The organism is Cupriavidus pampae, from assembly GCF_914271485.1.
Lineage (GTDB): Bacteria > Pseudomonadota > Gammaproteobacteria > Burkholderiales > Burkholderiaceae > Cupriavidus > Cupriavidus pampae.
The window spans coordinates 398,785-455,058 of the sequence record NZ_CAJZAG010000006.1; the positions used below are offsets into that span (position 1 = coordinate 398,785).

Below are 56,274 nucleotides of genomic sequence, written 5' to 3' on the forward strand. Positions count from 1 at the left end.
GGTGGCCGCCAAGGCTGGCGACGTGGTGATCGACAGCGATGAAGGTCCGCGCCGCATCAAGACCGAAAAGATTCCGTCGCTGAAGCCCGCCTTCGCGAAGGACGGCACGATCACGGCCGCCTCGTCGTCATCGATCAACGATGGTGCCGCGGCGCTCGTGATGATGCGCGAGTCGACCGCGCGCAAGCTGGGTTTGCAGCCGCTCGCGCGCATGCTGGGTCATACCTCGCATGCGCAGGCACCGGGCTGGTTCACCACCGCGCCGGTGGAAGCGATCGCCAAGCTGTATCGCAAGCTCGACTGGACCACCGACAGCGTGGATCTGTTCGAGATCAACGAAGCGTTCGCGGTGGTGCCGATGGCGGCGATGCACGAGCATCGCATTCCGCGCGAGAAGGTGAACATCCATGGCGGCGCGTGTGCGCTCGGTCATCCGATCGGCGCGTCCGGCGCGCGCATCCTGACCACGCTGATCGGCGCGCTGCGCAAGACTGGCGGCAAGCGCGGCGTGGCCACGCTGTGCATCGGCGGCGGTGAAGCTACCGCGGTCGGCATCGAGATGGTCTGACACCATGCCCACCGTACTCGTTGTAGGGGCGTCGCGCGGCATCGGTCTCGAATTCGTGCGCCAGTATCGCGGCGACGGCTGGCGCGTGATCGCCACCGCGCGGCGCGAGGAAGATGTGGCCGCGCTGCGCGCGCTGGGCGCCGAGGCGCATCTGCTCGATGTCACCGACCCCGGCGCGGTGGCCGGTCTCGGCTGGAAGCTCGATGGCGAGACGCTCGACGTGGCGGTCTACAACGCAGGCGTGATGAGTCCGCGCACGCAGGGCGCGCAACCGGTGACGCCGCAGGATTTCGATGCGGTGATGCACGTCAACGTGCTGGGCGCGATGATGGCGCTGCCGCTGATGCTGCCGAGCGTGGAGGTGGGCGGCGGCGGTAAGGGCGGTGTGCTGGCGGTGCTGTCCTCGCGCATGGGCAGCATCGGCGGCATGGAGGCCAACAGCGCGTGGCTCTATCGTGTGAGCAAGGCCGCGCTCAACGCGGTGCTGCGCGCGGTGTCGATCGACGCGCGCCATGCCACGTGTCTGGCGTTCCATCCGGGCTGGGTGCAGACCGATATGGGCGGCGGCAACGCCGACGTGACGCCGCACGACAGCGTGGCGGGCATGCGGCGCATGATCGCATCGGCCACGCGCAAGCATCACGGCAGTTTCCATAACTACGACGGCGCCGCGTTGCCGTGGTGACGCCCGCGGCCGCAGGGCAGCGGTAGGGGACAAGACATGTTGCTGAGCACCGAGCAGGAGATGATCCGCGACGCCGTGCGGCAGTTCGCGCAGGAGGTGATTGCCCCGCAGGCCGCGCAATGGGATCGCGACAAGACCTTTCCGCACGCCGTGCACAAGGAGCTGGCCGCGCTCGGCGCGTACGGCGTGGCGGTGCCCGAAGCGTACGGCGGAGCCGGGCTCGACTATCTGTCGCTCGCGCTGATCCTCGAGGAGATTGCCGCCGGCGATGGCGGCACGTCGACGGTCATCAGCGTGAACAATTGCCCGGTCTGCAGCATGCTGATGGCGTACGCCAACGAGGACCAGAAGCGGCAGTGGCTGGTACCGCTGGCGCGCGGCGAGATGCTCGGCGCGTTCTGCCTGACCGAGCCGCACGTGGGGTCCGATGCGTCGGCGCTGCGCACCACAGCGAAGCGCGATGGCGACGACTACGTGCTCAACGGCGTCAAGCAGTTCATCACGAGCGGCAAGCACGCGGACGTGGCGATCGTGCTCGCGGTCACCGACAAGGCGGCTGGCAAGCGCGGCATCAGCGCGTTCGTGGTGCCGACGTCGACGCCGGGCTACGTGGTGGCGCGGCTCGAGGACAAGCTCGGCCAGCATTCATCCGACACCGCGCAGATCGTGTTCGAGGACTGCCGCGTGCCGGCGCGGAATCTGCTCGGCGAGGAAGGCGGCGGCTATCGCATGGCCCTGTCGGGACTCGAGGGCGGGCGCATCGGTATTGCCTCGCAGAGCGTCGGCATGGCACGCGCGGCGTTCGACGCGGCGCTGGCCTATGCGAAGGAGCGCGAGAGTTTTGGACAGCCGTTGTTTGCGCATCAGGCGGTGCAGTTCCGCCTCGCGGACATGGCCACGCGTATCGACGTGGCGCGCCAGATGGTCTGGCACGCGGCGGTGCTGCGCGATGCGGGCAAGCCATGCCTGAAGGAAGCCGCGATGGCCAAATTGTTCGCCAGCGAGATGGCCGAGCGGGTATGCTCGGATGCGATTCAGGTGTTCGGCGGATATGGTTACGTGAACGACTTCCCGGTGGAACGGATCTATCGAGACGTGCGCGTGTGCCAGATCTACGAGGGCACCAGCGATATCCAGAAGATTTTGATTGCCCGCGCGCTTGGTTGAAGCGCGTGGTTGTTCATACTACGGAGCCCCCCAGGTCATGACCGCACCGATCGATTTCTACTTCGACTTCTCCTCGCCCTACGGCTATTTCGCCAGCACCTGCATCGACGAAATCGCGCAGAAGTACGGGCGCTACGTCGCATGGCATCCGATTCTGCTGGGGGCCGTGTTCAAGACCACCGGTTCCGCGCCGCTGACAAGCATCCCGATCAAGGGTGAGTACTGCTGGCGCGATTTCGAGCGCACCGCGCAGTATCACAACATCGACTACAAGCGTCCCACGCATTTCCCGCTGCCGACGCAGCATGCCGCGCGTGCGATGCTGTGGCTGCAGAATCATCATGGCGCCGATATCGCGACCGCCTTCGGCAAGGCCGTCTATCGCGCGCTGTTCGCCGAGGACATCAATATCGCCGAGCCCGCTGAGATTGCGCGTATCGCCGAGTCGCTTGGCGTGGACGGCGCTGCGGTCAACGAAGGCGCGAGCAGCTATCAGATCAAGGATCAGCTCAAGGCCGAAGTCGATGTGGCGATGGCCAAGGGCGTGTTCGGTTCGCCGTTCGTGATCATCGATGGCGAGCCGTTCTGGGGCTTCGATCGCTTCGATCAGGTGGAAGAGCATCTGAAGAGCCGACGCCAGACCGAGCTGCGCGCCGTCCCCGATATCAACAAGGAAAAGAAACCCGCATGACCGCTGTACAACAAGCCTCCCGTTTCGATTGCGTGATTTTCGACTGCGACGGTGTGCTCGTCGATAGCGAGCCCATCGTGCTGCGTCTGCTGAATACGATGCTCAACGAACTCGGCATCGAGATCTCGCTCGAAGAGTCGACGCGCTGGTTCCTCGGTCGCGCCGTGCGCGAGGAACTGCATGAGATCGAGCGCCGGCGTGGCGCGCCGCTGCCCGAGAACTGGCTCTCGACCTGGCTCGCACGCCGCAACGCGACCCTGGAGGCGGAAGTGGAAGCGATTCCGCATGTACGCGAGGCGATCGGCGCGATCGCTGCCACCGGCGTGCCGATCTGCGTGGCGTCCGGCGCCGATCGCATCAAGGTCAAGCTGCAGCTCACGCGCACGGGTCTGGTCGAACTGTTCCAGCGCGATGCGGGCGAACATATTTTCTCGGCGACCGAAGTCGAGCGCAGCAAGCCCGCGCCCGACGTGTACCTGCTGGCCGCGCGCACGATGGGCGTCGATCCGGCGCGCTGCGCGGTTATCGAGGACAGTCCGGCGGGCATCACCGCCGGCGTGGCCGCGGGCATGACCGTGTTCGGTTATGCCGCGCGTAACGACGCGACGATGCTGCGCGACGCGGGGGCGATGACCACCTTCACCGACATGCGCGCGCTGCCGGAGCTGCTTGCATGAACGCGCGCCAGCAGTCTCCCGCGAAGGCACCACAGAAGGCGGCTGACAGCAGCGCGTGCCCGTGTGGGCACGCCAACTACGCGGGATGCTGCGGACGCTTTCATCGCGGCGAGGCCTCACCGCCTACGGCGGAGGCGCTGATGCGCTCGCGCTACAGCGCCTATGTGCTGGGGCTGGCCGACTGGCTGCGCCAGACGTGGCACGCGAGCACTTGCCCCGACGACGTGGCGCCCGAGGCCGGCACGCGCTGGCTCGGACTCTCGGTGAAGGCTCACGCGCAGCAGGACGATACGCACGCGACCGTGGAGTTTGTCGCGCGCTACAAGATTGGCGGACGCGCGTGGCGTCTGCATGAGCGCAGCCGCTTCGTATTCGAGTCGCGCGAGCAGGGCGAGGCCGCGCGCTGGCTGTATGTCGATGGCGACATGCTGGGCGAGGCGGCCTGAGGGCAACTCAACAAGAACGCGAAAGACGAGAGGAAGACGACGCATGCCCACGCTGGAAACCAAACTCAACGCCCGTTCGGAAGCTTTCAAGGCCAACGCCGATGCGATGCAGGCGCTGGTGGAAGACCTCAAAGCGAAGATCGCCGCGCTCGCGCAGGGCGGTGGCGAGGCGGCGCGGGCCAAGCATCTGTCGCGCGGCAAACTGCTGCCGCGCGAGCGCGTGCAGCAATTGCTGGACCCCGGCACGCCGTTCCTCGAGTTCTCGCAACTGGCCGCGTACGGCATGTACGACGATGCGGCGCCCGGTGCCGGCATCATCACCGGCATTGGCCGCGTGGCGGGGCAGGAGTGCGTGATCGTGTGCAACGATGCGACGGTCAAGGGCGGCACGTATTACCCGCTGACCGTCAAGAAGCACGTACGCGCGCAGGAGATCGCCGAACAGAATCATCTGCCGTGCATCTACCTCGTCGATTCGGGCGGTGCCAATCTGCCGAATCAGGACGACGTGTTTCCGGATCGCGATCACTTTGGCCGTATCTTCTACAACCAGGCCAATCTGTCGAAGCAGGGCATTCCGCAGATCGCGGTGGTGATGGGTTCGTGCACCGCTGGTGGTGCCTACGTGCCGGCGATGAGCGACGAGTCGATCATCGTCAAGGATCAGGGCACGATCTTCCTCGGTGGTCCTCCGCTCGTGAAGGCGGCCACCGGCGAGGAGGTCACCGCGGAAGACCTTGGTGGCGCGGACGTGCACACGCGGCTTTCCGGCGTGGCCGACTATTTCGCGCAGAACGACGCGCACGCGCTGTCGCTGGCGCGCAATATCGTCCAGCACCTCAATCGCCGCAAGCCCGACCAGATTCGCCTGCACGAGCCGGTGCCGCCGCGTTATCCGGTGGACGAGCTATATGGCGTGATTCCGACCGATACGCGCAAGCCGTACGATGTGCGCGAGGTGATTGCGCGCATCGTCGACGACTCCGAGTTCGACGAGTTCAAGGCGCGCTATGGCACCACGCTGGTCTGCGGCTTCGCGCGCATCTGGGGCTACCCGGTCGGCATCATCGCCAACAACGGCATCCTGTTCTCGGAGTCCGCGCTCAAGGGCGCGCACTTTATCGAGCTGTGCTGCCAGCGCAAGATTCCGCTCGTGTTCCTGCAGAACATCACGGGCTTTATGGTCGGACGCAAATACGAGAACGAAGGCATCGCGCGCAACGGCGCCAAGATGGTCACGGCCGTGGCCACCGCGCAGGTGCCCAAGTTCACGGTGATCATCGGCGGCTCGTTCGGGGCCGGCAACTACGGCATGTGCGGGCGCGCGTATTCGCCGCGCTTCCTGTGGATGTGGCCCAACGCGCGGATCTCGGTCATGGGCGGCGAACAGGCCGCGAGCGTGCTGGCTACCGTGCGGCGCGATGGCATCGAGGGCCGTGGTGGCCAGTGGAGCCCGGACGAGGAAGAAGCATTCAAGCAGCCGATTCGCGATCAGTACGAGGCGCAGGGCCACCCGTACTACGCGAGCGCGCGCTTGTGGGACGATGGCGTGATCGACCCCGCGCAGACGCGCACGGTGCTCGGCCTCGGCCTGTCGGCCAGTCTCAACGCGCCGATCGACGACATGAAGTTCGGCGTGTTCCGGATGTAACGTCACGCCGTATCCTGGGATGTTCCTGTCGATGTCTTTTGTCTTTCGTGCGCTTGCGTGGCTGATGCTGGGGCCGGTGGCGATGCCGCTGATGGCGTCGTCCGCGCTCGCGCAGGCGCAATCCCCATCGCCATTGCCGCCGCGCGTGACCGAGCAGGTGGTGATGATCCCAAAAACCGGCACGCTGTTCACAGTGGAGCTGGAGACCACGATCTTCCGGCCACCCGGCGATGGTCCGTTTCCGCTGGTCGTAATCAATCATGGCAAGGCGCCCGGCAAGCCGGCATTTCAGGGGCGCGCGAAGTTCGTCGCGCAAAGTGCCGAGTTTCTGAAGCGCGGCTATGTGGTCGCACTGCCGATGCGCCAGGGCTTTTCGCGATCGGGCGGCGCCTATATCGGCGGAGGCTGCAATGTGCAGGCGAACGGCCTGATGCAGGCCGAGGACCTGATTGCCGCGCTTGATTACCTGACGCGGCAGTCCTATGTGGATGCCGAGCGCATCGTGATGGTGGGGCAGTCGCATGGCGGCCTCTCGACCATGGCGTTTAACGCGATCGGCTATCCGGGCGTGCGCGGCGTGATCAATTTCGCGGGCGGCCTGCGCAATGAAAGCTGCGCGGGATGGGAGAACAATCTCGTCGACGCGTTTGCCGACTACGGCCGCACCGCGCGCTATCCGTCGCTATGGATCTACGGCAGCAACGACAGCTACTGGCCATGGCCGTTGCCAGAGACGATGTTCAACCGCTACAAGGCAGCGGCGACCGGTTCGGCCGCGGATGCCACGTTCGTCGATGTGGGCGAATTCGAGTCCGATTCGCACCGCCTGTTCAGCAGCCGCAATGGTATTCGCGTGTGGCTGCCGCCGGTGGAAGCGTTTCTGCGCCGCATCGGTATGCCCGCCGAATGACGACTTACGTATTTTTTCTGGAGCCAGCATGAACTTCACCACGCTCGCCGTGACCGTCGCCCAGCATGTTGCCACGGTCACGCTGAACCGGCCCGACGTGCGCAACGCGTTCAACGAGACCGTGATCGCCGAGCTCACCGGCGCGTTCCGCGCGCTCGGCGACACGCCCGAGGTGCGCGCGATCGTGCTCGCGGGCAACGGGCCCGCGTTCTGCGCGGGCGCCGATCTGAACTGGATGAAGAAGATGGCCGGCTACTCGGACGACGAGAACCGTGCCGATGCGCTGACGCTCGCGCAGATGCTCCATACGATCTGGGCGTGCCCCAAGCCCGTGATCGCGCGTGTGCATGGCGACACCTATGCGGGCGGCGTCGGCCTCGTGGCCGCGTGCGACATCGTGGTGGCGGCGCAGCCGGTGCAGTTCTGTCTGTCGGAGGCGCGTCTCGGTCTGATGCCGGCGACGATCAGCCCGTACGTGATTCGCGCGCTGGGCGAGCAGGCATCGCGCCGCTACTTCATCACGGCCGAACGCTTCGATGCCAGCGAGGCCCTGCGCCTTGGCTTCGTGCACGCGCTGACCGCGCCCGAGGCACTGGACGCCAAGGTGGCCGAGATCGCGGCCGCGCTCGTGGCCAACAGCCCGAACGCGGTACGCGAGAGCAAGCGGCTGGTGCAGGACGTGGCGGGCGCCTCGATCGACGACGATCTGCTGGCGCTGACCGCGGACCGCATCGCGCAGATCCGCGCGTCGGAAGAGGGCCGTGAGGGCGTGCGTTCGTTCCTGGAAAAGCGTGCGCCGTCGTGGCGACCGGTGTGAAAGTAAGCGTCTGAGCGTTGGTCAGGCGCCCAACACACCACCTTTTCTCCACCTTTTCCGTGGATAAGAGGGGCGCACGGCACGCAGTAACGAGGTGACGTGAGAAAAATCGCGCAACGTCGGTCAATGTGTAGACAACTTGCGAAACGAATCCGGTTTGCCAAGACCCTACTGACATCCCTACCATGAGGCTCCCCAATCCGCCCGCTCATTCGACCCCGGCCAGCCCCGTCTGGCCCGGCGCGCATGCGGGCGGCCAACGCAGTAGGAGGGTTCTCTTGGAACACCTGTCCCCCCCGGATTCGGTCGGACTTGCCGCCGGACTTGGCGCCAGAAGCGCGCGTGCCGTGTGGCACCCGTGCACGCGCCTGCGGCCCGACGGCAATGTCGCGCCGCTCGCCATCGCGCGCGGCGAAGGGCCGTGGCTTATCGATGCCGACGGCCAACGCTATTTCGATGCCATCAGCTCGTGGTGGGTCAACCTGTTCGGTCATGCCAACCCGGCCATCAACGCCGCGCTGATCGATCAGTTGCAGACGCTCGAGCACGTGATGCTGGCGGGCTGCACGCACGAGCCCGCGGTGGCGCTGGCGGAGCGTCTGACGGCGCTGACCGGCGGCGCGCTCGGCCATGCGTTCTATGCGTCCGATGGCGCGTCAGCCGTGGAGATCGCGCTCAAGATGAGCTTCCACTACTGGCGCAATACGGGGCTCTCCGCCAAGCGCGAGTTTGTGTGCCTGCGCGACAGCTATCACGGCGAGACCGTGGGTGCGCTCGCGGTGACCGACCTTGAAGTGTTCCGCGACGCGTACGACGCGCTGACACGCCGCGCGCATGTGGTGATGTCACCGGACGCGCGTCAGGCGCGCCGTGGCGAGAGCGCCGCCGATGTGGCGGCGCGCGCGCTGGCCGAGCTCGAGGCGCTGCTGCGTGAGCGCGCCGGGCAGATCGCGGCGCTGATTGTCGAGCCGCTCGTGCAATGCGCGGCCGGCATGGCGATGTACGACCCGTCTTACCTCGAAGGCGCGCGCGCGTTGTGCGATCGCTATCGCGTGCATCTGATCGCGGATGAGATCGCGGTCGGTTGCGGCCGTACCGGGACGTTCTTTGCGTGGGAGCAGGCGCGTGGCGCCGCATCCAACCAGAACATGGACGAGCGTCTGCCCGCGCACGGGTGGCCAGATTTTCTCTGCCTGTCCAAGGGTATCAGCGGCGGTTACCTGCCGTTGTCGCTGGTGCTGTCGCGTCCCGAGATCCAGCGCGCGTTTGTCGCCGACGAACTGGCGCGCAGCTTCCTCCATTCGCACTCGTACACGGGCAATCCGCTCGCGTGCCGCGCGGCACTGGCCACGCTCGACCTGTTCGAGCAGGACGACGTGCTGGCGCGCAATCGCGAGCGCGCGCAGTGGCTCGGCGATGCGCTGGCGCCGCTGGCCGCGGATGCGCGCGTGCAGCACGTACGGCAGCAAGGCATGATCTGGGCCGCCGATATCGACGCGGCGGCAGCGGGCACCGATTTCCCGGTGCGCTTCCATCGCGCCGCACTCGCGCGCGGTGTGCTGGTCCGTCCGATCGGCCACACGCTGTATGTCATGCCGCCCTATGTCTTCGATGCCGCGCAGGCGCGCTGGCTCGGCGAGCAGTTATTCGCCGCGCTGAACGAAGTGACCGCGCAGGTCACCGAACCGGAACCGGAGGTGCGCCGTGTTGCTTGAACAATTGAAACAGGCCGCCGCCGAACGTGAAGCGCAGGCGCTTACGCGCCGCCGTCGCATTGCTCATACCGCCTGCGCGCCGCACCAATCGGTGGGGCCGCTGGACCAGACCCCGGCTTCGTTGCTGACGTTCTGCAGCAACGATTACCTGGGACTCGCCGACCATCCCGCGCTCGCCGAAGCGCTGGCCGATGGCGCGCGCCGCTACGGCGCGGGCAGTGGTGCCTCGCACCTCGTGAGCGGTCATTCGATTGCGCACGCGCAGCTCGAGGAACGTCTGGCCGCGTGGCTCGCACCGTCGATTCCGGAGGCCCGCGCGCTGTACTTCTGCACGGGGTATATGGCCAACCTCGCGGTGCTGACCGCGCTGGGCACGGCCGGCGCGACGCTGTTTTGCGAATCGCTCAACCATGCGTCGCTGATCGATGGCGCGCGGCTTGCGCGGGCCGACGTCGTGCGCTACCCGCATGGCGACGTCGCCACGCTGGCGACGCAACTCGCGGCCAGCACGAGTGCCATCAAGCTGATCGTGACCGACAGCGTATTCAGCATGGACGGCGACATTGCGCCGCTGTCCGCGCTGCTGGCGCTGGCCGAAGCGCATGACGCGTGGCTGATCCTCGACGATGCGCATGGCTTCGGTGCGCTCGGCGAGCAGGGTCATGGCGTGCTCGAGCACCTTGGGCTCGTATCGGAACGTTTGATTTACCTTGGCACGCTCGGCAAGGCCGCGGGTGTGGCCGGCGCGTTCGTCGCCGCGCACGAACTGATCATCGAGCATCTGATCAACACCGCGCGCCCGTATATCTACACCACGGCCGCGCCGCCCGCGGTGGCGCATGCGCTGCTGACGAGCCTCGACCTGATCGAGGGCGACGAAGGGCATGTGCGGCGTGCCAACCTTGCACGGCTGATTGCGCAACTGCGCGCGGGCCTCGGCGAACTGGCCGCGCGTGCAGGCTGGGAGCTTGGCGAGAGCGATACCGCGATCCAGCCGTTGATCGTGCGTGACAACGCGCTGTCGCTGGCGCTGTCCGCCGCGCTGGAAGCGGAGGGCATTCGCGTCGGTGCGATTCGTCCGCCGACCGTGGCGGCCGGCACCGCGCGGCTGCGCATCACGCTGTCGGCGTCGCATACCGAAGCCGATGTGCGGCGCCTGCTCGACGCGCTGACGCGTGCGCAGGCCCAGGTGTCCGCCGCGGCCGCGCAGGCACCTCACGCACCGCACTGCAAGGAGGCCGCATGATCGCGCGCGCACCGGGGCTGCGCCCGCAGAGCGTGGCATGCTTCGTCACCGGCACCGATACCGGCGTCGGCAAGACCCACGCGAGTGCCACGCTGCTGCACGCGCTGCATGCCGGTGGCTACAGCACCACGGGCATGAAGCCTGTGGCCAGCGGTGGCGAATGGCTCGACGAGCGCTGGCAGAACGACGACGTCGAACAACTGCGCGCGGCGGGCTCGATCATCGCGCCGCAGGAAGAGATGTGCCCGTTCCTGATGCGCACGCCAGTGTCGCCGCATCTGGCCGCGGCGATGGAAGGCGTGCGCATTACGGGCGAGCCGATTCGCGCGGCGCTCGAGGCGCTGCGACAGCGTGCCGATGCGGTCGTGGTCGAAGGCGTGGGCGGTTTTCAGGTGCCGCTCGACGTGGGCGCCGCGCGCTGGAACACGGCGGACCTCGCGGTGATGCTGAATCTGCCGGTGGTGATGGTGGTGGGCGTTCGCCTGGGCTGCCTGAGCCACGCGATGCTTACCGCCGAATCGATTCGCGCGCGCGGGCTGCGGCTCGCGGGCTGGATCGCCAACCGCATCGACCCCGACATGCTGCTGCCCGACGAGAACATCGCCACGCTGCTCGACATGCTCGACGCGCCCTGCCTCGGCGAGTTGCCGTGGCAGGTGGCGCCGGCCGTGGCCGCGAGCCAGCTCGATCTTGGACCGCTGTACGCAGCCGTCAACGAAATTACAGAAACCGAACCATCATGACTCAGACCACTACCTCCAACGTCGCCACCATCTCCGCCGACGCGCTTCGCCAGTCCGCCCGCAACATCGCCGCCGGCGCGCCCAAGGACACCGATGCCTGGCGCGTCGATGACGTGGCCGCGCTGTTCGCGCTGCCGTTCAACGACCTGATGTTCCGCGCGCAGCAGGTGCATCGCGAGCACTTCGACGCGAACACCGTGCAGCTGTCCACGCTGCTGTCGATCAAGACCGGCGGTTGCGAGGAGGATTGCGGCTACTGCCCGCAGAGCGCGCACCACGATGCCGGCGTGAAGGCCGAGAAGCTGATGCCGCTGGACGAAGTGCTGGAAGCCGCGCGCGCGGCCAAGGCCAACGGTGCCACGCGCTTCTGCATGGGCGCCGCATGGCGCAGCCCGAAGGAGCGTCACCTCGAGCCCGTGATCGACATGGTGCGCGAGGTCAAGGCGATGGGTCTGGAGACCTGCGTCACGCTCGGCATGCTCAAGGCGGAGCAGGCACTGCGCCTGAAGGATGCCGGCCTCGATTACTACAACCACAACCTCGACACGTCGCCCGAGTTCTACGGCAAGATCATCACCACGCGCACGTATCAGGATCGTCTCGATACGATCGGTCACGTGCGGGAAGCGGGCATCAATGTGTGCTGCGGTGGCATCGTCGGCATGGGCGAGTCGCGCGCCGCGCGTGCGGGCCTGATCGCGCAGCTCGCGAACATGGATCCGTACCCGGAGTCGGTGCCCATCAACAACCTCGTGCAGGTGGAAGGCACGCCGCTGGCCGGCACCGAGGAGCTGGACCCGTTCGAGTTCGTTCGCACGATCGCGGTGGCACGCATCACGATGCCGCGCGCGATGGTGCGTCTGTCCGCTGGCCGCGAGGCCATGGACGAAGCTTTGCAGGCGCTGTGCTTTATGGCCGGCGCCAATTCGATTTTCTATGGCGAAAAGCTGCTGACCACCGGTAACCCGCAGGCCGACCGCGACCGCGCGCTGCTGGCGCGCCTCGACATTCGCGCGGAAGGCTACGCGGGGTAATACCCGACGGTGCAACGCAGGCTGGCCGCCCCCGACCACAAGAAGGAGGAGAGCCATGTTTCAGAAAGTCCTGATCGCCAACCGAGGCGAGATTGCCTGCCGCGTGGCCGCCACGTGCCGCCGTCTCGGCATTCGCACGGTGGCGGTCTATTCGGATGCCGACGCGGAAGCCCGGCATGTCGCCTATTGCGACGAAGCGATCCATATCGGTGGCGCGGCCGCGCGTGACAGCTATCTGCGCGCGGACCATATCATCGAGATGGCGCGTGATGCGGGCGTCCATGCGATTCACCCGGGCTACGGGTTTCTGTCGGAGAACGATGGCTTTGCCGAGGCGTGCGCCGCGGCCGGCATCGTTTTCATCGGCCCGCCCGCGTCTGCGATTCGCGCGATGGGTAGCAAGAGCGCGGCCAAGCAGTTGATGGAGCATGCCGGTGTACCGCTGGTGCCCGGCTATCACGGCGAGGATCAGGACCCCGCGCTGCTGCGCGCGGAGGCTGATCGCATTGGCTATCCGGTGCTGATCAAGGCCAGTGCCGGTGGTGGTGGCAAGGGCATGCGCGTGGTCGAGGCCGGCGACGCGTTCGAGGCCGCGCTCGCGTCCGTGCGGCGCGAGGCGTCGGCGAGCTTCGGCGACGACAAGGTGCTTGTCGAGAAGTACCTCACGCGGCCGCGTCATATCGAGATTCAGGTGTTTGCCGACACGCATGGCAACTGCGTGTATCTGTTCGAGCGCGACTGCTCGGTGCAGCGCCGTCATCAGAAGGTCCTCGAGGAAGCACCGGCGCCTGGCATGACCGAGGAGCGCCGGCGCGCGATGGGCGAGGCGGCGGTGGCCGCGGCGCGCGCGGTGGGCTACGTTGGCGCGGGGACGGTCGAGTTCATCGCCAATCAGGATGGCTCGTTCTACTTCATGGAGATGAACACGCGCCTGCAGGTGGAGCATCCGGTCACCGAGATGATCACCGGGCAGGACCTCGTCGAATGGCAACTGCGGGTGGCTGCGGGTGAGCCCTTGCCGCTGACGCAGGAACAGTTGCGCATCGACGGGCATGCGATCGAGGCGCGCGTCTATGCCGAGAACCCCGAGAAGGGGTTTCTGCCGTCGACGGGCACGCTGCGCTTTCTGCGCACGCCGCCCGCGGTGCAGTTTATGCGTGGCGGCGATGCGCATGGGCCGGCGGGCGTGCGGATCGATGCGGGCGTGCGCGAGGGCGATGCGATCAGTCCGTTCTACGATCCGATGATTGCCAAGCTGATCGTATGGGGGCCGACGCGCGAGGCGGCACTCGCGCGGATGTCGCAGGCGCTGGCGGGGTATCACGTGGTGGGGTTGTCGACCAACGTGGCGTTCCTGCAGCGGCTGGTGACGTCGCAGGCGTTCCGTACCGCCGATCTCGATACCGGGCTGATCGAGCGCAATCACGACGCGCTGTTTCCGCCGCCGCGTCCGGTGGGCATGGAAGCGGCCGCGCTGGCGGCGGCGGCGCTGCTCGCGCGCGAGGACGCCACGCGGCGCATCGACGCGAGCGATCCGCATTCGCCGTGGACCCATGCGGGCGCATGGCGCCTCAACGGCCGCGACGATCGCACGCTGCGTTTCAAGTCGGGCAACGCCACGCTGGAGGTGGGGCTGCGCATCGAGTCGCGGCGCAAGACGCTGATCTTCAATGACCAGGCCACGCCGTTTGCCTACACGTTCCGCGCCGACGACATTCGCGTCGATATGGGCACGCGCCGCACGCATGGCCAGATGCATGTGGAGGGCGACACGTTCCACGTGTTCCACGGCGGTCGCCACGCGGTGCTCGAATGGCTCGACCCGCTCGCGCACGGCGATGCAGCCGAAGGCGAGGGCGGCAAGCTGACCGCACCGATGCCGGGCAAGGTCATCGCGGTGATGGTGGAGCCGGGCGCGCACGTCACGCGCGGCACACCGCTGCTGGTGATGGAAGCGATGAAGATGGAACACACGATCAGCGCACCGGCGGACGGCGTGGTCGCCGAGGTGCTGTACGGCGTCGGCGAACAGGTGACGGAAGGCGCGCAGTTGCTGTCGTTCGCCGTACCCGAACCTGCGTAAGTGCGCGCGCGGCGCGACGGCAACGGCTAGCCCTCACCCCCGGCCCCTCTCCCCGTGGGAGAGGGGAGCAAAGAAAAACCAGTTTGCTTTCCCCACTCCCCCGGCCCCTCTCCCCAGGGAGAGGGGAGAAAAGCGGAGGCAGCCTGCGACGATCGCGCCCTTTCTCCGGAGCGAATGGCGGCGAGAGACCCACAGGTATGTCGCATGCCAACGGTTTGCTCCCCTCTCGTCGGCGGGGCGAGAGGCGGGGGGATAGTAGCCACCTGGTCTCTTCCCACGCCCTAGGTCGAGGGGAGAAATATGAACCTCGCAGCTCGTCGCATGCCAACGGTTTGCTCCCCTCTCCCCGGCGGGGAGAGGGGTCGGGGGAGAGGGGGGATAGAAATTACCTCTTGTTTTCTCCCCTCTCCCTTGGGGAGAGGGGCCGGGGGTGAGGGCCTCCGCCGCTTGCCGAAGCCGAAACCATGCCAAAATCCCAGCCATACCCAAACAACAATCACACGGAGTCGAGATGAAGTTGCAGTTGTACGTGCCGGACGGCCGCTACGCCCCCTGGATCGAAGGTTTCGCCGAAGTCCTTCCCGAAGCGCAATGCCTCACATGGGAAGAATCGCGCGATGCGCAAGCGGACTTCGCCGTCGTCTGGCGCCCCCCGGTCGAGATGCTGCGTGGCCGCACCGACCTGCGCGCGATCTTCAATCTTGGCGCTGGTGTGGACGGCATCCTGCGCCTGCGTGACGACGACCCCGCCGCGTTGCCAGCAGGCATTCCGATCGTGCGACTCGACGACGCGGGCATGGCCGCGCAGATGGCCGAATACGTCAGCGCCGCCGTGCTGCGCGATTTCCGCAAGCTCGACGCCTATGCCACGCAGGCCGCCGCCGGCACCTGGAAGTTCATCAAGCCACATCGCCGCGCTGACTTCACCATCGGCGTGATGGGCATCGGCACGCTCGGCAGCCATATCGCGCGCACGCTCGCGCAGTTCGGTTTTCCGGTGCGCGGCTGGAGCCGCTCGGCAAAGCACGTCGAGGGCGTACAACCATTCCACGGCGACGCGGGCCGCGCCGCCTTCCTCGATGGCCTGCGCGTGCTCGTCAACGTACTGCCGCTGACGCCCGACACCGAAAACATCATCGACGCCGATCTGCTCGCGCGTCTCGCACCGGGCGCGCATCTGATCAACGTCGCGCGCGGCCAGCATCTGGTCGAGGCGGATCTGCTCGCCGCGGTGAAGGCAGGACACATCGGCGCGGCAACGCTCGACGTGTTCCGCGAAGAACCGCTGCCAGCCGAACACCCGTTCTGGCAGGAACCGCGCATCACCATCACGCCGCATATCTCGGCGCTCACGCTGCGCGAGGACAGCATCGCGCAGATCGCCAGCAAGATCCGCGCGCTCGGCGAAGGCAAGCCCATCGCCGGCATCGTCGATATCGCACGCGGATACTGAGCTGCGCAACAGGAGTCGAACATGAACTTGCCGCAATACGTGAAGATCGTCGAAGTGGGTCCCCGCGACGGCTTGCAGAACGAAAAGGCGATGGTCCCGGCCGACGTCAAGGTCGCGCTGATCAACCAGCTGTCGGACGCGGGCTTCGTCAATATCGAAGCGGCATCGTTCGTGTCGCCGAAATGGGTCCCGCAGATGGCCGACGGTGCCGAGGTGATGGCACGCATCCAGCGCCGTCCGGGCACGCTCTATTCGGTGCTCACGCCGAACCTCAAGGGGTTCGAGGGCGCCGTGGCCGCGAGCGCGGACGAGGTGGTGATCTTCGGCGCGGCGAGCGAGGCGTTCTCGCAGAAGAACATCAACTGCTCGATCGCCGAATCGATCGCGCGCTTCGCACCGGTGGCCGCGGCCGCCAAGGAAGCGGGCATCCGCCTGCGCGGCAGCATTTCGTGCGCGCTCGGCTGCCCGTATCAGGGCGAGGTGTCCGTCAGCGCGGTGGTCGACGTGGTGCGGCGCATGCGCGAACTCGGCTGCGATGAGATCGACATCGCCGACACCATCGGCGTGGGTACGCCCGGCAAGGTGCAGGACGTGATGCGCGCGGTGGCGGCCGAGTTTCCGATCGACCGCCTGTCGGGCCACTTCCACGACACCTACGGCCAGGCGCTGTCGAACATCCTTGCCAGCCTCGAAGTCGGCATCGCGATCTTCCATGCGTCGGTCGCGGGGCTCGGCGGTTGCCCGTATGCAAAGGGTGCCACCGGCAATGTCGCGACCGAAGACGTGCTGTACATGCTGCATGGGCTTGGCCTGCACACTGGCATCGACCTCGAGGCCGTGGTGCGCACCGGCGACTTTATCTCGCAATCGATTGGCCGTCCGAACAGCTCGCGCGTCGGCAAGGCATTGCTGACCAAATGGGCGTCCGCGGCCGAAGCCACGTGCGTGTGAGCCCGCATTCAACCAGACACATCAGGAACCGAGAAACATGAGCGAAAACGCGCAAAGCCCCTTGCCGGAGTCCGCGCAACGCGTGGCCGATCTGCTGGCCGGCATCGGCCATGACCGTCCCGTGGTGATGCTGCCGGCCACGGGCAAGACCTCCGCCGAAGCGGCCGCCGGGCTGGGCTGCAGCGTGGCCGAGATCGCCAAGTCGATCATTTTCCGGCGCGTCGCCGACGATGTGCCCGTGCTGGTGATCGCGAGTGGCAGCAATCGCGTCGACGAATCCAAAGTGGCCGCGCGCGTCGGCGCGCTGGGCAAGGCCGATGCACGCTTCGTGCGCGAGAAGACCGGCTATGCGATCGGCGGCGTCTGTCCGATCGGCCATGCGGTGGCGCCAGTGATGTTGCTCGACGCGGACCTGTTCCGGTACGACAGCGTGTGGGCCGCCGCCGGCCATCCGCACGCAGTGTTCAACCTGACGCCGCAGCAGTTGCAGGCGATGACCGGCGCCGAAGTCGCCGATGTCGCGCAGGCGGTGGCATCGTGAGCGCTCCCGGCGGCCTCAGCGCGCCCAGCGGCCTCAAGCCGGGGATCGCATTCGAATGGCAATACGTGGTGCCGCCCAAGGCGACCGTGCCGAACCTGTACGACGACATTCCCGGCTGCGCCGAGATGCCGGACGTGCTGGCCACCGGTTATATGGTGGGCATCATGGAATGCGCCTGTCTGCAGATGCTGCGCGACTACCTCGACTGGCCGCGCGAGCAGTCGCTCGGCACGCTCGTGAACTTCACGCATCTGGCCGCCACGCCGCCGGGCATGGCCATCACGGTGAAGGGCGAACTGGTGGCCGTGGAGGGTCGCAAGCTGCGGTTCGCGCTGACCGCGTGGGACGGCGAAGACAAGATCACGGAGGGCGTGCACGAGCGGCATATCATCGACGCGGCGCGCTTCAACGACAAGATCGCGGCCAAGACCGCACGCATGACGGGCTGATGCCATGACCGTGTGCACGCGCTCGCTCGCCGAACTCGAACACGCCGCGGAAGCCGCGCTACGGGACTCGCCAGTGCCGTCGCCGTGCATCAATATCTGCCGCATGGACGCGGCCACCGGCTATTGCGAAGGGTGCCTGCGCACGATCGACGAAATCGCGTCGTGGTCCGGCGCCGACGATGCCACGCGCCGCGCGATCTGGGCGCAATTGCCCGAACGCCTGCGCTGGTTTCAGGAGCCTGCGCCATGACCGCGTTGCTCTCCCCCTCGCTCCCCCCCTCGCTGCGCGTGTTCGAACGTGGCTGGCTATCGGCCAACAATGTCCTCACGCTCGATGACGACCATGAAGGCGCCACGCTGATCGACAGCGGCTACGTCACGCACGCGCCGCAAACCGTGGCGCTGGTGGCGGCAGCGCTCGAGGGCCGCCCGTTACGGCAACTCATCAACACGCATCTGCATTCCGATCATTGTGGCGGCAACGCGAGCCTGCAGGCGCGCTGGCAACCGCATACGCGCATTCCCGCAGCGGAGGCCGCGGCCGTGGCGGCATGGGACGAGGACGCGCTCAGCTATCGCGCCACGGGCCAGCAATGCGCGCGCTTCACGTTCGACGATGTGCTGGCCGATGGCGACACGCTGCGGCTCGGTGGCATCGAATGGAACGTGGTGGCCGCGCCCGGACACGATCCGCACGCCGTCATGCTGTTCGCGCCCGCGCACGGCATTCTGATTTCCGGCGATGCGCTGTGGGAAAACGGCTTCGGCGTGATCTTTCCCGAGCTCGAAGGCGAGAGCGGATTCGCCGAGCAGGAGGCCGTGCTCGCGCGCATTGCGGCACTGGACGCGCGCGTGGTGATCCCCGGCCACGGTGCCGTGTTCACCGATGTGGCCGGCGCCCTCGAACGCGCGCGCGGACGCCTCGCGTATCTGCGCGGCGAACCGTTGCGCAATGCCACGCATGCGATCAAGGTGCTGGTGAAGTTCCGGTTGCTGGCGCAGTCGAGCATGACGCGCGCGGAACTGTTCGACTGGTTTGGCGCCACGCCGCTGATGTCGCGTATCGGCGCGCGTTATCTGCCGGGCGACACGCTCGCGGGGCTGTGCGAGGATGCATTGCAGGGCCTCGCGCGCGTAGGCGCGCTGACGCTGGACGGTGAGCGTGTATTGAACCGGGATTGACGCCATGATGATGCCGCCGCTCAAGACTCGCGATTTTCTGCTGCGGCCGTTTCGCGCGAGCGATGCCGCGCAGATGGTCGCGGCAGTGCGCGAGTCGATGTCCACGGTCGGCATATGGATGCCATGGGCGCATGCGGACTACGGCCTGTACGACGCGCACGAATGGTTCGCACGCTGTGAAACCAATATGGAAGACGGCGAGGCGTTCGACGTCGGCGTGTTCTCGCCCGATGGGCGGGTGCTGTACGGCGGCGTGGCGATCAACCAGATTCGCCGCGAGGACAACCTCGGCAATCTCGGCTACTGGATCCGCGAGTCGCGCCAGCATCAGGGCCTTGCCGCGGGCGCGGCCGCGATGATGGTGTGCCACGGCTTTCACGGCCTTGGCCTGACCCGCATCGAAATCGTCGCTGCCGAACCCAACCTCGCCAGCCGCGCCGTCGCCGAGAAGATCGGCGCCCACTTCGAATGCATCGCCCGCAACCGCCTGATCCTGAACGGCCGCCCCGTCGCGGCGGCCGTGTACTCGATGATCCCGGGTTAGAACGAGGTCCTGAACCCCAGCCGCACACTTCGTCCTGACAGCGGCGCAATATCGCGCAGGATCGACGTGGCTGAACGTGCCTCGGTATTGGTCAGATTGTCCCCACGCAGATACACCAGCGTCTGCGTGCGCGCGACCTTGAACTTGTACGTCAGCGCCACACCCAGCATCGTGTACGCATCGCTAGGCGTATCGTCGGTCGGCACGCGAGACTGGCGCGCATACCAGTCGACATTCACACGCGCGCCCCACGGCCCCGCGCCATAGATCAGCGACCCACCGAGCCGCAGCGGCGCCAGGCGCGGCAAGGCCTCGCCGGTGTCGCGGTTTTCGCCGTGCACATAATCCGCGCGCGCCGCGAAGTCGAGCGTATCGCTGGTGGTCAGGATCTTCTGCAGCAGTTGCGTCTTGCCCTCGGCCTCGAAGCCCCACAGCGTGGCCGGCACGCCGAGGTACTGGAACACCGGCAGCGCCCCATTGCCCGCGGCGGCCGGTGTGCCATCCTCGTCGCGGAACTGTCCGGAGTTCACCAGCGCAAGGTAGTTCTGGAAGCGGCTGTAGTAGCCCGTGATGCTGCCGCTATGCGGCCCCTGGTTGAAGCGCAAGCCAAGGTCGAGCGACGTGGCGCGCTCCTTGTTGGCGTTGGGATCGCCGACCTCGAACGTGCCTGTGGCCAGGTGCGGCCCGTTGGCATAAAGCTCGTAGAACGTCGGCGCGCGCTCGGTGTACGAGAGGTTGCTCGTGACCGACCATATCGGATTGACCTTGTACAGCAGGCCCGCCGACGCGCTGCCCGCATTGAAGGTGCGCTCGGCATCCGTAAAACGATCGCTGCCGTTGGCACTGGACTTCACGGTCGTGTGGTCCAGGCGCCCGCCGAGATTGAGCTTGAGATCGCCCGACGCGGTCAGCGGCAGTTCTTCGAACACGAACACCGCGGCGTTATCCGTGCGTGTGCTCGGCACGAATGCCTCCTCGCCCAGCGCGGAGAAATCCGTATGACCGAACTGCGTGCCGATCACACCGCTCATGTTGCCGATCTTGGCGTGCTTGGCCTCGATGCGCGCATCCCAGCCATGGCTCTTGAACGTGGTGCCGGTCTCGCCGTCCTCGATCTCGCGGTGTTCGTAGTCGGTGTAGCTGAACGAGCCCTTGACCGATTCGATCAGCCCGCCCGTGGTGCCTGACAGGTTGCGCGCCTCACCGGCCAGCGCAAAACGGTCCTGTCGCATCTTGATGCGCGCATCGGCTTCCGCGGGCGTGCCGTAGTCGTTGCGGTAGGTCGAATAGTCGGCGCCGACAAAGCCATCGGCCCATGTGTACGAACCGCCCAGCGCGCCACCTTCCTGATGCGCGTTGGTGTTCGGAATATGCCCGAAGCTCTCGGTCTCGCCTTCAGGCAGCGGCTGCGTGGCGCGTGCGGTGCCACTACGCGCGAAGCCCGGAATCTTGAGGTCGCTGGTCTGCCGCACGAATGCATCGGCATGCACCGCGAACTGGCCATTGCCGGCCTCGATCAGGCCGCTGGCGTTGCGGCCTTTGTCGCCACCGATGGTGCCGCTCGAATCCACCGCGCCGGATACGCCGGTGATCGGATCCTTCGGAATGCGGTTGTCGATCACGTTGACCACGCCACCGAGCGCATTGCCGCCGTACATCAGCGCGGCGGGGCCACGCACGACCTCGATGCTCTCGGCGACGAGCGGATCGATCGGTACCGCGTGGTCATAGGACAGCGTGGATGCATCGAGCGTGGAGCCGCCGTTCTGCAGCACCTTGATGCGATCGCCATCGAGGCCACGAATCACCGGCCGGCTGGCATTGGGACCGAAGTAGGTCGACGACACCCCGGGCAGGTTGTTCAGCGTCTCGCCAAGCGTGCTGTCGGCGCGCACGGTCAGCGCATCGCCGCTCAGCGTGGAGACCGGCGCCACCAGGTCGTTCAGTTCGCTGCCCAGCGGATTGGCGGTGACCACCACGGGTTTGAGTACCTGCGGTGCTGGCGCAGTGGTAGCGGCAGGGGCGGCATCCTGCGCGAAGGCATGCGCGGAGACGACCAGCGCGGCGACGGCCGCTACCGGCTTGATGCGGGGCTTTAGCGCGGACAGACGGCGCGCACGGGGAGTGTTTGGGTAAGACATGGCTCGCGATTCGGATGCGTTGCGCTGCGTACGCACGACGGCCGGACGAAGCGAATCGACTCGGCTGGCGTGCGCCGGTGCAGGGCACACGTGAAAACACACGTGGGATTGACTGGGACCATGGCGCGCGGCAAAGACCGCGGACCGAGGCGTATCAGACGAACGCGAGCGGCGCCGGTGGGGCGCGCGAATGGAAGGGGTGGCGAGCGGGAAGATCGGGCCAGCGCCACGCGAGCGCGGCGGGCTTGACCGGCTTGCCGAAGCGCAGCGTGGGCAGCGTAACGGTGCCAAAGTGGGTATCGGCCACGGTCGCGCCATCGAACAGCACGCACGAGTGGCCGCCCAGCTTCAGCGCGAAGCCGTGCGTGTGGGTATCCGGGGTCTGATCCGGTATGGACGAGACCGTCAGCGGTGCGCTGATGGGGAGGTTGAGCAGCCCACCATGCACCACGCGGTGCACGAGGCCCGCCTGCTGCGCGAGCAGCAGGCACAGCACCAGCCACAGCGCGGTCCAGAGACCGAGGCCATGGTGGCGCCAGCGCGCGAGGCAGGTGGAATCAGTGCGCATGCCCGCAGCCGCACTGGCCGTCATCCTTGTGGTCATGCGCATGGTCGTGATCATGATGGTCATGATCGTGGTCATGGTCATGCTCTTCGTCCCACGATGGGAACGGATCGGCATAGTGCGCCCAGGCCTCGGCCCCGGCCGCCAGCTCGTCATCGGTGAGCAGGCACGCATCCAGCAAAGCACTCAGTGCGGCGGTATCGAGGTCGCGGCCGATCAGCACGAGCTCCTGACGGCGATCGCCGAACGGACCGTCCATCTCGCTCTCGATCTCCGCGCGCGCCTCGGCGTCGTGCGGCCAGTCGGCCTGGTCGAGCGCGGCCCACCACGCACCGGCACCGCCGGGCCGGCACACGCCACCGGCCTGGGCCCAGTCGCCGGCCACCGCCATGCGCGAGGCCAGCCAGAACAGGCCCTTCGAGCGCAGCACGTCGCCATGCTCGCGCATCCATTCGGTATGGATCAGGTCGGCGAAGCGCTGCGGATGAAACGGGCGGCGTCGACGATAGACGGCCGCACCGATGCCATCGGTCTCGGGCAGCGTCTCGCCGCGCAGGGCGATCTGCCAGCCAGCGCTGGCGAACGTGGTGTCTACGTCGAAGCGGCCGGTGTCGAGCACGCGCGCGGCCGGCACGGCGCCATGCGTGGCTTCGATCAGATCGGCACGCGGATTGAGCGCGCGCAACAAAGCGCGCGCGTCGGTCAGCGTGTCGGTGTTGGCGCCGTCCGCATGGTTCAGCACGAGCACGTCGCAGCCTTCGATCTGCTCGACGAGCACATCGACCACGGTGCGATCATCGGCATCGTCACCATCGGCGGCTTCCACGAGGCCCCGATCGCTGAGGAAATCCGCATCGTGCCAGTCGCGTAGCAGGCTGGCCGCGTCGACCACGGTGACGAGCGTATCGAGCCGGTAGCCAGCGCCTGCGTGGCCATGCTCGTCTTCGAACGCGAACAGCTCGGCGATGGCCAGCGGCTCCGCGGTGGCGTCGGTGACGACGATCGCGGCATCATGCGCGCCGACGCGTGCCAGACCTTCCAGCTCGGCCAGCAGGTCCGGACCGTCGACGAGCATCGCCACGCGCCTGCCTTCGGCATGGGTGCGGACGTGTTCGAGCAGGGCGGTCTTGCCGGCACCGGAGAATCCAGACAACACGGTGACGGGCAGGCGTTCGGCCATGGCGCTAGCTGTAGTTGCAACAAGGTTGCGACTGTAACAGAAACCCCGTCGTGAGGACAATCACGCACGGCGTTTCCTCATGGTAGGACACGGCAGGCCGTGGCGGCGCGGCGACAACGTCGTCCGGGCAAGCGCGGGTCGGGGCGCGGCCGCGGCGCGACGTGCCCGTAAACACAAACGGCCCGGGGGGATCCGGGCCGTGGCAAGCATGTTTCGGGAGGGCTCAGTCCCCGAACAGCTTCTGGCGGAGTTCGCGGCGCTGTTGCGCTTCGAGCGACAGCGTCGCGGTGGGACGCGCGAGCAGGCGCGGCACACCGATCGGCTCGCCAGTCTCTTCGCACCAGCCGTAATCGCCGGATTCGATGCGCTGGAGCGATTGCTCCACCTTCTTCAGCAGCTTGCGCTCGCGATCGCGCGTGCGCAGCTCGAGGGCATGTTCTTCCTCGATGGTCGCGCGATCGGCCGGATCCGGCACGATGACCGTTTCGCGCAGATGTTCGGTGGTCTGGTCGGCGTTCTTGAGAATTTCGTCGCGAAGCTGCTCAAGGCGATTCTTGAAGAAGGCAAGCTGCGCCTCGTTCATGTAATCCTTGTCGCTCATCTTCAGGATTTCAGCTTCAGTCAGAAGTTTGTTGCTGCTCATGGTTGCTGCTGATTCTCTTGTTGATGCGACCGGCGGCGTCTCCGTCCGCTCGGGTGCGGTGGCCGCGCGCTTGCGCGGCGCGGTCGTTTCACTCTGGCTGGCTGCAGTCTTGCTGCTTCGCGTGCCTCCCTTGGCCTCCCCCGCCTCGGCCTGCGCCGTACTGCCGCGTGGAGTCGGCGCAGCCTTGGCTGGCGGCGCCTTTGGTGTCGCTGCCGCAGCGGTAACAGTCTTGCTGCGGCTTTCCTTGGTTTTTGTTGCGGCTGTCATGGGGACACCTCTCTCTCGCGTCGGATAAGTGACGTTGGATAACGACGACTGCGACTACGGCGCGAACCGGTTATGCCCCACGGCGGATTTGCTACGCGGTCTCCGCACGAAGCACTGCGACCGCACCTGCCATACGGATACTGGGACGGCGTAAAGGTGCACGGCCCGTATCAAATCCGGCTTATTGTACTTGAACAAATTTGTCGGAGATATGGGAGAAAGCCGGACAAGGACACCGGATTTGTCCCGATGACCGTCCGGCTGCATGTGACGAGGCAGGCGGAAAAGGAGAAAGGGGGCAACGCCAGTGGCGAAGCCCCCTCGGACGGTGCCGATTCTGTCAAGTCAGGCCAGGCAGCTCTCCAGGCCCTTGAGGATGGCTTCGCGCGGCAGATCCACGCCGATGAACACCATCTTGGTGCCGGGGGTCTCGTCTTCCCACTTGGCGCCGATATCGCTGCCCATCAGCTGGTGGACGCCCTGGAACACCACCTTGCGGTCCACGCCATCCATATACAGCACGCCCTTGTAGCGGAGCAGCTTCTCGCCGTACACCGACAGGATGCCCGACAGGAATTCCTCGAGCTTGCCGTAGTTGAACGCGCGGTCGCTGCGGAACACGAACGACGCGATGCGATCGGTGTGGTGGTGGTGATGGTGGTGATCGTGCGCATGACCGTGGCCGTGGCCATGGTCATGGTCATGGTCGTGTCCGCAGTGCTCGTCGTGCACGTGACCGTGATCATGATCATGCTCGTGATCTTCCGCGCGCAGGAACTCGGGGTCGATCTCGAGCTTTTCGTTGAGGTTGAAGCCGCGCAGGTCGAAGATCGTGTCGATCGGCGTCTCGCCGAAATGGGCGGCGCGGATCGGCGCGCGCGGGTTCATGTGGAGCAGGCGGTGGCGCAGGTCGGCCACGTCCTTCTCCTCGACGAGGTCGGCTTTGGTAATGAAGATCGCATCGGCAAAGCCAACCTGGCGCTGCGCCTCTTCCTGCTTGTCGAGCTGCATGTTCGCGTGCTTGGCGTCGACGAGTGTGATCACCGCGTCCAGCAGGTAGCGCGCGGCAATCTCTTCATCCATGAAGAACGTCTGCGCGACCGGGCCCGGATTGGCCACGCCGGTGGTCTCGATGACCACGCGGTCGAAGTCGAATTCGCCCGCATCGCGGCGCGTCAGCAGATCCGACAGCGCCTGCACGAGATCGCCGCGAATGGTGCAGCAGATGCAGCCGTTGCTCATCTGGACGATCTGCTCGCGGCCGTCCTGCACGAGGATCTCGTTATCGATGTTCTCCTCGCCGAATTCGTTCTCGATCACGGCGATCTTCATGCCGTGCTGCTCGTTGAGAATCCGCTTGAGCAGCGTCGTCTTGCCGCTGCCGAGGAAGCCGGTCAGGATCGTGACCGGGATCATTTTGGACATGTTGTTCTCCGAGGAAATTGGTTCACCCGTTTCTCCACCCGCTGGACTCAGTGCGAGTGGCCGCCATGTTTGGGCGAATGCGTGGCCACATCCGCAGTCGGATGCGTGGCCACGTCATGCCGCTTGCCGCATTCGGCGCAGATGCCGTTGACGGTCAGCTCGACGTGGTCCACGGCGAAGCCGCTCGGCACCTTCGGCGTGGCCACGCGCGGCGGCGTGCCGGCCGCTTCCAGGCAGTAGGTGCGGTCGCATCGCGTGCAATGAAAGTGGCTGTGCTGCCGATGGACCTGTGCGCGCGCGGCCTCGTGTTCGAGCAGGCTGAAGCGGAACACGCGGTCGTTGCCGGCGCGCTTTTGCGCAATGCCCTGCTCGACCAGCCAGTCGAGCACGCGGTAGACCGTCACGCGGTCCACGCCGGCGTCGGCGGGCAGGCTGTCGATCACGGCCTGGTGCGTCATCGGTTCGTCACTGCCGATCAGGCACGCGAGGATCGCCACGCGCGGCTGCGTCACGCGCGCGCCGAGCACGCGCAGGCGTTCCTGCGCAACGTCGTGCGGCGCCGCGGCCGCGGTCGGAGCCGGTGGCGTGGGATGCATAGGGGGGCGGGTCATGCGGGGCATTTAACCATACGGCCCCCTTCGATGCAATTCAGTTGCGGAAGCGACCCACATGACGGGCGCATGACAGCCATGTTGCAAGTGCATTTCTCGCGGGTTAACCCCGCTGGCTGCCGCTTGTTCGCGGCAGCTAACATCCTCCTCCGGCTCCGCCTGTACGCGGGGTTGGTGGCCGCCTTCCACCCATACATATTGCCGATGGTCACTCGTGCCGAACCGATATGGCTCGCACGACCGGAAAGATCCGCAAGTCGTACACGACACGCGGGCGTCCGACGGCATCGCGGCGGTCTCAGAGGCAGTGAGCAGGGAATACAGGAGAGCATGATGAAACGAGTTGCAGTACATTTTGCCGCCGCACTGGCAGTTGCCGGCGTGGTGGCTTCGACGGGCGCGTTCGCGCAGGATTTTCCGGGTAGCAAGCCGGTGCAGGCAGTGGTGCCGTTCGCGGCCGGCGGCCCGACCGACAAGGTCTCGCGTGAACTGGTGGCGATCATGTCCAAGCACCTGGGCACCACGATCGTGATCGAAAACCTTGGTGGCGCCGGCGGCACTATCGGTGCCAAGAAGGTGGTGCAGGCCAAGAACGATGGCTACACCATCCTGATCCACCATATCGGCATGTCCACGGCGCCTGCGCTGTATCGGAACCTCGGCTTCGATCCGCTCAAGGACTTCGAGATGGTCGGCGAGATCGCCGACGTGCCGATGGTGATGGTCGGCAACAAGAACCTGCCGCCCGCCACGTTCAAGGAACTGCTGCCGTACGTGAAGGCCAACGCCAGCAAGCTGTCGCTGGCCAACGCCGGCATCGGCTCGGCCTCGCACCTGTGCGGTCTGCTGTTCCAGAGCGCGATTCAGACCGAACTGACCACCGTGCCGTACAAGGGCACCGCGCCGGCGCTGACCGATGTGCTGGGCGGCCAGGTCAACCTGATGTGCGACCAGACCACCAACATCGCTGGCCAGCTGAAGGCGGGCGCGCTGAAGCCGTACGCCGCCATGCAGCAGCGTCGCGTGGAAGCGTTCAAGGACATCCCGACCGCGGCCGAGCAGGGCCTGCCGGGCGTGGAAGTGAAGATCTGGCACGCGATGTACGCACCGAAGGGCACGCCCAAGCCCGTGATCGACAAGCTGTCGGCCGCGCTGCAGAAGTCGGTGACCGATCCGACCTTCCGCGCCAAGATGGCGGAACTTGGCGCCGAGGCCGTACCGGCCCAGCGCGCCACGCCGGATTCGCTGCGCGTGTTCCTCGGGTCGGAAATCGACAAGTGGACGCCGGTGATCAAGAAGGCGGGTGTGTACGCCGACTAACCAGTACCGTACTGCACCATGAAAAAGGCCATGCCGCGAGGCATGGCCTTTTTTGTTGCCGTCGCTGTCCCGCGACATAGTCCTGTTTTCAGTCCTATATTGGGAGTTCTGTGAATTCCGCGCCAATCGCGCGGTCCCTCTTGAAAGCCGCGCCGGTGGCGCCACCTACCGACCTGACAGACATCAACGAGGCACCATGGAACAGTATCACGGCACTACCATCGTCAGCGTCCGCCGCGGCAATCAGGTCGCGCTGGGCGGTGATGGCCAGGTCACTCTTGGCAATATCGTCATGAAGGGTTCGGCGCGCAAGGTGCGTCGCATCTACAACGGCAAGGTGCTGGTCGGGTTTGCCGGCAGCACGGCCGATGCGTTCTCGCTGCTCGATCGCTTCGAGGCCAAGCTGGAAAAGTACCAGGGCAACCTCACGCGCGCCGCGGTGGACCTCGCCAAGGACTGGCGTTCGGACCGCGCGCTGCGCCGGCTCGAGGCCATGCTCATCACGGCGGACAAGGACACCACGCTCGTCATCACCGGTAACGGTGACGTGCTCGACCCCGAGGGCGGCATCGCGGCCATCGGCTCGGGCGGCGTGTACGCGCAGTCCGCCGCCAAGGCACTGATGGAGAACACCGACCTGTCCGCGAAGGACGTGGTCGAGAAGTCGCTGACCATCGCCGGTGAACTCTGCATCTACACGAACCTCAATTTCGTCATCGAGACGCTCGAATAAGCGCAGCGCTGAAGCTCTGAACGGATTCCCATGTCGCATACCATGACCCCGTCGGAAATCGTTTCCGAACTCGACAAGCACATCATCGGCCAGAACAAGGCCAAGAAAGCCGTGGCGGTAGCGCTGCGCAACCGGTGGCGCCGGCAACAGGTGCAGGATCCCCTGCGCCAGGAAATCACGCCGAAGAATATCCTGATGATCGGACCGACCGGCGTCGGCAAGACCGAGATCGCGCGCCGTCTGGCCAAGCTGGCCGACGCGCCGTTCATCAAGATCGAGGCGACCAAGTTCACGGAAGTGGGCTACGTCGGCCGCGACGTCGACACCATCGTGCGCGATCTGGCCGAGATGGCCGTCAAGCAGACACGCGAGTCGGAGACCAAGAAGGTCCGCACCAAGGCCGAGGACGCCGCCGAGGACCGTCTGCTCGACGTACTGCTGCCGCCGCCGCGCGATATCGGCTTTGCGCAGGGCGAGGACAAGGACTCGAACACGCGTCAGGTCTTCCGCAAGAAGCTGCGCGAAGGCTCGCTCGACGACAAGGACATCGAGCTGGAAGTTGCCGCCGGTTCGCCGAGCATGGACATCATGGGGCCGCCGGGCATGGAAGACATGACCGAGCAGATCCGCACGATGTTCGCGGGCCTGGGCCAGGGCAAGAAGCATCGCCGCAAGATGAAGGTCAAGGAAGCGTTCAAGCTGCTGATCGACGAAGAGGCCGCGAAGCTCGTCAATGAAGAGGAGCTCAAGCTCAAGGCCATCGCCAATGTCGAGCAGAACGGCATCGTGTTCCTCGACGAGATCGACAAGATCGCCAGCCGCAGCGAAGTCGGTGGCGGCGAGGTGTCGCGTCAGGGCGTGCAGCGCGATCTGCTGCCGCTGGTGGAAGGCACGACCGTGAACACGAAATACGGCATGATCCGGACCGACCATATCCTGTTCATTGCCTCGGGCGCGTTCCATCTGTCGAAGCCGAGCGACCTGATTCCCGAACTGCAGGGTCGCTTCCCGATCCGCGTGGAACTGGAATCGCTGTCGGTGCAGGACTTCGAGGCGATTCTCACGCAGACCGACGCGAGCCTGACCAAGCAGTATCAGGCGCTGCTCGCCACGGAAGACGTGGAGCTGAAGTTCGCGCCGGATGGCATCCGCCGTCTGGCCGAGATCGCGTTCTCGGTCAACGAGAAGGTCGAGAACATCGGCGCGCGCCGGCTGTACACGGTGATGGAGCGTCTGCTCGAGGACCTGTCGTTCAACGCGACCCGGTCGTCGGGCCAGACCGTGACGATCGACGCCGCGTATGTCGATGAACGCCTCGCCGATCTCGCGGGCAACGAAGACCTGTCGCGTTACGTGCTCTGATGGCCGTGTCGTAATGTTGTAAAGGCACGATGTGTCCCCGCTGCGCACGGCAGCGGGGACGCTTATCGCGCGGTTATCAAATCGCACGAGAAATCTGTCGCCCTGTCAGCTTCGTAAAACTTGGTAAGTCCACTGGCGCACAGTGGCACCGGATGAGACGCTTGCGCACCTTTAACGGTCGAGCGTCGATGGGAGCGAACCCCGCATCCCGTCGAGATGACTCCGGGGAGCTTTCATGTCGCGCAATCTTTTCTACAAACGTAATCAGGTTCGAACGCGCCGCGTCGCGCTCGCTACGGTCGCGCTGCTCAGCGCGCTGACTGCCGCCACGGTGTTCCTGTGTGTGCGTCCGATGGTGACGCCCGCCAATGCGGCATCTTCGACAGAGGCCTCGGCATCGTCGGGCAACGCCACCTCCGTCACGCTGCCGCTGCCCTCTACGATTCCCACCGATTTGCCGGCTTCGGCAGTGCCTTCCACACCTAGCTCGACGATCACCGATCCGCGCGCGCGTGAGAAGGCCGATGCGGGCACCTCGGCGGCGATGGCCAATATGGCGATGGATGCGGGCAAGCTGGTCACGCTGGCCGACCGTCATGCGAGCGATGCGTTGCGTATCGCCGCGGAAAGCAGCGGCGCGCACGACGACCTTGGCTGGGACTACGTACAGCTGCGTCTGTAACTGACGCAGCTGGTTTAACGTTGTACCGGGCGCTTGCCGAGCTTGCGCTGTAGCGTGCGCCGATGCATGTTGAGCGCGCGCGCGGTGGCCGAGATATTGCCGTTGTGCTCGGTGAGCACGCGCTGGATATGCTCCCACTCGAGTCGTGCCACCGACAGCGGCATGGGCTCTTCCAACGCGGCCTCGGCCGCGTCCTCCGAGATGCCGGCCATCAGCGCCGTCAGGATCGAATCCACGTTGGCCGGCTTGGCCAGATACTCGTCCGCGCCCTGCTTGACCGCCGCCACGGCCGTGGCGATGCTCGCATAGCCCGTCAGCACGAGGATGCGCGCGTCGGGTAGCGCCGCGCGTAGCGGCGCAACCAGATGCAATCCCGATTCCGCGGGCGCGGTACCGGCCGCGTCGGCGGGCGGGCCCAGATGCAGGTCGAGCGTGACGTACGCAAACGCCGTGCGCGCGGCCAGCGCAAGCGCGGTGCCCCCATTGTGTGCAACTTGCACAGCGTAGCCGCGACGCGTGAGCGCGCGCGATAGCGTGCCCGCGAACACCTCGTCGTCATCGACGACCAGGAACGGCGTGCCAGCCAGGGGATCCACGGGAACGATAGCGAGAGCGTCAGTCATTGCGGCTTTACGATTGGAGTTCGGACGACGTGTGGTCGAGGTTGGCGTTCATGATGACGAGCGGCAGGCGCAGCTCGGCGACGGTGCCACCGTCCGGGTTGTCATGCCAGACGAGCAGGCCGCCGAGCTGGCGCGCGGCGCTCTGCGCGAGGTACAGCCCGATGCCCTGGCCGCCGTGCGTGCTGGCGACGGGCGCTTCGCCGAGGCGCGCGCGGATGTTGGGCGGAATGCCGGTGCCACGGTCGGTCACGCGGCATGACAACACCGGTGCCACGCCGCCGCCGCCGTCGGCATCGGCGGACATGAGCGTCAGATCGAGTCGTAGCGCGGGTTCCGCATGCATCGGCAGGCCGGCTGCCTGCTGGCTGCGCGCGGCGTTGTCGAGGAGGATCGTCAGGATCTGGCCCACGCGCGCCACGTCCACCGCATGCCGCGCGGCTTCGGCGCTGGCCACGGCGCGCAGCGTCGCCTGCGGATGCCGCAACTGCCAGCGCTCGGCAAACGCGGCGAGCCACGTGCTGATACGTTGCGGCGCGAGCGTGGCGTGATCCTCGCGCAGCCGCGCGAGAATCGAGCGGCACAGTTCGAGTTGCTGCTCCATGGTGCGCAGATCGGGCAGATACGACGCGATGCGCGTCTGGCCACGGCCGGCCCCGCCACCGTCCGCGCCCCCGTCGCCCGCATGCTCGGCATCCGCGCGCAGCTCGCCCGCGATGACCGCGAGCGTGGCCAGCGGCGTGCCGATCTCGTGCGCCACCGCGGCAGCCTGGTTGTTCAGCGCTTCCACGCGCGCCTCGCGCAGCAACTGCTCGCGCGCGAGGTTCAGTTCGGCATCGCGCTGGCGCAGCACGCCCGAGAGCCGTGCGACGAAGAACGCGATCATCACCGCGCTCGCGACGAAATTGAGCCACATGCCCGCGAGGTGATAGTTCACCGCGTTGTCGGGGTTGTGCAGGTTCAGTGGCACGTATTCGAGCAGCAGCAGCGAATAGCACGCGAGCGCGTAGAGCGCGAGGGCCGCCACCAGTCGCCATGGCAGGATCGCCGCCGCGATCGCGAGGCCGGGCAGGTAGAACGAGACGAACGGATTGGTGGCGCCGCCCGTGAAGAACAGGATGGCCGACAGCGCAGTGAGGTCCACCATCATCTGCGCCATCAGCTCGGCGTCCGCGGGCGCGCCGTTGCGCGCGGCCAGCCCGCGCAGCCGCAATGTGGTCAGCAGGTTGAACACCGCCTGCAGCACGAACAGCAGCAGCAGCGGCTGGTACGGCAGGATGATGCCGGCCACCGACTCGCACGACGACAGCAGCAGGGCCTGGCCCGCGAGCAACGCCCAGCGCAGCCGCGACAGACGCCGCAGGCTGACGAGGCCATGGCGCTCGGGGACGATGCCCGGTGCGCCAACCAGTGTGGCGAAGAGCGTGGCGACCCGCGTGGCGAGGCGCGTCGCGAAGGAAGGTGGGAGCAGGTTCGTGATCACTGGATACGGGGCACGATCGGCCCATGACGCGAGTGTAACAATGCCATCGCCCCGCGCTGGCGGATGCGACACCGTGCCGCATTCTGGCGCATGCGGCGCGCTGCCAGACTACGCGGTTCCACGTCGTGTGTGCGACCGTGGTCTAATCTCTGCTTTCCCTGGAGACGTACAAGATGCAAGTCAAAGGCTCTTTCCGCGCCGCCGCGATGCACGCGCTGGCTGCCACCGCATTGTTCGCCAGCGGTGCCGCCTTCGCGCAGGTCGATGTCAGCAACGTCTGGGTGCGCGGTACCGTGCCCGCGCAGACCGCTTCGGGCGCGTTCATGACGCTCCATGCGCATGAAGCCGCCAAGCTCGTCGGCGTGTCGTCGTCGGTCGGCACCGCCGAATTGCACGAGATGAAGATGGAAAACAACGTAATGCGCATGCGCCAGATCGGCTCGCTCGATCTGCCGAAGATGCAGAACGTCGAACTCAAGCCCGGCGGCTATCACGTGATGCTGATGGACCTGAAGTCCCAGCTCAAGGCTGGCGACAAGGTGCCGCTGACGCTCAAGATCGAGCAGGGCGGCAAGGTCGTCGAGCAACGCGTGACCGCCGAGGTGCGCGATCTGACGGCGCAGTCGGGCGCGCCGGCCGGCGGCGAACACAAGCATTGATGCGGCGGGGCTGAGTGGCCCGCAGCCTGCGCCATGTTCAGCCGCGCAGGCTGATCGGCGCCTCCGCCGCGCGCGGCATATCGGCCGCGACCGCAGCGGCCTGCTGCACGCGCTCACGCAGCCATGCGTGGCCGGGATCCGCCTCCGCGCGCGCATGCCACAGCATGCCGCAGCTGAAGTCGGGCAGCGTGAACGGCGGCGCGAAGATCGCGTAGCGCGCGTCGTCCGCGATCGCCGCGAGCGTACTGCGCACGGTGGTCAGTACGAGGTTGGTCCCCGTGATCAACGCCGGCGCCACGCTCCAGTGCGGCACGGTGCAGGCAATCTTGCGCCGGCCACCAAGTTTTGCCACGGCCGTATCGATCGCATCCATACGCTCGCTGGCGTTGGCCACCGCCACGTGCGAACGCGCGAGATAAGCCACCTGATCGAGCCGGCCGCTGTCACGCACGGTCGCCGCATCCACCACGCAGGCATAGCCATCGTCGAACAGCGGCGTCTCGCGCACGTCCTCGGGCCGATACGCGAACACGCCGAGCGCCAGATCCACTTCGCCATCGGCCACCTGCGCGGTCATCGCTTCGCGGCTGGCCTGCGACACCGTCAGATCGACATTGGGCGCGGCCTTGCGCAGCGCGCGCAGCAGATGCGGCAGCACCACGAGCGCGCCGTAATCCGACATCGCGAGCCGGAAGGTGCGCCGCGCGGTGGACGGCTGGAAACCGGTGGGGCCGAGCAGGATGCGCACCTGCGCCAGTGCCTCCGCCAGCGGCGCCGCCAGTTCGTGCGCGCGCGGCGTCAGTACCAGACCGCCCTGACCGCGCACCAGCAGCTGGTCGTCGAGCAACTGGCGCAGCCGGCCGAGCGAATGGCTCACGGCGGGCTGGCTCAGTTGCAGCCGCAGCGCCGCACGCGAGATATGGCGTTCCGCGAGCAATGCCTCGAGTACCACGAGCAGGTTGAGATCGATACCGCGCAGGCTATTCATTTATTCGTCGGACGAATGTCGAGTCTATTTCACGCGATTCTGACATTCGTCCTGACGATTTGCCAGCGTTGTTTTCTTCTGACGCAGGCAATCGGGGCACAGGCAAAGCTGGTCGGGCACGATATCGGTGGCAGGCAGGAACGGCTGCTGCGCGCACCAGCATTCGGACAGGCCGGCCACGTAGCCACATACAAACGCCGCGCCGCACTGGCTGCAGCGGCTGGCTCGCGGGTCGTCCACGGGGTCACCATCAGGGCCATGAGCGGGGCCGTCAGCAGGATCCATCATGCGTGTCGATTTGTCGTACGAGCGCGATCGTTTTCGATTGTTGTTGAGCGGACGTCAACTTGTTTTAAAATCGGCGCCTGCCACGGTGCGTTGCTGCAAAAGCAGCGGAAATATCACATGAGTCACGTGGGTGATCTCGTGGGTGATCTTTACACTGCGCGCGTACCGGCAATCATCATACCTGTTGAAACACTCAAGTCCTCCAGCCATGACCGACGACCAACCTGGGCCTGCCTCCACCTCGATCACCTCCATCGCGCCTGCGCTCAAGGCCGAGATTCTGGCCGAGGCGCTGCCCTATATCCGCAAGTTCCACGGCAAGACCATCGTGGTCAAGTACGGCGGCAACGCGATGACCGAGGAGAAGCTCAAGCACGGCTTCGCGCGCGACGTGATCCTGCTGAAGCTCGTGGGCATGAACCCGGTGGTCGTGCACGGCGGCGGTCCGCAGATCGATGACGCGCTGCGCAAGATCGGCAAGGTCGGCACGTTCGTGCAGGGCATGCGCGTGACCGACGAGGAAACCATGGAGGTCGTGGAGTGGGTGCTCGGCGGCGAGGTCCAGCAGGACATCGTGATGCTGATCAACCAGTACGGCGGCCAGGCCGTGGGCCTGACCGGCAAGGACGGCGGCCTGATCCGCGCCAAGCGCCTGCAGATGCCGGACCGCGAGAAGCCCGGCGCATTCCTCGATATCGGTTATGTGGGCGACATCGAGGCGATCAACCCGGCCGTGGTGCGCGCGCTGCAGGACGACGCGTTCATTCCGGTGATCTCGCCGATCGGTTTCTCCGACGACGGGCAGGCCTACAACATCAACGCGGACGTGGTCGCGGGCAAGATGGCCGAAATCCTCAAGGCCGAGAAGCTGGTCATGATGACCAACATCCCGGGCGTGATGGACAAGAAGGGCAATCTGCTGACTGATCTGTCCGCGCGCGAGATCGAGGAACTGTTCGCGGACGGCACCATCTCGGGCGGCATGCTGCCCAAGATCTCGTCGGCGCTCGACGCCGCCAAGAGCGGCGTGAACTCGGTGCACATCATCGACGGCCGCATCGAGCATTCGCTGCTGCTCGAAATCCTGACCGAACAGGCGTTCGGCACGCTGATCCGCTCGCACTGAGCGGGCCATGCCATGACGGTGGGTGGGCGCGCGGCGCCGCCCACCGGCTTTGGCGCCCCATCCCTCCGAACCCGATTTCCCCACTTGCCCCGGCGTGCACTCCAGACAACCGATCTCGCGCCGCGCCCCCGTGCGGACGCCGCTTGCCGGCAAACGCCTCGCCGGCCGCATTGTGCGCCGCCCCGCCGGCAATCTGTCCGGTCCCATCGTGTGGCTGTTCGACCTCGACAACACGCTGCACGACGCCTCCCACGCGATCTTTCCGGCCATCAACCGGCTGATGACCGAGTACGTCGCGCGCGTCCTGGACACTGACGCCGCCACCGCCAGTCGTGTGCGTGTTGAATATTGGCAACGGTACGGCGCGACATTGCTGGGTATGATCCGACATCATGGTGTCGATCCCGATGACTTCCTGCGCGCCGCCCACGAGTTTCCCGAGCTCGTCAACATGGTGCGGGTGCAGCGTGGCGTGGTCGCGCATCTGCGCCGCCTGCCGGGCCGCAAGATTTTGGTCACCAACGCGCCGCGCGACTACGCGCGCGCGGTCATGGCCATCGCCGGCATCGATCGCTGCTTCGAGCGGGTGATTGCCGTGGAAGACATGTGGGTGCACGGGCATCTGCGGCCGAAACCGGACCGGCGCATGCTGCGCCACTGGCTCGCGCGGGCGCGTGTGCCGGCGCATCGCGCGGTGCTGGTGGAGGACACGGTGTCGCATCTCAAGCATTACGCCGGGACGGGCATCCGTACCGCCTGGATCACCGGCCATCTGCGCACGCTCGCACCGTCGCGTCCGCACCTGGTGCCGGTGCCGGCCGCCAATGACGACGCGGCCATCCGCGCGACGATCGCCGAGGAAGACGCCCGGCACGCGACGCATGCGACCCAGGAACGCGCGGTCACGCTGGTGGCCGCGGAAAGTCAGGTGCCACCGGAAGCGGTGCCGCCCGATGCCGCCAGTACCGGCGGGCAACCCCCGAACGGGGGATGGCAGGCGCCCGGCGCGGGCGGCGGCGATGTCCGCGCGCCACAGTCCCAGCCCGATTCGGCGCCCCGAATGCACGCTCGGGTGGTCAACCGTCCACGTTTTGTGAACATAAAAGTACAATCACTGAATCAACTCATAAAACAAGCAAAAGGTATCGGGTCATGAATCAAACCATCGCACAAGAATCGGGGAGCCCAGCGACAAGCCAGGCTGGAAGCGTCGGACTGGTCGAGCCGGAGCTGGGCGCGGACGCCGCGGTCGCACGCAAGCGGCCGCGTCCGGGCGAGCGCCGCATCCAGATTCTGCAGACGCTGGCCGGCATGCTCGAGCACCCGCGCGGGGAAAAGATCACGACCGCGGCGCTGGCCGCGCGCCTGTCCGTATCCGAGGCAGCGCTGTACCGTCATTTCGCGAGCAAGGCGCAGATGTTCGAGGGCCTGATCGCGTTTATCGAGCAGACCGTGTTCGGCCTCGTGAACCAGATCACGCTGCAGGAAGAGCATGGCCTGCGCCAGACGCAGGCGGTGGTACGCATGCTGCTGTCGTTCGCCGAGAAGAATCCGGGTATGACGCGCGTGTTGACCGGCGAGGCACTGGTCGGCGAACACGAGCGGCTGCAGGAGCGGATCAACCAGATGGTCGATCGCATCGAGGCCTCGCTGCGTCAATGCCTGAAGGTTGCCGTCACGCAGGGGGCATTCCCCGGCGACGCCGATATCACGGTGCGCGCGGCGCTGATCATGGCGAGCGTGCAGGGGCAATGGCACCGCTATGCCAAGAGCGGCTTCCGCAAGCTGCCCGGCGAATACATCGACGGCCAGCTGCGCGTGCTGCTTGGCTGAACTGCGTGGCTGAACTGCGCGGCTAACTGCGTAGCTAAAAAGGGGCCCGACGACCTGCCGCCGGGACTTGCACTATAATCGCCGTGTCGCGCCGATTTGAAGACTGGCTTGCGGGCGCGCGGCAGCAGGGGTTCCAGGCATTCTTGTCACCTCTGTCGCCAATATAAATGCGGCTAAAGAGGTTGGTCGAGGCTCCGTATCGACCGCGCGGAACTCCGCGATAAGACCCGATTTGGCCGCGTTGCAATGACGCATCGCCAGTCGGGTTTTTTCATGCCTGTCACCAACGGGCCCGCTCCATGACCGATGTTGCTCCCCCTGCCGCAGTGTTGAGTACCCCTGAGACGCCGAACGATTCCGTGGGCATCGTCACGCCGCAGCGCATGCATTTCGCCGAACCGCTGAAGATGCGCAATGGCAGTCAGCTCGCCGGCTACGACCTGATGGTGGAAACCTACGGCACGCTCAACGCCGCGCGCACGAACGCCGTGCTGGTGTGCCACGCGCTCAACGCCTCGCACCACGTGGCCGGCGTCTATGCCGACGATCCGCGCGATGTGGGCTGGTGGGACAACATGGTCGGTCCGGGCAAGCCGCTCGATACCGACCGCTTCTTCGTGATCGGCGTGAACAACCTTGGCTCGTGCTTTGGCTCGACCGGCCCGATGAGCGTCAATCCCGCCACGGGCACGCCATATGGCGCGCTGTTCCCGGTGGTGACCGTCGAGGATTGGGTCGATGCGCAGGCGCGCGTGGCCGATGCCTTCGGCATCGCGCAGTTCGCGGCGGTGATGGGCGGCAGCCTCGGCGGCATGCAGGCGCTGGCATGGAGCCTCAAGTATCCGGAGCGGCTGCGGCACTGCATCGTGGTGGCCTCCACGCCCAAGCTGTCGGCGCAGAACATCGCGTTCAACGAGGTCGCGCGCAGTGCGATCCTTTCCGATCCTGACTTCCACGGCGGCAATTACTACGCGCACAACGTCAAGCCCAAGCGCGGCCTGCGCGTGGCTCGCATGATCGGGCACATCACGTATCTGTCGGACGAGGATATGGCCGAGAAATTCGGGCGCTCGCTGAAGGCCGAAGACATTCGCTTCTCGTTCGACGTCGAGTTCCAGGTGGAGAGCTACCTGCGCTATCAGGGCGACAAGTTCGCCGAGTACTTCGACGCCAACACCTATCTGCTGATCACGCGCGCGCTCGACTATTTCGATCCCGCGCTGGCGTTTGGCGGCGACCTGAAGCGCGCGATGGCCAACACGCAGGCGAGCTTCCTCGTGGCGAGCTTCACCACCGACTGGCGCTTTGCGCCGAGCCGCAGCCGCGAACTGGTCAAGGCGCTGCTCGACAACAAGCGTCCGGTGACGTACGCCGAGATCGAGGCGCCGCACGGACACGATGCGTTCCTGCTCGACGATCCGCGCTATCACAACCTCATGCGCGCGTACTACGACCGCATTGCCCAGGAGATTGGCGCATGAACGCCGCATCCTTTCCCGACGTGCTGGCGCTGCGCCCGGACTTTCGCGCGATCGCGCGCTGGATCGAACCCGACTCCACCGTGCTGGACGCCGGCTGCGGCGACGGCAGCCTGCTGCAAGTCCTGCAGCGCGAACTGGGCGTGCAGGCCTACGGCATCGAGATTCGCGACGAAGGCGTGCTGGCCTGTGCGCAGAAGGGCGTGCACGTGATTCAGCAGAATCTCGAAGGCGGCCTGGCGCTGTTCGAGGACAAGAGCTTCGACACGGTCATCCTGTCGCAGACGCTGCAGACCATCCACAACACCGCGCAGGTGTTGCGCGACACGCTGCGCGTGGGCCGCGAATGCATCGTCTCGTTCCCGAACTTCGGCTACTGGCCGCACCGCCTGTCGGTGTTCCGCGGGCGCATGCCGGTGTCCGAAGCGCTGCCCTACCAGTGGTACAACACGCCGAATGTGCGCGTGCTGACCATCAGCGACTTCGAGGCGCTGGCGCCGAAGGTCGGCCTGCGCGTGGTCGATCGCGTGGTCATGCACGAGGGCGTGACGGTCAACTGGGGCGGCAACTGGCGCGGCAGCCTGGCGGTCTACCGCGTCTGCGCGGTGTGATCCTGATTGACGAAAGCGCACGCAGGTCCTATCGTTCGAAACATTATCGAACGAGCGTGCTTTTTCATGTCCTCATCGTCTTCTTCGCCTGATCTTCACCCCTTCGACGACGCGCTGCAGCTGGTGCCCGTCGGCGAACATCGCTTCGACGGCCGTACCACGCCCAACTACTGGAACATGATCGGCCCGTTCGGGGGCATCACTGCGGCCACGATGCTGCAGGCTGCGCTGCAGCACCCCGAACGACTCGGAGATCCGATCGCGCTGACCGTGAACTTCGCGGGGCCGATCGCCGAGGGTCCGTTCGAGATCGAGGCGGTACCGTCGCGCACCAACCGCTCGACGCAGCATTGGACGCTGACGGTACGGCAGAACGGCGCGGTGACCACCACCGGCAGCGCGGTCTTCGCGGTGCGGCGCGACACGTGGAACTCGCCCGAGGCCGTGATGCCCGAGGTGCCCGCGGCCGAAACGCTGCCGTCGATCAAGGGGTTTGCGCCGGTGAAGTGGCTGTCGGCCTACGACATACGCGCGGTGCGCGGCGCCAAGCCGGGCACCACGCCCGGCACCGAACATCCGGACAGCATCACCGAGTTCTGGCTGCGCGATGCGCCCGCGCGCACGCCTGACTATGCCGCCATCGCGTCATGGTGCGACAGCTTCTATCCGCGCATCTTTCTCAAGCGCGCGGGCTTTGTGCCGGCCGGCACGGTGTCGCTGACCACGTATTTCCATGCCGATGCGGCCACGCTCGCCGCGCTCGGCGATCAGCACGTGCTGGGCTGCGCGCGCGCACAGGTGTTCCGGCAGGGCTTCTTCGACCAGACCGCGCAGGTCTGGAGCGCGGCCGGCGAATTGCTCGCCACCTCGCACCAGATCGTTTATTACAAGGAATAGTTCGTCAGGCCGGGCGCGCCACCGCGGCGGCGTCCGGCTCGCGCGCCTGCGCTTCGTAGCGATGGACGGTGCCGCGCATTGCCCAGAGCAGCACCACGCCGGGCATGGCGGCGACCACCGTGGACAGGTAGAACGGCGCCCAGCCCCAGGCTTCGACCATATAGCCCGAAGTTGGCCCCACATAGACGCGGCCGATCGAGGCCAGCGCGGACAGCAGCGCGTACTGCGTGGCCGAGAACGAGCGGTTGCACAGCGTCATCAGCAGCGCGACGAACGCGGCCGTGCCCATGCCCCCACACAGGTTTTCCACCGCGATGGTCGCGCCCATGGTCCACAGATGCGGCGGCGTGACCGCGAGCATCCAGTAGCCGAGGTTCGACACCGCCTGTAGCACACCAAACACCATCAGCGAGCGATACAGCCCGAGGCGCACCATCAGCGAACCGCCGAACAGCGCGCCGATGATCGTCGCGGCGAGGCCGAGCGTCTTGTTGACGATGCCGACCTGGCCCGGATCGAAACCCAGACCCCGGATCAGGAAGGTCGTCGACAGGCTGCCCGCGAACGCGTCGCCGAGCTTGTAGAGCACGATCAGCAGCAGCAGCCACCACGCGCCCTGGCGCGAGAAGAAATCGCGCAGCGGGCCGACGATCGCAGCCTCGATCGTGCGCGGCGCGCGCGCTGGTGCATCGGGCTCCGGCGCCCACGGCAGCGTCAGCAGGCCCACGCCCATCAGCGCCGCCATCAGCAGGTACATCTGCGGCCAGCCCATCACGCGATCGGCCAGATAGAGTGCCAGTCCGCCCGAGACGATCATCGCGAGCCGATAGCCGAGCACCTTGACCGCGGCCCCGGCGCCGCGCTCCGAGGTACGCAGTACGTCGGTGCTGTACGCGTCGAACACGATGTCCTGCGACGCCGACAGAAATGCGACGAGCGTCGCCAGCGCGGCCAGTGTCCACAGCGCCTCGTGTGGCGGACAGAACGCCATGGCGGCGATGCTCGCCACCAGCGCGATCTGCGTCAGCATCAGCCAGCCGCGGCGCCGCCCGAGCATCGGCGGCGTAAAGCGGTCCATCAGCGGTGCCCACAGGAACTTGAAGATATAGGCCTGGCCGACCAGCGAGAAGAACGCGATGGTCTTGATGTCGAGGCCCTCGACGGTCATCCATGCCTGCAACGTGCCCGACGTGAGCGCCAATGGCAGCCCCGAGGCAAAACCGAGCGTGAGCATGGCGCCAATCCGGCGATTGCGAAAAATGTCGAGGTAGGCTTGAAACGTCATGAATAGGCGCGGGCGAGGGGAGTGAGCGCTGGCGGGACTGCCGTGTATTATTGCACCACGCCTGCGCACCGCCCCCATTTCCCCAACCGATCACGCACCGTGACCCGCTACACCGCCGTGTTTGTCCGCTCATCGCAACGCCCGTGGCCGCACCGCCGGTGGCGGCTCGCTGCTGTTCTGAGCGCGCTATTGGCGTGGTCCGCGCCATGGACGGGACCGGTGCGCGCGCAGGGTGGCCCAGCCCCGGCCTTGTCGACGCCGACGGCCCCGGCCGTGCCCGCCGAGCCACCGGTGCCGCAGATGCAGTCGGGCCCCGCCTCAGGCGTGGCGGTGCCGCCTGCAGCCACGATGCCGGGCGACCCCGGCGTGTCCGTGGAACTGCGCAAGTCGCGCATTCGCGAGATCGTGCCGCCGGACATGATCGAGCAGCAGGCCGCGCGCGAGTACGAACAGATCAAGCAGGAAGCGATCGTGCGCCACGCGCTGGCGGCCGACCACGACCCGCAACTGCAGCGGCTGCGCGCGATCGGCAAGCGTCTGCTGCCGGAGACGCTGCGCTGGAATCCCGCCGCCGCCAAGTGGCAGTGGGAGATCAACCTGATCCATTCCAGCCAGATCAACGCGTTCTGCATGCCAGGCGGCAAGGTGGCGTTCTACTCGGGCCTGATCGACAAGCTCAAGCTGACCGACGACGAGATCGCGATGGTGATGGGACACGAGATCTCGCACGCGCTCGAGGAGCACGCGCGGCAGCGCGCGGCGCAGGCGGAGATCACCAATCTGGGCGCCAACGTGATGTCGCAGCTCACGGGCTTCGGCAACCTCGGCAATATGGATATCGGCAACAGCGCGCGGCTGATCACGCTGAAGTTCTCGCGGCTGGAGGAGACCGAAGCGGACCTGATCGGGCTCGACATGGCGTCGCGCGCTGGCTATGACCCGCGCGCGTCGATCACGCTCTGGCGCAAGATGGGCACGATGCTCGATCCCGGCGAGGAGATGCTGTCCACGCACCCGTCCGGCCGTAGTCGTATCGCGGTACTGGAAAAGCATATGAAGGAGGCGTTGCGGCTCTACGCGCGCTCGATGGACATGCCGATGGAGATGCTGCCCGAGCATCACACCAACATGACCAACCTCGGCGATGCGCCGGTGGACGAGGGCGACGAGGACCGCATGCACCCGCTCAAGAAGGCGCCGGCGGGCGCGGCACCGCAGAAATAAGACGACGCGTCAAAGTGGACGCAAAACAAAAAAACGCCGGACGAACCGGCGTTTTTTCCTAGGGCAACACAGACTTACGCGTTCAGGCCAGTCGCCTCGTCGGCACCGACATGCACGTTCATGCATTGCACCGCCGCACCGGCCGCACCCTTGCCCAGGTTGTCGAGGCGCGCGATCAGGTTCAGCTGCTCGCCGTTGCCGAACACGAACAGATCGACCCGGTTGGTGTCGTTGCTCGCCTGCACGTCGAAGAAGCCCTCGTCGAGGTTGGCGTCGCTGTTGAACGGATGCACGCGCACAAACTGCTCGCCTTCATAGTGCTTGCGGTAGATGTCGAGGATGGCCTCGGCATCGGCCTTGCGCGACAGCAGCGCCGGGAATACCGGCACCGTCACCGCCAGACCCTTGAGGAAGTTGCCGACGATCGGGTTGAAGATCGGCGCCTGCGACAGGCCGCCCTGTACGCGCATCTCGGGCAGGTGCTTGTGCGCAAGGCCGAGTGCGTACGGACGCGGGCTCTGAAGCTTCGGGTTACCGCCGGCTTCGAACTCGGCAATCATCTTCTTGCCGCCGCCGCTGTAACCGGTCAGCGAGAACGCCGTGACCGGATAGTCGCGCGGCAGCAGGCCGGCTTCGACCAGCGGACGCACGGCCAGGATGAACGCGCTCGCGTGGCAGCCCGGCACGGCGATGCGCTTGCTCGCGCGCACCTTCTCGCGCTGGCCGCGCGTGAGTTCTGGCAGGCCGTAGGCCCAATCGTCCGAGGTACGGAACGCCGTGCTGGCGTCGATCACGCAGGTATTCGGATTGGTCACCAGCGACACGGCTTCGCGCGACGCCACGTCGGGCAGGCACAGGAATGCGACGTCCGCCGCATTGAGGAAGCGTGCGCGTTCTGCCGGATCCTTGCGCTTGTCATCGGCAATGCGCAGCAGCTCCACATCGGAGCGACCCGAGAGATAGTCGAGCAGCCGGAGACCGGTGGTGCCTTCCTGACCATCGACGAACACTTTGAAAACCATGGCGGTCTCACTCTGAAAAATGCGAGGAACCCGCATTGTAACGAGGTTGCGTGACAGCTGTCCGGGTTTGCCCGTGCGCGTCACGGCAGGCGGCCGGCGCGGCAGTGCCGCAACCGGCGCTTTGCCAGACTACAGGGGGTAGTCGTAATCGATCGACAACGGCGCGTGATCGCTGAATTTCTCGTCCTTGTAGATCGCGCAGGCCTTGGCGGTGGCGGCGATCTTCGACGTGGTCAGGTGATAGTCGATGCGCCAGCCGACGTTCTTGGCGTAGGCCTGCCCGCGGTTGCTCCACCACGTGTACTGCTCGGGGCGTGGGTCGAGCTGGCGGAACACGTCGACGTAGCCGTGGCTGTCGAACAGCGCGCCGATCCACGCGCGTTCCTCGGGCAGGAAACCGGAGTTCTTGAGGTTGCCCTTCCAGTTCTTGATGTCGATTTCCTTGTGGGCGATGTTCACGTCGCCACACAGTACGATCTCGCGGCCGCTGGCCTTCAATTGCAGCAGGTGGGGCAGAAACGCCTCCATGAAGCGGAACTTGGCGAGCTGGCGGTCCTCTGAACTGGAGCCGGATGGCACGTAGACCGAAATTACCGCAAGGTGCGGATACTGCACCTCGACGTAACGGCCCTCATTGTCGAATTCGGGGTTGCCGAAGCCGGTGATGACGCGTTCGGGCTTGTGACGGGTGTAGAGGCCGACGCCGCTGTACCCTTTCTTCTCGGCATAGTGGAAAAAGCCGTGATAGCCGTGCGGGGCCAGAAAGGCGTCGGTCATGTCGGCGGCCTGGGCCTTGAGCTCCTGCACGCAGACCATGTCCGCGTCCTGCTTGCCCATCCAGTCGAAGAAGCCTTTCTTGGAGGCGGAGCGGATGCCGTTGAGGTTGGCGCTGATAATCCGTAACATCTCGGGAAATTTTAGTATTCAGAGAGAAAAGATGACGCAGCAGACGACCCCCGGCGACACGACAGGCGACATGACGGCCGACCTGACGGCTGACCTGAGCCAGACCTTCATTCGCTTCGCGCTCGACGCGGGCGTGCTGTCCTTCGGCGAGTTCGTGACCAAGGCAGGTCGCAAGTCACCGTATTTCTTCAACGCTGGCCTGTTCAATCAGGGGGCGATGCTCGGTCAGGTGGCGCAATTCTATGCGAAAACCCTGCTGGCTTCGGGCGTGCAGTTCGACGTGCTGTTCGGGCCAGCGTACAAGGGCATCACGCTCGCCTCCGCCACCGCGGTGGCGCTTGCCGGCATGGGCCGCGATGTGGGCTTTGCCTACAACCGCAAGGAAGCCAAGGACCACGGCGAGGGCGGCACGCTGGTCGGCGCCAAGCTGAGCGGCAAGGTGGTGATCATCGACGACGTGATCTCGGCGGGCACCTCGGTGCGCGAGTCGATGCAGATGATTCGTGCCGCGGGGGCCGAGCCGGCCGCCGTGCTGATCGCGCTCGACCGTATGGAAAAGAGCGGGACGGCGGACAATATCGGCACGCATTCGGCCGTGCAGGATGTGCAGCGCGAATACGGCGTGCCGGTGATCGCGATCGCGAGCCTCAAGGATCTGCTCGCGTATCTCGATGCCTCGCAGGATGGCTCGCTCGGCACGCATCGCGAGGCGGTTGCGGCATATCGTCAGCGCTACGGCGTCTGACGACTTTCCCGCCCGGGCCACGGGCCCGGGGCGGTTCGGGTTCTGACAGCATGGGGAGCAGCGCGTGGCGGACAAGCGGCAGAAACAGGTAGCGGCGGTCGAGCGGGAAGTCGGCGAGCAGGGGCCTGCCCCGCAGGATTCCGCGTCGCCAGCCATGCTGGCACCGGCGAAGAAAACTACCTCGGCAAGAGCACCGGCCAAAACCGCCGCGGCCAAGGCCCGGGCGAAAGTGGGCAAAGGCGCGGGCACGGGCGCGGGGGCCAAGACTGCCCGCGCGCGCAACGGCAAGGCCGATGATCTCCCGCCCGAGCATTGCGCGCCCGAAGCCCGTCCCGGCCACGGCCCCGCGCACGATTCCTATGCCGTGCGCGCGCTTGTGCTGCAGGGCGGTGGCGCGCTTGGTGCCTATCAGGCTGGCGTATATCAGGGCCTGTCCGAAGGCGGCATCCATCCGAACTGGATCGCCGGCATCTCGATTGGCGCGCTCAACGCGGCGATCATCGCCGGCAACCCACCCGAGACCCGTGTGGCGCAGCTGCGCGCGTTCTGGGAGTACATCTGCCAGCAGCCGTGGTTGCCGGGATTGCCGGTAGACATGCTGACCGAGGCTGCGCCGAACTGGCCCGAGCCCATGCGCATCTGGTTCGACAGCATCCACGCGGCACGAGCGCTGGTAGAGGGGCAGCGCGGCTTCTTCACGCCGCGCTCGCTGATGGACGTATGGAATCGCGGCGCCGATGCCGGTAACGCCAGCTACTACGACACCTCGCCACTAAAGGCCACGCTCGAACGCTTTGCCGATTTCGACCGGCTCAACCGTCCGCACGAGATGCGCGTCTCGGTAGGCGCGGTCAATGTGCGCACCGGCAATTTCGCGTACTTCGACAACACGCGCACGCGGCTGCGCCCCGAGCATTTCATGGCGTCGGGCGCGTTGCCGCCGGGCTTTCCGGCCGTCGAGATCGATGGTGAGTACTACTGGGACGGTGGCCTCGTCTCGAACACGCCGCTGCAGGAGGTGCTGACCGCGCAGCCGCGGCGCGATGCGCTGATCTTTCAGGTGGACCTGTGGAGCGCGCGTGGCAAGCTGCCGCACAGCCTGCTCGACGTGGCCGAGCGTCAGAAGGACATCCAGTATTCGAGCCGCACGCGCGCGATCACCGACGTCATGCGCGAGCAGCAGAACTACCGGCGCATGCTCAGCGAGCTGATGACGCTGGTGCCGCCGTCGAAGCGCGATGATCCGGCCTACCGCAAGGCGGCCGATCACGCCTGCGACGCGCGCCGCAACGTGATCCAGCTGATCTATCGCGACAAGTCGTTCGAGGGCAGCTCGAAGGACTACCAGTTCGGCGCGCTGACCATGCACGAGCACTGGGCCAGCGGGCTCGACGATATCCGCGACACGCTCAAGCATCCGCACTGGCTGGCGATTCCCGGGCCCGATCATCCGTTCGTGACGCACGACGTGCATCGCGGCAACGGGGAAGACTGAGCGCGCGCGCCAGTTGCGTTCAGCTCGCCCTCAGGTCACCCTCAGGTCACCCTCAGGTCACCTTCAGCTTGGCGAGTTCCGGGTTGGGCGGCGGGTACTCGGGCTTGAGCCGTTTGAACACGTCGGCCAGGATCTCGGCGACCATCAGGTTGCGATGGGTCTTCGAGTCGGCCGGCACGATGTACCACGGGCATTCGGGCGTGCTGGTGGCCGCGATCGCCGCCTCGTAGGCGACCTCGTAGTCCTTCCAGTACTGCCGCTCCTCGAGGTCCTTCGGATCGAACTTCCAGTGTTTCTGCGGATCGGCCAGGCGCGACTCCAGTCGTGCCTTCTGCTCGCCCTTCGATATATGGAGGAAGCACTTCACGATCGTGGTGCCGGTTCCGGTCAGCAGCGTCTCGAACGCGCGGATCTGCTTGTAGCGCCGTTCGCATTCGTCTTCATCGATCCACCCGTGCACGCGCGTGATCAGCACGTCCTCATAGTGGCTGCGATTGAACACCGCGATTTCGCCTAGCCGGGGCACCTGCGCGTGCACGCGCCACAGGTAGTCGCGCGCAAGTTCCTCGGCGGTCGGCGCCTTGAAACTGACCACGCGCAGGCCAAGGGGATCGAAGCTGCGGAACACGCCGCGCACGGTCCCGTCCTTGCCGCTGGTGTCCATGCCCTGCAGGACCACAAGCAGCTTGCGGTTGTGTTGCGCGTAGAAGATGTCCTGCTGGGTGTCGAGCCATTCGGACAGCTCGGTCAGGCGTTCGAGGTCGGCGGTCTTGTCGCCACGCGACAGCGGCTTGCTGTCGGCGGCATGATCGGCAAGGCGGAATGACTTGCCAGAGGTAATGCGGAAATCGTCCAGCGGCATCGGGGCGCTCCATCAGAGGCCACGGCAACCCGTGGCGGCGCCCCTATGGTCAGGCCGGCAGGGTCGTCAGGTCAATGGTCCCTTCGAACACGGTCGTGGCCGGACCGGTCATGCGTACCGGCTGTTCCGCGCCATCCCACGCGATGCTCAGCGCGCCACCATGTGTGTTGACCTTGACCGGAGAGTCCAGCAGGCCGCGCCGAATGCCGGCCACCACGGCCGCGCATGCGCCCGTGCCGCAGGCCAGCGTCTCGCCGGCGCCGCGCTCGAACACGCGCAGATCGATCGTGTGGCGATCGACGATGCGCATAAAGCCCGCGTTGACGCGCTTCGGAAACGTGGCGTGATGCTCGATCACGGGGCCGTCCTGCAGCACCGGGAACGTTTCGACGTCGTCCACGACCTGCACCGCATGCGGATTGCCCATCGAGACCACCGACAACCACGCCGTGCGGCCATTGATCTCGAGCCCGAACAGCGTGTCGTCGCCTTCGGTGCGCGTCGCCACGCCCTCGGCGAGGAACGGCACGCGCGCGGGCACCAGCTCGGGGGCACCCATGTCCACGGTGACCTGGCCATCGTCCTGCAGCGTGAGCGTGATCACGCCGTTCATCACCTCGACGCGCACCGAGCGCTTGTCCGTCATGCCCTTGTCGGTGACGAAACGCACGAAACAGCGGGCGCCGTTGCCGCAGTGCTCCACTTCGCCGCCATCCGAATTGAAGATGCGGTAGCGGAAATCGACATCGTCGCGCGTGGAGGGCTCGACGATCAGGATCTGGTCCGCGCCAATGCCGAAATGCCGGCTCGCGAGCGCGCGCCACTGGGCCTCGGTCAGGTCGAGCTTCTGGTTGATGCCGTCCAGCACGACGAAGTCGTTGCCGGCGCCGTGCATCTTGGTGAACTGGAGTTTCATGCCCGTCATTCTACTGTCTCAGTAAATTTCCGGCTCGCCCTCGGGGCGATGCTTGAAGCGCTTGTGGACCCAGTAGTACTCGGTCACGCGCGGGCGGATCGCATCCTCGAAGAACGCGTTCATGCGACGCGTGTCCTCGGTCACGCTGGCACCGGGATAGTTCTCCCACGCCGGCAGGATATGCAGCACGTAGCCCTGATAGTCAGGCAGCATCTCGGTGTAGATCGGTACCACCTTGGCGCCGGTCAGCCGCGCAAGCCGCGACACCACATTCAGCGTCAGCGCTTCCACGCCAAAGAACGGCACGAATTCGGAGTCGCGCTCGCCGAAGTCCATATCGGAGATCAGCTGCAGCGCTTCGCCCTTCTTCAGGCTGCGCAGGATCTCGCGCGCGCTGTCGTTGCGAGAGATCATGTTGGCGCCAAAGCGTCCGCGCGCATGCTTGAGGAAGTCGTCGAACAGTGCGTTCTTCTGCTTCGTGTAGAGCGATGCGCCCGAGCGGCCGACGTGATCGCGCAGATGGATGGTCAGCCGGATCGCGCCAGCCTCCACGCCCGACAAGTGCATCGTCACCAGAATGTGCGGCGTGCCGTCGAGCGCGACAAGGTCCGCCTGATCGTCGATCTGCACCCATCGGCGCATCTGCGCCTCGCTGCCGGTCCAGAAGATGCCGCGTTCGGCGAAGCTGCGGAAGATGTTGCGGAACACGTCGCGCGACATCGCGGCGATCTCGGCCTCGGTCTTGTCCGGGAAGCACAGGCGCAGATTGGCCTCGACCACCTTCCGGCGGCCGTGCGGCAGCTTGTGGAGCAGGCCGCCGAGCCCCTCGCCGAAGCGGGCGACGAGCGGGTAGGGCAGTTTGCCGAGCAGCGTCAGGAACGCGATGCCCAACCAGGTAAAGAGGCGACTCATGAATGGGTTTCTGTAGGCGTTGATGCCGTGGCGGCGCTGGCGACCTCGTCTGGCTTGCCCGCGCCAGCCGGGGTCTTGTAGCGGTTGTAGCCCCACAGATACTGCGTCGGCGCCACCGAGATCACCTCCTCGATAGACGCGTTGATGATGGCCGCGGCGGCCGATGGATCTTCGGGCAGCATGCCGTCGCACACCACGCGCAGATGATTGCGGTAGCCGCCACCCCGCGGCAGCCGCTCGGCCGTGACGATAATGACCGGCGCGCCGCTCATCTGTTGCAGACGGTGCACGAGCGTCATGGTGTAGGCGGGCTTGCCGAAAAAAGGTGCCCATGTGCCTTCTCCGCCGCTCGGCACCTGGTCCGGCAGAATGCCGATTGGCTCGCCCCGACGCAGCGCCTTGACCAGCATACGTACGCCACGCGGATTGGCGGGCGCCATGGCGAGGTTGGGACGTGTGCGCATACGCTCGACGAAGTCGCGCAGCCACGGCTGATGTGGAGGCTTGAAGAGTGCGGTCAGCGGGCGCAGGGAGGCGAGCGACTGCGGCAGCACCTCAAAGCAGCCGAAATGTGGCGTCAGGATGATCACGCCCTTGCCGCGCGACTGAAGTCGCACCACCTCGGCCCAGCCTTCGTCAAAGTCGAGCAGGGGCACGGTGATGCGCTTGCGGCTCCAGAAATACGGCATCTCGACGATCATGCGACCGGTGGAGCGCGCGGCTTCCGCGAGTTGTGCCTCGGTCGCATCCGGATACGCGTGCAGGAAGTTTTCCTTGAGTCGGCGGCCGTAGCGGCCGGGCAGGCGCGCCACCAGCAGCCCCAAGGCACCGCCGATGGCGTGGAGCACGCGCAGGGGCAAGCGGGAAATCAGCCAGAAGAGAAAAGTCATGATGCCGAAAGGGGCAATATCCGGATCGTGGGGGGAGGCGCCGACCGAAGTCGCCGACTACCCCCCGACCACCTCGGAAGGCCGGGAAGATCCATAAAACAAGGCAAATAAGGGGATGGCACCGGTTTTGGCCCACTGCCGAGGCGAGTCGGCGAAAGGGTCATGTGCGGCCGGTTCCATTGGCGCACTGCATTGGCGCCAGCAGGCGCGTATAATACCGCCTATCGCCGAGTTAACTGACAACTTGCGGGGCGATACGGTGGCATCCGGGTCTACATGAACCGCATGCCAAAGCCGTTAAATACCGCTAAAGCGTCGCCGCATTGTTTCCAAGGCTGGCACGCAATAGCAACCTGCCAACCCTGGAGATACATCTCGTGGCAAACGACTTCCTCTTTACTTCGGAATCGGTTTCCGAAGGCCATCCCGACAAAGTCGCTGATCAGATTTCGGACGCCGTCCTCGACGCGATTCTCGCGCAGGACAAGTACGCGCGCGTGGCCGCCGAAACGCTGTGCAACACCGGCCTCGTGGTGCTGGCTGGCGAGATCACGACGTCCGCGAACGTCGACTACATCCAGGTCGCACGCGACACCATCAAGCGCATCGGTTACGACAACACCGACTACGGTATCGACTACAAGGGTTGCGCCGTGCTGGTCGCCTACGACAAGCAGTCGCCGGATATCGCCCAGGGTGTTGACCGCGCTTCGGACGACTACCTGAACCAGGGTGCCGGTGACCAGGGCCTGATGTTCGGCTATGCGTGCGACGAGACGCCCGAACTGATGCCGTTCCCGATCTACTATTCGCACCGCCTGGTCGAGCGCCAGTCGCAACTGCGCCGCGATGGCCGCCTGTCGTGGCTGCGTCCCGACGCCAAGTCGCAGGTGACCGTGCGCTACGTCGATGGTCGTCCGCACAGCGTGGACACCGTGGTGCTGTCGACCCAGCATCACCCGGACGTGACGCAGGACCAGATTCGCGAAGCGGTGATCGAAGAGATCATCAAGCCCGTGATTCCGGCCAGCATGCTCAAGGAAACCAAGTACCTGGTGAACCCGACCGGCCGTTTCGTGATCGGTGGCCCGCAAGGCGATTGCGGCCTGACCGGCCGCAAGATCATCGTCGACACGTACGGCGGTGCTTCGCCGCACGGCGGCGGTGCGTTTTCGGGCAAGGATCCGTCGAAGGTTGACCGCTCGGCCGCCTATGCCGCGCGCTACGTGGCCAAGAACATCGTGGCCGCCGGCATTGCGCGTCAGTGCCAGGTGCAGGTGAGCTACGCCATTGGCGTGGCCCGCCCGATCAACGTGACCGTGTACACCGAAGGCACCGGCAAGATCTCGGACGAAAAGATCGCCGAGCTCGTGCAGGAGCACTTCGACCTGCGTCCGAAGGGCATCGTGCAGATGCTGGACCTGCTGCGTCCGATCTACCAGAAGACCGCCGCCTACGGCCACTTTGGCCGCGAAGAGCCGGAGTTCTCGTGGGAAGCGACCGACAAGGCCGCTATCCTGCGCGCTGCCGCCGGTCTGTAATTGCCGTACCGCCCCTCTCCCGCACGGGAGAGGGGTGCGATGCCGAGGTAGCCGGCGACGGTAGTAGAATCCGGGCAACTTCTGTCTTCGAGTTCGCCATGACCGTCGCCACGCCCGCACAGACCACCACCGGTGGTCTGGACCTGATCCGCACGCAGCCCTATACCGACTGGGCCCCAGCCGTCAGTGCCGAAACGCGCGCGCAACTGCGCCGTGAGCTCGAGCAGGGGGCGGTGCTGTATTTCCCCGATCTCCATTTCCGTTTCCAGCCCGGCGAGGAGCGCTTCCTCGACAGCCGTTGGTCGGATGGCAAGTCCAAGAACATCAATCTGCGTCCGAACGAGGATGCGGTGCGCGGTGCCGCGGGCAGCGCGCAGGACCTCGCCGACATCCATGCGCTGATCAAGCGCTACGCGGAGTCCAGCGAGGCGCTGATCCATTCCCTGTTTCCCGAGTACGCGCCGCACATGGTGCGCGCGGGCACGTCGCTGCGCCCGAGCGAGATCGCCGGGCGTCCGGTCAGCTGGCGCAAGGACGACACGCGCCTGCACGTGGACTCGTTCCCGTCGAATCCGATGCTCGGCAAGCGGTTGCTGCGCGTGTTTCACAACATCGACCCGCAGGCGCCGCGCGTATGGCGCGTGGGTGAGCCGTTCGCCGACTTCGCCGCGCGCTTCGTGCCGAAGACGCACGGCATGTGGCCCGGTCAGGCATGGCTGATGAAGCAGCTGCATGTCACCAAGCGACTGCGCTCGGAGTACGACCACCGCATGCTGCAGTTGCACGACCTCGCCAAGGCCGATCTCGACTACCAGAAGACCGTGCCGCAGCAGGAGTTCCAGTTCCCGCCGGGCGCCACGTGGATCGTGTTCAGCGATCAGTTGCTGCACGCGGCGCTGCGCGGCAAGGCGATGATGGAGCAGACGATCTACCTGGATCCGAAGGCGATCGGCGACCACACCCATTCGCCCGAAGCCGTGCTCTCGCGCATGCTGGGGCGGCCCATGGTGGCGGCTTAACGCCGCACGGCCAGTCGTCTATCGGATCAGCAGCTTCAGCATGGCCTCGAAACGCTTGCCGTAGGGCGGCTTGAGCAGGCCCGCGCCGTTCAGGCGCGCTTGCAGAAACACCGGCTTGAGCTTCGAGAAGGTCTCGAAGCCTGCCGCGCCGTGATAGACACCCATGCCGCTGGCACCGACGCCACCGAAGGGCAGATCGTCCTGGGCGATATGGAACAGCGTGTCGTTGACGGTGACGCCACCGGCCACGGTCTGCTGCGTGACGGCGTCGACGTGCGCGCGGCGGCGGTCGAATACGTACAGCGCGAGCGGTCGCGGTCGCGCGTTCACGTACCCGATGGCCGCATCGAGCGTGTCGTAGCCGACGACCGGTAGCACCGGACCGAAGATCTCCTCCTGCATGGCCATTGCATCGTCGGGTACGTCGAGCAGCAGCTCGGGCGGAAAGCGCCGGGCCTGCGCGTCCGGCGCGGCGTCGCTGAGCGCGACACGTTGCGCGCCGGCGGCCTCCGCCGCACTCACCATCGATTGCAGCCGCGCGAAATGCCGCGCGCTGATGATGCTCGTGTAGTCGCCATTACGCGCGAGGTCGGGATAGAGCCGCGCCACGCAGCGCACGGCGGCGTGCACGAAGCGTTCGCGCTGCGCATTCGGCACCAGCACGTAATCGGGCGCGATGCACGTCTGCCCCGCATTGACGAGTTTGCCCACGAGAATGCGCTCCACCGCGTGCTCGAGATCGGCATCGGGACCGATGATCGCCGGCGACTTGCCGCCGAGTTCAAGCGTCACCGGCGTCAGATGGGTGGCGGCCGCGCGCATGACCTCGTGCCCTACCGCGGTAGATCCCGTGAACAGCAGATGATCGAACGGCAGTGTGCAGAACTGCCGTGCCACGTCGGCATCGCCGTTGATCACGGCCACCTCGTCCGGCGCGAATGCGCGATGGATCAGGGCCTCGAACAACGCCGCGAAGCGGGGCGTGTACTCCGACAGCTTGATCATCGCGCGATTGCCCGCGACGAGCGCGCCCACCAGCGGCCCCATGGCCAGATACAGCGGATAGTTCCACGGCACCACGATGCCGATGACACCGAGCGGCTGAGGCACCAGCCGCGAGCGACCGGGCAGGAACCATAGCCCCGTGTGCGCGCGCCGCGGCCGCATCCAGCGCTTGCCATGCCGCAGTGCATCATCGATGCCCGCGATGCTGGGAAAGACTTCGAGCAGCGCGGTTTCCTGGCGCGGACGCTGGGTGAAATCCGCATCGATGGCTTCCGCCAGCGCCGGCTGGTGATCGAGCACCAGCGCGCGCAGCCGCCGTAGCCGATCCGCGCGCACGGACCAGTCCGGGTACTGGTCGTGGCGCGACGCGGCACGCATCGCATCGAACTGTGACGACAGTGACGGCGTGGCGGGCAGTTCTCTTATCATGAGAGGATTCCTATCGCATCCAGCCCGACACCATAAGTCAGCCGCCGCCCAATAACAATGGAGGCGCGCTACCAAACGCCGACGGCCGCGGTAGTCCGTTTGGCGTCTTCACCGCGTTCGGCCAAGCGCCTACACTGGATTTTCGTGACCTGGCACCTTGGCAGCGCTCCACGGGGCCGACCCGATAACACACGAGGGGACGGATGGACACCACCAGTTTTGACTATCTCGTCGTGGGCGCCGGTTCGGCGGGCTGCGCGCTGGCCGGCCGCCTGGCCGACAGCGGTCGCGACACCATCGCGCTGATCGAGGCCGGCGGGCACGACCATCACGCACTGGTGCGCATGCCGGCCGCCGCCGCCGCGATTCTGCCGCGCGCGGGCGCGCGCAACTACGGCTTTGAAACCGTACCGCAGGCTGGCCTCGATGGCCGCCGCGGCTATCAGCCGCGCGGGCGTGGCCTCGGCGGAAGCTCGTCGATCAATGCCATGGTCTACACGCGCGGACGCCCGACCGACTACGACGACTGGGCCAGCGCGGGTTGCGACGGCTGGGCCTGGGACGACGTGCTGCCGTATTTCCGTCGCGCGGAATGCAACGAGCGCGTGGCCGGACACGACGACGATCCGATCCACGGCGGTACCGGTCCGCTGCACGTGAGCGATCTGCGTACGCCGAATCCGTTCGGTGCGCATTTCATCGAGGCCGCCGAGCAGGCCGGCCATCTGCGCAATGACGATTTCAATGGCGTGGAGCAGGAAGGTGTGGGTTGGTATCAGGTGACCCAGCACGACGGCGAACGCTGGAATGCCGCGCGCGCTTACCTGCATGGCGGCAACGTCGCGGACCGCGCACATAACGGCGGCCGCTCGCATCTGCACGTGCTGACCGATACGCAGGTGCGGCGCATCCTGTTCGAGGGCCGCCGCGCGGTGGGCGTGGTGGTGCTGCAGGACGGCCGCGAGCATGTGCTGCGCGCGCGCCGCGAGGTGATCGTCGCGGCCGGCACGTTTGGCTCGCCGCAACTACTGATGGCGTCCGGCGTCGGTCCTGCCGCGCATCTGCGCGAGCATGGCATTGCGCTCGTGCATGACTTGCCGGGTGTGGGTGCCAATCTGCAGGATCACGTCGATATCGCCATGCACAAGCGCGTGGCGACTACCGATCTGTTCGGCGTGTCGTTCCGGGCCATTGGCCGGATGATGGGCGAGATGCGCCGTTATCGGCAGGAACGCTCGGGCATGCTCACCTCCAACTTCGCGGAGGCGGGCGGCTTTGTGCGCAGTCATCCGAATCTGGCCGAGCCGGATCTGCAACTGCATTTCGTGGTGGGTATGGCGGACGATCATATGCGCCACATCAATCTCGGCCATGGCTATTCGTGCCACGTATGCGTGCTGCGTCCGCGCAGCCGCGGCGAGGTGCGACTGCGCGCCGCCGACATGCGCGAGGCGCCGCGCATCGATCCGCACTACCTGTCGGATCCCGCGGATCTCGATGACATGCTGACGGGCCTCAAGATCGTGCGCGAGATCTTTGCGCAGCCGCGGCTCGCGAG

General features: G+C 66.2%; 56 protein-coding genes (2 of these 56 cut by a window edge). 38 read left to right on the plus strand and 18 right to left on the minus strand.

Annotated elements, in window-relative coordinates; genetic code table 11:
* The 21 genes from LDO41_RS17190 to LDO41_RS17290 all read left to right on the plus strand — a co-directional run.
* Positions 1-568, plus strand: partial view of an acetyl-CoA C-acetyltransferase gene (locus LDO41_RS17190; protein WP_223990292.1) — the final stretch only. It extends 614 nt beyond the left edge of the window; 568 of the gene's 1,182 nt are visible here — the last part of the coding sequence; its start codon lies off the left edge, out of view; its stop codon occupies positions 566-568.
* 4 nt (positions 569-572) lie between these two features.
* Positions 573-1,253 (plus strand): SDR family oxidoreductase, encoded by a 681-nt coding sequence (locus LDO41_RS17195; RefSeq protein ID WP_223990294.1) that lies wholly within the window; start codon positions 573-575, stop codon positions 1,251-1,253.
* A gap of 36 nt (positions 1,254-1,289) precedes the next feature.
* Complete coding sequence (locus LDO41_RS17200) at positions 1,290-2,420, plus strand: acyl-CoA dehydrogenase family protein (RefSeq protein WP_223990296.1); 1,131 nt, start codon at positions 1,290-1,292, stop codon at positions 2,418-2,420.
* 37 nt (positions 2,421-2,457) lie between these two features.
* Entirely contained in the window at positions 2,458-3,111 is a 654-nt protein-coding gene (locus tag LDO41_RS17205; protein WP_223990297.1) for a 2-hydroxychromene-2-carboxylate isomerase, read from the plus strand.
* The gene (locus tag LDO41_RS17210; protein ID WP_223990299.1) at positions 3,108-3,788 is read left to right on the plus strand and encodes an HAD family hydrolase; all 681 of its coding nucleotides are present in this window, start codon (positions 3,108-3,110) and stop codon (positions 3,786-3,788) included. Before LDO41_RS17205 ends, LDO41_RS17210 begins: the two co-directional genes overlap by 4 nt.
* Complete coding sequence (locus tag LDO41_RS17215; RefSeq protein ID WP_223990301.1) at positions 3,785-4,234, plus strand: YchJ family metal-binding protein; 450 nt, start codon at positions 3,785-3,787, stop codon at positions 4,232-4,234. The genes LDO41_RS17210 and LDO41_RS17215 overlap by 4 nt, the downstream gene beginning before the upstream one ends.
* A gap of 43 nt (positions 4,235-4,277) precedes the next feature.
* Positions 4,278-5,885 carry a carboxyl transferase domain-containing protein gene (locus LDO41_RS17220; protein WP_223990303.1) on the plus strand — a complete coding sequence of 536 codons (1,608 nt, stop codon included), beginning with the start codon at positions 4,278-4,280 and terminating at the stop codon, positions 5,883-5,885.
* Positions 5,886-5,916: 31 nt separating this feature from the next.
* Entirely contained in the window at positions 5,917-6,795 is an 879-nt protein-coding gene (locus tag LDO41_RS17225; protein WP_377741612.1) for a dienelactone hydrolase family protein, read from the plus strand.
* Between the two features lie 28 nt (positions 6,796-6,823).
* The gene (locus LDO41_RS17230) at positions 6,824-7,612 is read left to right on the plus strand and encodes an enoyl-CoA hydratase/isomerase family protein (RefSeq protein WP_223990305.1); all 789 of its coding nucleotides are present in this window, start codon (positions 6,824-6,826) and stop codon (positions 7,610-7,612) included.
* A gap of 278 nt (positions 7,613-7,890) precedes the next feature.
* Positions 7,891-9,327, plus strand: a complete 1,437-nt coding sequence (bioA, locus tag LDO41_RS17235; RefSeq protein ID WP_223990307.1) for an adenosylmethionine--8-amino-7-oxononanoate transaminase — start codon at positions 7,891-7,893, stop codon at positions 9,325-9,327.
* Positions 9,317-10,573, plus strand: a complete 1,257-nt coding sequence (gene bioF, locus LDO41_RS17240; protein WP_223990309.1) for an 8-amino-7-oxononanoate synthase — start codon at positions 9,317-9,319, stop codon at positions 10,571-10,573. Before bioA ends, bioF begins: the two co-directional genes overlap by 11 nt.
* Entirely contained in the window at positions 10,570-11,316 is a 747-nt protein-coding gene (gene bioD, locus LDO41_RS17245) for a dethiobiotin synthase (protein ID WP_223990311.1), read from the plus strand. Before bioF ends, bioD begins: the two co-directional genes overlap by 4 nt.
* Positions 11,313-12,350, plus strand: coding sequence for a biotin synthase BioB (gene bioB / locus LDO41_RS17250; RefSeq protein ID WP_223990313.1), 1,038 nt, complete (start codon positions 11,313-11,315; stop codon positions 12,348-12,350). The genes bioD and bioB overlap by 4 nt, the downstream gene beginning before the upstream one ends.
* Positions 12,351-12,405: 55 nt before the next feature.
* Entirely contained in the window at positions 12,406-14,433 is a 2,028-nt protein-coding gene (locus LDO41_RS17255) for an acetyl/propionyl/methylcrotonyl-CoA carboxylase subunit alpha (protein ID WP_223990316.1), read from the plus strand.
* Between the two features lie 511 nt (positions 14,434-14,944).
* Positions 14,945-15,886 carry a 2-hydroxyacid dehydrogenase gene (locus LDO41_RS17260; protein WP_223990317.1) on the plus strand — a complete coding sequence of 314 codons (942 nt, stop codon included), beginning with the start codon at positions 14,945-14,947 and terminating at the stop codon, positions 15,884-15,886.
* A gap of 21 nt (positions 15,887-15,907) precedes the next feature.
* Positions 15,908-16,837 carry a hydroxymethylglutaryl-CoA lyase gene (locus LDO41_RS17265; RefSeq protein ID WP_223990319.1) on the plus strand — a complete coding sequence of 310 codons (930 nt, stop codon included), beginning with the start codon at positions 15,908-15,910 and terminating at the stop codon, positions 16,835-16,837.
* A 37-nt stretch (positions 16,838-16,874) separates the two neighbouring features.
* Positions 16,875-17,378: a YbaK/EbsC family protein gene (locus tag LDO41_RS17270; RefSeq protein WP_223990321.1), complete on the plus strand. Its 504-nt coding sequence runs from the start codon at positions 16,875-16,877 to the stop codon at positions 17,376-17,378.
* Positions 17,375-17,827 (plus strand): thioesterase family protein, encoded by a 453-nt coding sequence (locus LDO41_RS17275; protein ID WP_223990324.1) that lies wholly within the window; start codon positions 17,375-17,377, stop codon positions 17,825-17,827. Before LDO41_RS17270 ends, LDO41_RS17275 begins: the two co-directional genes overlap by 4 nt.
* Before the next feature lie 4 nt (positions 17,828-17,831).
* Complete coding sequence (locus LDO41_RS17280; RefSeq protein ID WP_223990326.1) at positions 17,832-18,077, plus strand: DUF1289 domain-containing protein; 246 nt, start codon at positions 17,832-17,834, stop codon at positions 18,075-18,077.
* Positions 18,074-19,009, plus strand: coding sequence for an MBL fold metallo-hydrolase (locus tag LDO41_RS17285; protein ID WP_223990328.1), 936 nt, complete (start codon positions 18,074-18,076; stop codon positions 19,007-19,009). Before LDO41_RS17280 ends, LDO41_RS17285 begins: the two co-directional genes overlap by 4 nt.
* A 4-nt stretch (positions 19,010-19,013) precedes the next feature.
* Entirely contained in the window at positions 19,014-19,553 is a 540-nt protein-coding gene (locus LDO41_RS17290) for a GNAT family N-acetyltransferase (protein WP_377741613.1), read from the plus strand.
* Here LDO41_RS17290 and LDO41_RS17295 read toward each other — a convergent pair.
* The 6 genes from LDO41_RS17295 to LDO41_RS17320 form a co-directional block, all read right to left on the minus strand.
* Positions 19,550-21,694, minus strand: a complete 2,145-nt coding sequence (locus LDO41_RS17295; RefSeq protein ID WP_223990330.1) for a TonB-dependent receptor — start codon at positions 21,692-21,694, stop codon at positions 19,550-19,552. The genes LDO41_RS17290 and LDO41_RS17295 overlap by 4 nt on opposite strands.
* Before the next feature lie 154 nt (positions 21,695-21,848).
* A complete protein-coding gene (locus LDO41_RS17300) occupies positions 21,849-22,262 on the minus strand; it encodes a hypothetical protein (RefSeq protein WP_223990332.1) in 414 nt (137 codons plus the stop codon).
* On the minus strand, positions 22,252-23,439 hold the full coding sequence (locus LDO41_RS17305; protein WP_223990334.1) for a GTP-binding protein: 1,188 nt from the start codon (positions 23,437-23,439) through the stop codon (positions 22,252-22,254). Before LDO41_RS17305 ends, LDO41_RS17300 begins: the two co-directional genes overlap by 11 nt.
* Positions 23,440-23,662: 223 nt before the next feature.
* Entirely contained in the window at positions 23,663-24,349 is a 687-nt protein-coding gene (gene dksA / locus LDO41_RS34495; RefSeq protein ID WP_223990336.1) for an RNA polymerase-binding protein DksA, read from the minus strand.
* A 345-nt stretch (positions 24,350-24,694) separates the two neighbouring features.
* Positions 24,695-25,774: a CobW family GTP-binding protein gene (locus LDO41_RS17315; RefSeq protein WP_223990338.1), complete on the minus strand. Its 1,080-nt coding sequence runs from the start codon at positions 25,772-25,774 to the stop codon at positions 24,695-24,697.
* 47 nt (positions 25,775-25,821) lie between these two features.
* Positions 25,822-26,385 (minus strand): Fur family transcriptional regulator, encoded by a 564-nt coding sequence (locus LDO41_RS17320; RefSeq protein WP_377741614.1) that lies wholly within the window; start codon positions 26,383-26,385, stop codon positions 25,822-25,824.
* Positions 26,386-26,718: 333 nt separating this feature from the next.
* On the opposite strand from LDO41_RS17320, the gene LDO41_RS17325 reads away from it, so the two are divergent.
* From LDO41_RS17325 to LDO41_RS17340, 4 genes are all read left to right on the plus strand, one after another.
* Positions 26,719-27,705, plus strand: coding sequence for a tripartite tricarboxylate transporter substrate-binding protein (locus LDO41_RS17325; protein ID WP_223990510.1), 987 nt, complete (start codon positions 26,719-26,721; stop codon positions 27,703-27,705).
* Between the two features lie 196 nt (positions 27,706-27,901).
* Positions 27,902-28,438, plus strand: a complete 537-nt coding sequence (gene hslV, locus LDO41_RS17330) for an ATP-dependent protease subunit HslV (protein ID WP_223990340.1) — start codon at positions 27,902-27,904, stop codon at positions 28,436-28,438.
* Between the two features lie 30 nt (positions 28,439-28,468).
* Complete coding sequence (hslU, locus tag LDO41_RS17335) at positions 28,469-29,800, plus strand: ATP-dependent protease ATPase subunit HslU (protein ID WP_223990342.1); 1,332 nt, start codon at positions 28,469-28,471, stop codon at positions 29,798-29,800.
* Positions 29,801-30,035: 235 nt separating this feature from the next.
* Positions 30,036-30,482 (plus strand): hypothetical protein, encoded by a 447-nt coding sequence (locus LDO41_RS17340; protein WP_223990344.1) that lies wholly within the window; start codon positions 30,036-30,038, stop codon positions 30,480-30,482.
* 14 nt (positions 30,483-30,496) lie between these two features.
* On the opposite strand, the gene LDO41_RS17345 is transcribed toward LDO41_RS17340, so the two are convergent.
* Entirely contained in the window at positions 30,497-31,105 is a 609-nt protein-coding gene (locus tag LDO41_RS17345) for a response regulator transcription factor (RefSeq protein ID WP_223990346.1), read from the minus strand.
* Between the two features lie 7 nt (positions 31,106-31,112).
* Entirely contained in the window at positions 31,113-32,513 is a 1,401-nt protein-coding gene (locus tag LDO41_RS17350) for an ATP-binding protein (protein WP_223990512.1), read from the minus strand.
* Positions 32,514-32,758: 245 nt separating this feature from the next.
* Here LDO41_RS17350 and LDO41_RS17355 point away from each other — a divergent pair, with 245 nt between their 5' ends.
* Positions 32,759-33,244 carry a copper chaperone PCu(A)C gene (locus tag LDO41_RS17355; RefSeq protein ID WP_223990348.1) on the plus strand — a complete coding sequence of 162 codons (486 nt, stop codon included), beginning with the start codon at positions 32,759-32,761 and terminating at the stop codon, positions 33,242-33,244.
* Between the two features lie 37 nt (positions 33,245-33,281).
* On the opposite strand, the gene LDO41_RS17360 is transcribed toward LDO41_RS17355, so the two are convergent.
* Both LDO41_RS17360 and LDO41_RS17365 read right to left on the minus strand, forming a co-directional pair.
* The gene (locus tag LDO41_RS17360; RefSeq protein ID WP_223990350.1) at positions 33,282-34,232 is read right to left on the minus strand and encodes a LysR family transcriptional regulator; all 951 of its coding nucleotides are present in this window, start codon (positions 34,230-34,232) and stop codon (positions 33,282-33,284) included.
* A gap of 24 nt (positions 34,233-34,256) precedes the next feature.
* Positions 34,257-34,520, minus strand: a complete 264-nt coding sequence (locus LDO41_RS17365; RefSeq protein WP_223990352.1) for a cysteine-rich CWC family protein — start codon at positions 34,518-34,520, stop codon at positions 34,257-34,259.
* Between the two features lie 208 nt (positions 34,521-34,728).
* On the opposite strand from LDO41_RS17365, the gene argB reads away from it, so the two are divergent.
* From argB to LDO41_RS17395, 6 genes are all read left to right on the plus strand, one after another.
* Complete coding sequence (gene argB / locus LDO41_RS17370; RefSeq protein ID WP_223990354.1) at positions 34,729-35,646, plus strand: acetylglutamate kinase; 918 nt, start codon at positions 34,729-34,731, stop codon at positions 35,644-35,646.
* Positions 35,647-35,740: 94 nt separating this feature from the next.
* Positions 35,741-36,802, plus strand: a complete 1,062-nt coding sequence (locus LDO41_RS17375) for an HAD-IA family hydrolase (protein ID WP_377741623.1) — start codon at positions 35,741-35,743, stop codon at positions 36,800-36,802.
* The gene (gene slmA / locus LDO41_RS17380) at positions 36,799-37,479 is read left to right on the plus strand and encodes a nucleoid occlusion factor SlmA (RefSeq protein ID WP_223990358.1); all 681 of its coding nucleotides are present in this window, start codon (positions 36,799-36,801) and stop codon (positions 37,477-37,479) included. Before LDO41_RS17375 ends, slmA begins: the two co-directional genes overlap by 4 nt.
* 299 nt (positions 37,480-37,778) lie before the next feature.
* Positions 37,779-38,960, plus strand: coding sequence for a homoserine O-succinyltransferase MetX (metX, locus tag LDO41_RS17385; protein ID WP_223990361.1), 1,182 nt, complete (start codon positions 37,779-37,781; stop codon positions 38,958-38,960).
* Positions 38,957-39,568, plus strand: a complete 612-nt coding sequence (metW, locus tag LDO41_RS17390) for a methionine biosynthesis protein MetW (RefSeq protein WP_223990363.1) — start codon at positions 38,957-38,959, stop codon at positions 39,566-39,568. The genes metX and metW overlap by 4 nt, the downstream gene beginning before the upstream one ends.
* Before the next feature lie 66 nt (positions 39,569-39,634).
* Positions 39,635-40,465, plus strand: a complete 831-nt coding sequence (locus LDO41_RS17395) for an acyl-CoA thioesterase (protein WP_223990366.1) — start codon at positions 39,635-39,637, stop codon at positions 40,463-40,465.
* Between the two features lie 4 nt (positions 40,466-40,469).
* Here LDO41_RS17395 and LDO41_RS17400 read toward each other — a convergent pair whose 3' ends face one another.
* On the minus strand, positions 40,470-41,750 hold the full coding sequence (locus LDO41_RS17400) for a muropeptide transporter (protein WP_223990368.1): 1,281 nt from the start codon (positions 41,748-41,750) through the stop codon (positions 40,470-40,472).
* A 300-nt stretch (positions 41,751-42,050) separates the two neighbouring features.
* On the opposite strand from LDO41_RS17400, the gene LDO41_RS17405 reads away from it, so the two are divergent.
* The gene (locus tag LDO41_RS17405; protein WP_223990514.1) at positions 42,051-42,974 is read left to right on the plus strand and encodes a M48 family metallopeptidase; all 924 of its coding nucleotides are present in this window, start codon (positions 42,051-42,053) and stop codon (positions 42,972-42,974) included.
* Between the two features lie 74 nt (positions 42,975-43,048).
* Here the strand turns inward: LDO41_RS17405 and argC are convergent, their stop codons facing one another.
* A complete protein-coding gene (argC, locus tag LDO41_RS17410) occupies positions 43,049-43,996 on the minus strand; it encodes an N-acetyl-gamma-glutamyl-phosphate reductase (RefSeq protein WP_223990370.1) in 948 nt (315 codons plus the stop codon).
* A gap of 129 nt (positions 43,997-44,125) precedes the next feature.
* Positions 44,126-44,902 (minus strand): exodeoxyribonuclease III, encoded by a 777-nt coding sequence (locus LDO41_RS17415; RefSeq protein ID WP_223990372.1) that lies wholly within the window; start codon positions 44,900-44,902, stop codon positions 44,126-44,128.
* A gap of 31 nt (positions 44,903-44,933) precedes the next feature.
* On the opposite strand from LDO41_RS17415, the gene pyrE reads away from it, so the two are divergent.
* The gene (gene pyrE, locus LDO41_RS17420) at positions 44,934-45,647 is read left to right on the plus strand and encodes an orotate phosphoribosyltransferase (protein WP_223990374.1); all 714 of its coding nucleotides are present in this window, start codon (positions 44,934-44,936) and stop codon (positions 45,645-45,647) included.
* 64 nt (positions 45,648-45,711) lie between these two features.
* Entirely contained in the window at positions 45,712-47,142 is a 1,431-nt protein-coding gene (locus LDO41_RS17425) for a DUF3734 domain-containing protein (protein WP_377741615.1), read from the plus strand.
* A 52-nt stretch (positions 47,143-47,194) separates the two neighbouring features.
* Here the strand turns inward: LDO41_RS17425 and LDO41_RS17430 are convergent, their stop codons facing one another.
* The 4 genes from LDO41_RS17430 to LDO41_RS17445 are packed head-to-tail and all read right to left on the minus strand — an operon-like array spanning position 47,195 to position 50,722.
* Complete coding sequence (locus LDO41_RS17430; protein WP_223990376.1) at positions 47,195-48,004, minus strand: polyphosphate kinase 2 family protein; 810 nt, start codon at positions 48,002-48,004, stop codon at positions 47,195-47,197.
* Positions 48,005-48,053: 49 nt separating this feature from the next.
* A complete protein-coding gene (gene dapF / locus LDO41_RS17435) occupies positions 48,054-48,920 on the minus strand; it encodes a diaminopimelate epimerase (RefSeq protein WP_223990378.1) in 867 nt (288 codons plus the stop codon).
* Positions 48,921-48,938: 18 nt separating this feature from the next.
* The gene (locus LDO41_RS17440; RefSeq protein WP_223990380.1) at positions 48,939-49,832 is read right to left on the minus strand and encodes a lipid A biosynthesis lauroyl acyltransferase; all 894 of its coding nucleotides are present in this window, start codon (positions 49,830-49,832) and stop codon (positions 48,939-48,941) included.
* Positions 49,829-50,722 (minus strand): lysophospholipid acyltransferase family protein, encoded by an 894-nt coding sequence (locus LDO41_RS17445; RefSeq protein ID WP_223990382.1) that lies wholly within the window; start codon positions 50,720-50,722, stop codon positions 49,829-49,831. Before LDO41_RS17445 ends, LDO41_RS17440 begins: the two co-directional genes overlap by 4 nt.
* Positions 50,723-51,099: 377 nt before the next feature.
* Here LDO41_RS17445 and metK point away from each other — a divergent pair, with 377 nt between their 5' ends.
* Positions 51,100-52,263, plus strand: coding sequence for a methionine adenosyltransferase (metK, locus tag LDO41_RS17450; RefSeq protein ID WP_223990384.1), 1,164 nt, complete (start codon positions 51,100-51,102; stop codon positions 52,261-52,263).
* A 98-nt stretch (positions 52,264-52,361) separates the two neighbouring features.
* Complete coding sequence (locus LDO41_RS17455; protein ID WP_223990386.1) at positions 52,362-53,282, plus strand: Kdo hydroxylase family protein; 921 nt, start codon at positions 52,362-52,364, stop codon at positions 53,280-53,282.
* An 18-nt stretch (positions 53,283-53,300) separates the two neighbouring features.
* Here LDO41_RS17455 and LDO41_RS17460 read toward each other — a convergent pair whose 3' ends face one another.
* Positions 53,301-54,716: a coniferyl aldehyde dehydrogenase gene (locus tag LDO41_RS17460; protein ID WP_377741616.1), complete on the minus strand. Its 1,416-nt coding sequence runs from the start codon at positions 54,714-54,716 to the stop codon at positions 53,301-53,303.
* Positions 54,717-54,919: 203 nt separating this feature from the next.
* Between LDO41_RS17460 and LDO41_RS17465 the strand changes: the two genes are divergently transcribed.
* Positions 54,920-56,274, plus strand: the 5' portion of a protein-coding gene (locus LDO41_RS17465) for a GMC family oxidoreductase (protein ID WP_223990388.1). 331 nt of this gene lie beyond the right edge of the window; 1,355 of the gene's 1,686 nt are visible here — the first part of the coding sequence; the start codon lies at positions 54,920-54,922; its stop codon lies off the right edge, out of view.

Coding starts and splice junctions, on each gene's coding strand:
- LDO41_RS17225 (WP_377741612.1), top strand. CDS start 5,917: ATGTCTTTTGTCTTTCGTGCGCTTGCGTGGCTGATGCTGGGGCCGGTG.
- LDO41_RS17415 (WP_223990372.1), bottom strand. CDS start 44,902: ATGTTACGGATTATCAGCGCCAACCTCAACGGCATCCGCTCCGCCTCC.
- LDO41_RS17210 (WP_223990299.1), top strand. CDS start 3,108: ATGACCGCTGTACAACAAGCCTCCCGTTTCGATTGCGTGATTTTCGAC.
- LDO41_RS17280 (WP_223990326.1), top strand. CDS start 17,832: ATGACCGTGTGCACGCGCTCGCTCGCCGAACTCGAACACGCCGCGGAA.
- argC (WP_223990370.1), bottom strand. CDS start 43,996: ATGGTTTTCAAAGTGTTCGTCGATGGTCAGGAAGGCACCACCGGTCTC.
- LDO41_RS17405 (WP_223990514.1), top strand. CDS start 42,051: ATGCAGTCGGGCCCCGCCTCAGGCGTGGCGGTGCCGCCTGCAGCCACG.
- LDO41_RS17395 (WP_223990366.1), top strand. CDS start 39,635: ATGTCCTCATCGTCTTCTTCGCCTGATCTTCACCCCTTCGACGACGCG.
- bioD (WP_223990311.1), top strand. CDS start 10,570: ATGATCGCGCGCGCACCGGGGCTGCGCCCGCAGAGCGTGGCATGCTTC.
- LDO41_RS17355 (WP_223990348.1), top strand. CDS start 32,759: ATGCAAGTCAAAGGCTCTTTCCGCGCCGCCGCGATGCACGCGCTGGCT.
- hslV (WP_223990340.1), top strand. CDS start 27,902: ATGGAACAGTATCACGGCACTACCATCGTCAGCGTCCGCCGCGGCAAT.
- LDO41_RS17365 (WP_223990352.1), bottom strand. CDS start 34,520: ATGATGGATCCTGCTGACGGCCCCGCTCATGGCCCTGATGGTGACCCC.
- LDO41_RS17215 (WP_223990301.1), top strand. CDS start 3,785: ATGAACGCGCGCCAGCAGTCTCCCGCGAAGGCACCACAGAAGGCGGCT.
- LDO41_RS17230 (WP_223990305.1), top strand. CDS start 6,824: ATGAACTTCACCACGCTCGCCGTGACCGTCGCCCAGCATGTTGCCACG.
- LDO41_RS17300 (WP_223990332.1), bottom strand. CDS start 22,262: ATGCGCACTGATTCCACCTGCCTCGCGCGCTGGCGCCACCATGGCCTC.
- LDO41_RS17205 (WP_223990297.1), top strand. CDS start 2,458: ATGACCGCACCGATCGATTTCTACTTCGACTTCTCCTCGCCCTACGGC.
- dksA (WP_223990336.1), bottom strand. CDS start 24,349: ATGACAGCCGCAACAAAAACCAAGGAAAGCCGCAGCAAGACTGTTACC.
- LDO41_RS17360 (WP_223990350.1), bottom strand. CDS start 34,232: ATGAATAGCCTGCGCGGTATCGATCTCAACCTGCTCGTGGTACTCGAG.
- LDO41_RS17260 (WP_223990317.1), top strand. CDS start 14,945: ATGAAGTTGCAGTTGTACGTGCCGGACGGCCGCTACGCCCCCTGGATC.
- LDO41_RS17255 (WP_223990316.1), top strand. CDS start 12,406: ATGTTTCAGAAAGTCCTGATCGCCAACCGAGGCGAGATTGCCTGCCGC.
- LDO41_RS17220 (WP_223990303.1), top strand. CDS start 4,278: ATGCCCACGCTGGAAACCAAACTCAACGCCCGTTCGGAAGCTTTCAAG.
- LDO41_RS17200 (WP_223990296.1), top strand. CDS start 1,290: ATGTTGCTGAGCACCGAGCAGGAGATGATCCGCGACGCCGTGCGGCAG.
- LDO41_RS17295 (WP_223990330.1), bottom strand. CDS start 21,694: ATGTCTTACCCAAACACTCCCCGTGCGCGCCGTCTGTCCGCGCTAAAG.
- LDO41_RS17305 (WP_223990334.1), bottom strand. CDS start 23,439: ATGGCCGAACGCCTGCCCGTCACCGTGTTGTCTGGATTCTCCGGTGCC.
- LDO41_RS17445 (WP_223990382.1), bottom strand. CDS start 50,722: ATGACTTTTCTCTTCTGGCTGATTTCCCGCTTGCCCCTGCGCGTGCTC.
- LDO41_RS17270 (WP_223990321.1), top strand. CDS start 16,875: ATGAGCGAAAACGCGCAAAGCCCCTTGCCGGAGTCCGCGCAACGCGTG.
- argB (WP_223990354.1), top strand. CDS start 34,729: ATGACCGACGACCAACCTGGGCCTGCCTCCACCTCGATCACCTCCATC.
- LDO41_RS17195 (WP_223990294.1), top strand. CDS start 573: ATGCCCACCGTACTCGTTGTAGGGGCGTCGCGCGGCATCGGTCTCGAA.
- LDO41_RS17340 (WP_223990344.1), top strand. CDS start 30,036: ATGTCGCGCAATCTTTTCTACAAACGTAATCAGGTTCGAACGCGCCGC.
- LDO41_RS17265 (WP_223990319.1), top strand. CDS start 15,908: ATGAACTTGCCGCAATACGTGAAGATCGTCGAAGTGGGTCCCCGCGAC.
- LDO41_RS17325 (WP_223990510.1), top strand. CDS start 26,719: ATGAAACGAGTTGCAGTACATTTTGCCGCCGCACTGGCAGTTGCCGGC.
- LDO41_RS17440 (WP_223990380.1), bottom strand. CDS start 49,832: ATGAGTCGCCTCTTTACCTGGTTGGGCATCGCGTTCCTGACGCTGCTC.
- bioB (WP_223990313.1), top strand. CDS start 11,313: ATGACTCAGACCACTACCTCCAACGTCGCCACCATCTCCGCCGACGCG.
- hslU (WP_223990342.1), top strand. CDS start 28,469: ATGTCGCATACCATGACCCCGTCGGAAATCGTTTCCGAACTCGACAAG.
- pyrE (WP_223990374.1), top strand. CDS start 44,934: ATGACGCAGCAGACGACCCCCGGCGACACGACAGGCGACATGACGGCC.
- LDO41_RS17290 (WP_377741613.1), top strand. CDS start 19,014: ATGATGATGCCGCCGCTCAAGACTCGCGATTTTCTGCTGCGGCCGTTT.
- LDO41_RS17285 (WP_223990328.1), top strand. CDS start 18,074: ATGACCGCGTTGCTCTCCCCCTCGCTCCCCCCCTCGCTGCGCGTGTTC.
- LDO41_RS17345 (WP_223990346.1), bottom strand. CDS start 31,105: ATGACTGACGCTCTCGCTATCGTTCCCGTGGATCCCCTGGCTGGCACG.
- LDO41_RS17430 (WP_223990376.1), bottom strand. CDS start 48,004: ATGCCGCTGGACGATTTCCGCATTACCTCTGGCAAGTCATTCCGCCTT.
- LDO41_RS17455 (WP_223990386.1), top strand. CDS start 52,362: ATGACCGTCGCCACGCCCGCACAGACCACCACCGGTGGTCTGGACCTG.
- dapF (WP_223990378.1), bottom strand. CDS start 48,920: ATGAAACTCCAGTTCACCAAGATGCACGGCGCCGGCAACGACTTCGTC.
- LDO41_RS17315 (WP_223990338.1), bottom strand. CDS start 25,774: ATGTCCAAAATGATCCCGGTCACGATCCTGACCGGCTTCCTCGGCAGC.
- slmA (WP_223990358.1), top strand. CDS start 36,799: ATGAATCAAACCATCGCACAAGAATCGGGGAGCCCAGCGACAAGCCAG.
- LDO41_RS17400 (WP_223990368.1), bottom strand. CDS start 41,750: ATGACGTTTCAAGCCTACCTCGACATTTTTCGCAATCGCCGGATTGGC.
- LDO41_RS17460 (WP_377741616.1), bottom strand. CDS start 54,716: ATGATAAGAGAACTGCCCGCCACGCCGTCACTGTCGTCACAGTTCGAT.
- metW (WP_223990363.1), top strand. CDS start 38,957: ATGAACGCCGCATCCTTTCCCGACGTGCTGGCGCTGCGCCCGGACTTT.
- metX (WP_223990361.1), top strand. CDS start 37,779: ATGACCGATGTTGCTCCCCCTGCCGCAGTGTTGAGTACCCCTGAGACG.
- LDO41_RS17320 (WP_377741614.1), bottom strand. CDS start 26,385: ATGACCCGCCCCCCTATGCATCCCACGCCACCGGCTCCGACCGCGGCC.